General features: G+C 61.1%; 54 protein-coding genes and 1 pseudogene (2 of these 55 running past the window's edge). 22 read left to right on the top strand and 33 right to left on the bottom strand.

The window, feature by feature from the left end:
* Positions 1-215 carry the 3' portion of a LuxR family transcriptional regulator gene (locus CI807_RS02135; protein WP_095013600.1) on the top strand. The gene continues 538 nt to the left of window position 1, outside the view, so only the last 215 of its 753 coding nucleotides appear in the window; the start codon falls outside the window, past its left edge; its stop codon occupies positions 213-215.
* A 114-nt stretch (positions 216-329) separates the two neighbouring features.
* Positions 330-1,454, top strand: coding sequence for a class I SAM-dependent methyltransferase (locus tag CI807_RS02140; protein ID WP_095013601.1), 1,125 nt, complete (start codon positions 330-332; stop codon positions 1,452-1,454).
* 79 nt (positions 1,455-1,533) lie between these two features.
* On the opposite strand, the gene CI807_RS02145 is transcribed toward CI807_RS02140, so the two are convergent.
* The 3 genes from CI807_RS02145 to CI807_RS02155 are packed head-to-tail and all read right to left on the bottom strand — an operon-like array spanning position 1,534 to position 4,165.
* Positions 1,534-1,701: a DUF2474 domain-containing protein gene (locus CI807_RS02145; RefSeq protein WP_010206690.1), complete on the bottom strand. Its 168-nt coding sequence runs from the start codon at positions 1,699-1,701 to the stop codon at positions 1,534-1,536.
* A gap of 12 nt (positions 1,702-1,713) precedes the next feature.
* Positions 1,714-2,721: a cytochrome d ubiquinol oxidase subunit II gene (gene cydB, locus CI807_RS02150; protein WP_095013602.1), complete on the bottom strand. Its 1,008-nt coding sequence runs from the start codon at positions 2,719-2,721 to the stop codon at positions 1,714-1,716.
* Position 2,722: 1 nt separating this feature from the next.
* Entirely contained in the window at positions 2,723-4,165 is a 1,443-nt protein-coding gene (locus CI807_RS02155) for a cytochrome ubiquinol oxidase subunit I (RefSeq protein ID WP_016976762.1), read from the bottom strand.
* 318 nt (positions 4,166-4,483) lie between these two features.
* On the opposite strand from CI807_RS02155, the gene CI807_RS02160 reads away from it, so the two are divergent.
* The gene (locus tag CI807_RS02160; RefSeq protein ID WP_095013603.1) at positions 4,484-5,734 is read left to right on the top strand and encodes an MFS transporter; all 1,251 of its coding nucleotides are present in this window, start codon (positions 4,484-4,486) and stop codon (positions 5,732-5,734) included.
* 141 nt (positions 5,735-5,875) lie between these two features.
* Here the strand turns inward: CI807_RS02160 and CI807_RS02165 are convergent, their stop codons facing one another.
* The 4 genes from CI807_RS02165 to CI807_RS02180 all read right to left on the bottom strand — a co-directional run bounded on the left by CI807_RS02165 (position 5,876) and on the right by CI807_RS02180 (position 10,092).
* Positions 5,876-8,059, bottom strand: coding sequence for a xanthine dehydrogenase family protein molybdopterin-binding subunit (locus CI807_RS02165; protein ID WP_095013604.1), 2,184 nt, complete (start codon positions 8,057-8,059; stop codon positions 5,876-5,878).
* Positions 8,056-9,045, bottom strand: a complete 990-nt coding sequence (locus CI807_RS02170) for a xanthine dehydrogenase family protein subunit M (RefSeq protein WP_095013605.1) — start codon at positions 9,043-9,045, stop codon at positions 8,056-8,058. Before CI807_RS02170 ends, CI807_RS02165 begins: the two co-directional genes overlap by 4 nt.
* On the bottom strand, positions 9,042-9,548 hold the full coding sequence (locus tag CI807_RS02175) for a (2Fe-2S)-binding protein (RefSeq protein ID WP_095013606.1): 507 nt from the start codon (positions 9,546-9,548) through the stop codon (positions 9,042-9,044). The genes CI807_RS02170 and CI807_RS02175 overlap by 4 nt, the downstream gene beginning before the upstream one ends.
* Before the next feature lie 97 nt (positions 9,549-9,645).
* Positions 9,646-10,092, bottom strand: a complete 447-nt coding sequence (locus CI807_RS02180; RefSeq protein ID WP_095013607.1) for a DUF4879 domain-containing protein — start codon at positions 10,090-10,092, stop codon at positions 9,646-9,648.
* A gap of 173 nt (positions 10,093-10,265) precedes the next feature.
* On the opposite strand from CI807_RS02180, the gene CI807_RS02185 reads away from it, so the two are divergent.
* Positions 10,266-11,561, top strand: a complete 1,296-nt coding sequence (locus CI807_RS02185) for an NCS2 family permease (RefSeq protein WP_016976757.1) — start codon at positions 10,266-10,268, stop codon at positions 11,559-11,561.
* Entirely contained in the window at positions 11,558-12,637 is a 1,080-nt protein-coding gene (gene trmA, locus CI807_RS02190; protein ID WP_095013608.1) for a tRNA (uridine(54)-C5)-methyltransferase TrmA, read from the top strand. Before CI807_RS02185 ends, trmA begins: the two co-directional genes overlap by 4 nt.
* On the opposite strand, the gene CI807_RS02195 is transcribed toward trmA, so the two are convergent.
* The 9 genes from CI807_RS02195 to CI807_RS02235 all read right to left on the bottom strand — a co-directional run bounded on the left by CI807_RS02195 (position 12,620) and on the right by CI807_RS02235 (position 23,274).
* Positions 12,620-13,090, bottom strand: coding sequence for a DUF2442 domain-containing protein (locus tag CI807_RS02195; RefSeq protein ID WP_016976755.1), 471 nt, complete (start codon positions 13,088-13,090; stop codon positions 12,620-12,622). The genes trmA and CI807_RS02195 overlap by 18 nt on opposite strands.
* A complete protein-coding gene (locus CI807_RS02200; protein ID WP_095013609.1) occupies positions 13,087-13,515 on the bottom strand; it encodes a DUF4160 domain-containing protein in 429 nt (142 codons plus the stop codon). Before CI807_RS02200 ends, CI807_RS02195 begins: the two co-directional genes overlap by 4 nt.
* Before the next feature lie 134 nt (positions 13,516-13,649).
* Positions 13,650-14,966, bottom strand: coding sequence for a TolC family outer membrane protein (locus CI807_RS02205; protein ID WP_095013610.1), 1,317 nt, complete (start codon positions 14,964-14,966; stop codon positions 13,650-13,652).
* On the bottom strand, positions 14,963-16,288 hold the full coding sequence (locus tag CI807_RS02210) for an HlyD family type I secretion periplasmic adaptor subunit (protein WP_095013611.1): 1,326 nt from the start codon (positions 16,286-16,288) through the stop codon (positions 14,963-14,965). Before CI807_RS02210 ends, CI807_RS02205 begins: the two co-directional genes overlap by 4 nt.
* Positions 16,285-18,021 carry a type I secretion system permease/ATPase gene (locus tag CI807_RS02215; protein ID WP_095013612.1) on the bottom strand — a complete coding sequence of 579 codons (1,737 nt, stop codon included), beginning with the start codon at positions 18,019-18,021 and terminating at the stop codon, positions 16,285-16,287. Before CI807_RS02215 ends, CI807_RS02210 begins: the two co-directional genes overlap by 4 nt.
* Positions 18,022-18,182: 161 nt before the next feature.
* Positions 18,183-18,803: a heme acquisition protein HasA gene (locus CI807_RS02220; RefSeq protein WP_095013613.1), complete on the bottom strand. Its 621-nt coding sequence runs from the start codon at positions 18,801-18,803 to the stop codon at positions 18,183-18,185.
* A gap of 81 nt (positions 18,804-18,884) precedes the next feature.
* Positions 18,885-21,542, bottom strand: a complete 2,658-nt coding sequence (locus CI807_RS02225; RefSeq protein ID WP_095013614.1) for a TonB-dependent receptor — start codon at positions 21,540-21,542, stop codon at positions 18,885-18,887.
* 148 nt (positions 21,543-21,690) lie between these two features.
* Positions 21,691-22,689, bottom strand: coding sequence for a FecR family protein (locus tag CI807_RS02230; protein ID WP_095013615.1), 999 nt, complete (start codon positions 22,687-22,689; stop codon positions 21,691-21,693).
* 63 nt (positions 22,690-22,752) lie between these two features.
* A complete protein-coding gene (locus CI807_RS02235; protein WP_028618031.1) occupies positions 22,753-23,274 on the bottom strand; it encodes an RNA polymerase sigma factor in 522 nt (173 codons plus the stop codon).
* A 207-nt stretch (positions 23,275-23,481) separates the two neighbouring features.
* Between CI807_RS02235 and aroQ the strand changes: the two genes are divergently transcribed.
* Together aroQ and CI807_RS02245 are read left to right on the top strand one after the other, a co-directional pair.
* The gene (gene aroQ, locus CI807_RS02240; RefSeq protein ID WP_095013616.1) at positions 23,482-23,931 is read left to right on the top strand and encodes a type II 3-dehydroquinate dehydratase; all 450 of its coding nucleotides are present in this window, start codon (positions 23,482-23,484) and stop codon (positions 23,929-23,931) included.
* Positions 23,928-24,776 carry a shikimate dehydrogenase gene (locus CI807_RS02245; protein ID WP_095013617.1) on the top strand — a complete coding sequence of 283 codons (849 nt, stop codon included), beginning with the start codon at positions 23,928-23,930 and terminating at the stop codon, positions 24,774-24,776. Before aroQ ends, CI807_RS02245 begins: the two co-directional genes overlap by 4 nt.
* A gap of 39 nt (positions 24,777-24,815) precedes the next feature.
* Here CI807_RS02245 and CI807_RS02250 read toward each other — a convergent pair whose 3' ends face one another.
* Together CI807_RS02250 and quiC are read right to left on the bottom strand one after the other, a co-directional pair.
* Positions 24,816-25,457, bottom strand: a complete 642-nt coding sequence (locus tag CI807_RS02250; protein ID WP_028618034.1) for a TetR/AcrR family transcriptional regulator — start codon at positions 25,455-25,457, stop codon at positions 24,816-24,818.
* Between the two features lie 78 nt (positions 25,458-25,535).
* Positions 25,536-27,437, bottom strand: a complete 1,902-nt coding sequence (gene quiC, locus CI807_RS02255) for a 3-dehydroshikimate dehydratase QuiC (RefSeq protein WP_095013618.1) — start codon at positions 27,435-27,437, stop codon at positions 25,536-25,538.
* Between the two features lie 210 nt (positions 27,438-27,647).
* Between quiC and CI807_RS02260 the strand changes: the two genes are divergently transcribed.
* Positions 27,648-28,982 carry an MFS transporter gene (locus CI807_RS02260; protein WP_016976741.1) on the top strand — a complete coding sequence of 445 codons (1,335 nt, stop codon included), beginning with the start codon at positions 27,648-27,650 and terminating at the stop codon, positions 28,980-28,982.
* 2 nt (positions 28,983-28,984) lie between these two features.
* Here CI807_RS02260 and CI807_RS02265 read toward each other — a convergent pair whose 3' ends face one another.
* Positions 28,985-29,863, bottom strand: a complete 879-nt coding sequence (locus CI807_RS02265) for a DMT family transporter (protein WP_095013619.1) — start codon at positions 29,861-29,863, stop codon at positions 28,985-28,987.
* Positions 29,864-30,041: 178 nt separating this feature from the next.
* On the opposite strand from CI807_RS02265, the gene CI807_RS02270 reads away from it, so the two are divergent.
* Genes CI807_RS02270 through CI807_RS02280 form a run of 3 tightly spaced genes read left to right on the top strand, consistent with a single transcriptional unit; the run spans position 30,042 to position 32,374 of the window.
* Entirely contained in the window at positions 30,042-30,458 is a 417-nt protein-coding gene (locus CI807_RS02270) for a lipoprotein (protein WP_095013620.1), read from the top strand.
* 53 nt (positions 30,459-30,511) lie between these two features.
* Positions 30,512-31,399 carry a neutral zinc metallopeptidase gene (locus tag CI807_RS02275; RefSeq protein ID WP_068931993.1) on the top strand — a complete coding sequence of 296 codons (888 nt, stop codon included), beginning with the start codon at positions 30,512-30,514 and terminating at the stop codon, positions 31,397-31,399.
* Positions 31,400-32,374: an alpha/beta hydrolase gene (locus CI807_RS02280; protein ID WP_095013621.1), complete on the top strand. Its 975-nt coding sequence runs from the start codon at positions 31,400-31,402 to the stop codon at positions 32,372-32,374.
* Between the two features lie 44 nt (positions 32,375-32,418).
* Here the strand turns inward: CI807_RS02280 and CI807_RS02285 are convergent, their stop codons facing one another.
* From CI807_RS02285 to CI807_RS02295, 3 genes are read right to left on the bottom strand one after another with little or no spacing between them, the layout of a single operon-like run.
* Entirely contained in the window at positions 32,419-33,012 is a 594-nt protein-coding gene (locus CI807_RS02285; RefSeq protein WP_095013622.1) for an HAD family hydrolase, read from the bottom strand.
* Entirely contained in the window at positions 33,009-33,878 is an 870-nt protein-coding gene (gene tesB / locus CI807_RS02290; RefSeq protein ID WP_016976734.1) for an acyl-CoA thioesterase II, read from the bottom strand. The genes CI807_RS02285 and tesB overlap by 4 nt, the downstream gene beginning before the upstream one ends.
* Before the next feature lie 38 nt (positions 33,879-33,916).
* Complete coding sequence (locus tag CI807_RS02295) at positions 33,917-34,486, bottom strand: GNAT family N-acetyltransferase (protein WP_095013623.1); 570 nt, start codon at positions 34,484-34,486, stop codon at positions 33,917-33,919.
* A 75-nt stretch (positions 34,487-34,561) separates the two neighbouring features.
* Between CI807_RS02295 and CI807_RS02300 the strand changes: the two genes are divergently transcribed.
* From CI807_RS02300 to CI807_RS02310, 3 genes are all read left to right on the top strand, one after another.
* A complete protein-coding gene (locus CI807_RS02300) occupies positions 34,562-35,482 on the top strand; it encodes a histone deacetylase (protein WP_016976732.1) in 921 nt (306 codons plus the stop codon).
* A 229-nt stretch (positions 35,483-35,711) separates the two neighbouring features.
* Positions 35,712-39,035 carry a type III effector HrpK domain-containing protein gene (locus CI807_RS02305; protein ID WP_095013624.1) on the top strand — a complete coding sequence of 1,108 codons (3,324 nt, stop codon included), beginning with the start codon at positions 35,712-35,714 and terminating at the stop codon, positions 39,033-39,035.
* Between the two features lie 73 nt (positions 39,036-39,108).
* Positions 39,109-40,341, top strand: coding sequence for a TIGR03862 family flavoprotein (locus CI807_RS02310; RefSeq protein ID WP_095013625.1), 1,233 nt, complete (start codon positions 39,109-39,111; stop codon positions 40,339-40,341).
* Positions 40,342-40,440: 99 nt separating this feature from the next.
* Here CI807_RS02310 and CI807_RS02315 read toward each other — a convergent pair whose 3' ends face one another.
* Positions 40,441-41,778 carry a DEAD/DEAH box helicase gene (locus CI807_RS02315; RefSeq protein ID WP_095013626.1) on the bottom strand — a complete coding sequence of 446 codons (1,338 nt, stop codon included), beginning with the start codon at positions 41,776-41,778 and terminating at the stop codon, positions 40,441-40,443.
* Positions 41,779-41,826: 48 nt separating this feature from the next.
* Positions 41,827-42,723: a drug/metabolite exporter YedA gene (yedA, locus tag CI807_RS02320; RefSeq protein ID WP_095013627.1), complete on the bottom strand. Its 897-nt coding sequence runs from the start codon at positions 42,721-42,723 to the stop codon at positions 41,827-41,829.
* 160 nt (positions 42,724-42,883) lie between these two features.
* Here yedA and CI807_RS02325 point away from each other — a divergent pair, with 160 nt between their 5' ends.
* Positions 42,884-43,366, top strand: a complete 483-nt coding sequence (locus CI807_RS02325) for an Lrp/AsnC family transcriptional regulator (RefSeq protein WP_095013628.1) — start codon at positions 42,884-42,886, stop codon at positions 43,364-43,366.
* Between the two features lie 21 nt (positions 43,367-43,387).
* Here the strand turns inward: CI807_RS02325 and CI807_RS31215 are convergent, their stop codons facing one another.
* The 3 genes and pseudogenes from CI807_RS31215 to CI807_RS32055 form a co-directional block, all read right to left on the bottom strand.
* Positions 43,388-43,987 carry a hypothetical protein gene (locus tag CI807_RS31215; RefSeq protein WP_157741981.1) on the bottom strand — a complete coding sequence of 200 codons (600 nt, stop codon included), beginning with the start codon at positions 43,985-43,987 and terminating at the stop codon, positions 43,388-43,390.
* Positions 43,988-44,047: 60 nt separating this feature from the next.
* On the bottom strand, positions 44,048-45,430 hold the full coding sequence (locus CI807_RS02330) for an AAA family ATPase (RefSeq protein ID WP_095013629.1): 1,383 nt from the start codon (positions 45,428-45,430) through the stop codon (positions 44,048-44,050).
* 436 nt (positions 45,431-45,866) lie between these two features.
* Positions 45,867-45,926: pseudogene (locus CI807_RS32055) on the bottom strand (hypothetical protein); the annotation flags it as partial.
* Between the two features lie 8 nt (positions 45,927-45,934).
* Here CI807_RS32055 and CI807_RS02335 point away from each other — a divergent pair.
* Positions 45,935-46,231 (top strand): DUF6124 family protein, encoded by a 297-nt coding sequence (locus CI807_RS02335; RefSeq protein WP_095013630.1) that lies wholly within the window; start codon positions 45,935-45,937, stop codon positions 46,229-46,231.
* 122 nt (positions 46,232-46,353) lie between these two features.
* Here CI807_RS02335 and CI807_RS02340 read toward each other — a convergent pair whose 3' ends face one another.
* The 3 genes from CI807_RS02340 to CI807_RS02350 form a co-directional block, all read right to left on the bottom strand.
* A complete protein-coding gene (locus tag CI807_RS02340; RefSeq protein WP_095013631.1) occupies positions 46,354-46,965 on the bottom strand; it encodes a PolC-type DNA polymerase III in 612 nt (203 codons plus the stop codon).
* Between the two features lie 25 nt (positions 46,966-46,990).
* Entirely contained in the window at positions 46,991-47,467 is a 477-nt protein-coding gene (locus CI807_RS02345) for an NYN domain-containing protein (protein ID WP_025858209.1), read from the bottom strand.
* A 117-nt stretch (positions 47,468-47,584) separates the two neighbouring features.
* Positions 47,585-48,325, bottom strand: a complete 741-nt coding sequence (locus CI807_RS02350) for a DUF2076 domain-containing protein (protein WP_095013632.1) — start codon at positions 48,323-48,325, stop codon at positions 47,585-47,587.
* Positions 48,326-48,501: 176 nt separating this feature from the next.
* Here CI807_RS02350 and CI807_RS02355 point away from each other — a divergent pair, with 176 nt between their 5' ends.
* Both CI807_RS02355 and CI807_RS02360 read left to right on the top strand, forming a co-directional pair.
* On the top strand, positions 48,502-49,161 hold the full coding sequence (locus tag CI807_RS02355) for a YciC family protein (protein ID WP_095017489.1): 660 nt from the start codon (positions 48,502-48,504) through the stop codon (positions 49,159-49,161).
* A gap of 40 nt (positions 49,162-49,201) precedes the next feature.
* A complete protein-coding gene (locus CI807_RS02360) occupies positions 49,202-50,290 on the top strand; it encodes an endonuclease/exonuclease/phosphatase family protein (RefSeq protein ID WP_095013633.1) in 1,089 nt (362 codons plus the stop codon).
* Here the strand turns inward: CI807_RS02360 and hrpB are convergent, their stop codons facing one another.
* Positions 50,291-52,798, bottom strand: a complete 2,508-nt coding sequence (gene hrpB / locus CI807_RS02365) for an ATP-dependent helicase HrpB (protein WP_095013634.1) — start codon at positions 52,796-52,798, stop codon at positions 50,291-50,293.
* 183 nt (positions 52,799-52,981) lie between these two features.
* Here hrpB and CI807_RS02370 point away from each other — a divergent pair, with 183 nt between their 5' ends.
* Complete coding sequence (locus CI807_RS02370; protein WP_010206751.1) at positions 52,982-53,401, top strand: hypothetical protein; 420 nt, start codon at positions 52,982-52,984, stop codon at positions 53,399-53,401.
* A gap of 15 nt (positions 53,402-53,416) precedes the next feature.
* Positions 53,417-54,310, top strand: a complete 894-nt coding sequence (locus CI807_RS02375) for a cation diffusion facilitator family transporter (protein ID WP_016978609.1) — start codon at positions 53,417-53,419, stop codon at positions 54,308-54,310.
* Here CI807_RS02375 and CI807_RS02380 read toward each other — a convergent pair.
* Positions 54,307-55,335 (bottom strand): DUF6515 family protein, encoded by a 1,029-nt coding sequence (locus tag CI807_RS02380; protein WP_095013635.1) that lies wholly within the window; start codon positions 55,333-55,335, stop codon positions 54,307-54,309. The two genes, CI807_RS02375 and CI807_RS02380, sit on opposite strands and share 4 nt — an antisense overlap.
* A 397-nt stretch (positions 55,336-55,732) precedes the next feature.
* Between CI807_RS02380 and CI807_RS02385 the strand changes: the two genes are divergently transcribed.
* On the top strand, positions 55,733-56,212 hold the full coding sequence (locus CI807_RS02385) for an Lrp/AsnC family transcriptional regulator (protein WP_003194418.1): 480 nt from the start codon (positions 55,733-55,735) through the stop codon (positions 56,210-56,212).
* 211 nt (positions 56,213-56,423) lie between these two features.
* A complete protein-coding gene (locus CI807_RS02390; protein ID WP_025999909.1) occupies positions 56,424-56,633 on the top strand; it encodes a DUF2788 domain-containing protein in 210 nt (69 codons plus the stop codon).
* Here CI807_RS02390 and CI807_RS02395 read toward each other — a convergent pair.
* Positions 56,628-56,730 carry the 3' end of a pseudouridine synthase gene (locus tag CI807_RS02395; protein WP_025999908.1) on the bottom strand. The gene runs 533 nt beyond the window's last position, so 103 of the gene's 636 nt are visible here — the last part of the coding sequence; its start codon lies off the right edge, out of view; it ends in the stop codon at positions 56,628-56,630. The two genes, CI807_RS02390 and CI807_RS02395, sit on opposite strands and share 6 nt — an antisense overlap.

Below are 56,730 nucleotides of genomic sequence, written 5' to 3' on the forward strand. Positions count from 1 at the left end.
AAACCGAAATCCTCAAATGGTCAGGCTTGGGCAAGACCGCCGGAGAAATCGCCAGAATCCTGTGCCTGTCAGAGCGTACGATAGGGTTTCACATCGCCAGCGCACTCAAAAAACTGGGGGTCAATAACAAGATCGCCGCAGTGCTCAGGGCATCCAAATGGGCTGTTTTTAATCGCCTGGAAACACCGCATGTAATCCCTCTGGAAAAAAAGTAACATTTACAGTCAATTCTGAGTGTTGATGCTGCCCCCCGGCCCGCACCGTAGTTCACTCAGAGGGTTCTGCAGCGATTGCCGAACTCCCATCGACGACCCAGAGCCTCCCCCGCCATGCCCCTGCTCGAAAGCCCCTTCGCCCAACTCGACCTGATCCGTCAGCCAGAGCAACATAACGATCCTCTGCAAGCCTTCGATGCCGCCGACGAATACCTGCTCAACCATCTGGCCGAGCAGCAACCGACTGCTGGGACTCGCGTGCTGGTGCTCAATGACAGCTTCGGCGCGCTGGCCGCCAGCCTCCAGGGGCTGGTTCAGGTCACGTCCAGCGGCGATTCGTTCCTGGCTGCCCAGGGCCTGGAGAAGAACCTGATACGTAACGGCAAGGCGTTTGATGCAGTGGCATTCATCCCCGCCAGCCAGGTTCCGGCTGGGCCTTTCGACTGTGTGCTGATCCGCGTACCGAAAACCCTGGCGCTGCTGGAAGAGCAACTGATCCGCCTGCAGGGCCGACTCGCGCCGGGCGCTCAGGTTATCGCCGGGGCAATGATCAAGCACCTGCCACGGGCAGCGGGCGAGTTGCTGGAGCGTTACATCGGGCCGATGCAGGCATCGCTTGCGGTGAAAAAGGCGCGACTGCTGATTGCCACTGTACAAGACCGTCCAACGGCAGTCTCGCCCTACCCCACCCGTTACACCTTGGACACGCCGTCTATCGAACTGCTGAACCACGCCAACGTGTTCTGCCGCGAAAGCCTGGACATCGGCACCCGCGCGTTCCTGCCCCACCTGCCGAAAAACCTGGGCAACGCCCGTGTGGCGGACTTGGGTTGCGGCAACGGCGTATTGGCGATCGCCAGCGCCCTGCAAAACCCCGAAGCGCAGTACACCTTGGTAGACGAGTCCTATATGGCCGTGCAATCGGCAGCCGAAAACTGGCACGCTGCTCTCGGTGAACGCAGTGTCGTCGTGCGTGCCGCTGACGGCCTGGCCGGCCAGGAACCCGGTTCACTGGACGTCGTTCTGTGCAACCCACCCTTCCATCAACAACAGGTGGTCGGTGACTTCCTCGCCTGGCGCATGTTCCAGCAGGCACGGGAAGCGCTGGTGGTCGGCGGTGCCCTCTATATAGTCGGCAATCGCCACCTGGGATATCACACCAAACTGGCGCGTTTGTTCCGGGGTGTCGAGCAAGTCGCGACCACGCCAAAATTCGTGATTCTCAAAGCCCGTAAGTAAACCCCGCAAATAAAAAAACCCTGCTTCTCTCGCGAAAAGCAAGGTTGGAAAGCCGAGCCGTCAGGCCCGGATCGGGATATTAGTGAGTGGTCAGGCCCGCCGCATTCATGAACATGCGCATCAGGCTGGCCACGACGAACAGGGCCAGCACACTGCCGGTCCAGATCATCGCCAGCCACCCCAGGCGCCGCCATAACGGCTGTTTCTCGGCCTGTTCGATCTCGTGCAACGAAGGTTTGCCGGACATGAAACGACCCTCCTAGTGATAACCGTCTTCGTGGGTGACCTTGCCGCGGAACACGTAGTAGCTCCAGAAGGTGTAGCCCAGGATGAACGGGATGATGAACAAGGTGCCGACCAACATGAAGCCCTGGCTCTGCGGCGGTGCGGCGGCGTCCCAGATCGACACGGAGGGCGGAATGATGTTCGGCCACAGGCTGATGCCCAAACCACTGTAGCCCAGGAAAATCAGCACCAGCGTCAGCAGGAATGGCGTGTAGTGCGCATTACGCGCCACCGCGCGGATCAGCCCGTACATGGTCACCAACACCAGAATCGGCACCGGCAGGAACCAGAACAGATTCGGCAGGGTGAACCAGCGCGAGGCGATTTCCGGGTGGGTCAACGGCGTCCAGATGCTCACGATGCCGATCACCGCCAACACCACAAAGGCCAATGGCCGTGCCAGGTTGTGCATCTTTTCCTGCAACGGGCCTTCGGTCTTCATGATCAGCCAGGTGCAGCCGAGCAAGGCGTAGGCCACGATCAGCGCCACACCGCAGAACATCGTGAACGGCGTGGCCCAGTCCAGTGAACCACCGGCGAACTGGCGATCCACCACCGGAATACCGTCGATAAACGCCCCCAGTGCCACGCCCTGGAAGAACGTCGCCGCCAACGAACCGCCGATAAACGCCTTGTCCCACAGGTGGCGCTTGTGATCCTTGGCCTTGAAGCGGAACTCAAAGGCCACGCCGCGGAAGATCAGCCCGATCAGCATCAGGATCAGCGGCAGGTACAGCGCCGACAACACCACTGAATAGGCCAATGGGAACGCGCCGAACAGCGCCGCGCCCCCCAGCACCAGCCAGGTTTCGTTGCCGTCCCAGACCGGGGCCACGGTGTTCATCATCACGTCACGGTCGGTCTTGCCGGGGATAAACGGAAACAGGATGCCGATACCCAGGTCGAAGCCGTCCATGACCACGTACATCATGATGCCGAAGATGATGATCACGGCCCAGATCAGCGGAAGATCAATACCCATCTCAATGCCCCTTGTGCTGGATGTGGGTGTGGTCGTCATCGTTGCCATCATCATCGGCGGCGGACAACGGACGGGCCGGTGTGCGTTTCTGGCCAGGGCCACCGTGGGTTGGCTCGGTGCTTTCGTGGGTCACAGGGCCTTTGCGCACCAGGCGCATCATGTAGCCTAGGCCTGCGCCGAACAGCGCGAAGTACACCACCACGAACAACACCAGGGTGATCGTCATCTGCGCCAGGCTATGCCCGGATGAAGCATCCGCCGTGCGCATCAAGCCATACACCACCCACGGCTGACGGCCGATCTCGGTGGTGAACCAGCCGGCAAGAATCGCGATCAGGCCGGAAGGCCCCATCCACAACGCCAGGTAGAGGAACGGTTTGGACGTGTACATCTTGTCGCCCCGGCGCAGCCAGAGGCTGAACAGACCGGTGAAAATCATCAGGAAGCCGAGGCCGACCATGACCCGGAATGACCAGAACACGATAGTCGAATTGGGGCGGTCCTCAGGCGGGAACTCCTTGAGGGCCGGCACCTGTTTGTCCAGGGAGTGAGTGAGGATCAGGCTGCCCAAGTACGGGATCTCGACGGCGTATTTGGTTCTTTCCTCCTTCATGTCCGGCCAGCCGAACAAGATCAACGGCGTCGGTTCGTTGCCGATGTTTTCCCAGTGACCTTCAATCGCGGCGATTTTCGCCGGCTGGTGCTTCAAGGTATTCAGCCCGTGGAAGTCACCGATCACCGCCTGGATAGGCGCGACGATCAGGGCCATCCACATGGCCATCGAGAGCATTTTGCGAATCGCCGGGTTGTCCTTGCCGCGCAGCAAGTGCCAAGCCGCCGAGGAACCGACGAAGAACGCAGTCGCTACGAACGCCGCCGTGGCCATGTGCGCCAGGCGATAAGGGAACGAGGGGTTGAAGACCACGGCGAACCAATCGGTCGGGATCACACGGCCATCAATTATTTCAAAGCCCTGGGGCGTCTGCATCCAGCTGTTGGACGACAGGATCCAGAACGTGGAAATCAGCGTACCGACAGCCACCATCACGGTGGAGAAGAAGTGCAGGTTGCGCCCCACCTTGTTCCAGCCGAACAGCATCACGCCGAGGAATCCAGCCTCAAGGAAGAAGGCCGTAAGCACTTCATAGGTAAGAAGTGGCCCAGTGACGGCGCCAGCGAAGTCCGAGAAGCGGCTCCAGTTGGTGCCGAACTGGTAGGCCATGACCAACCCGGAGACCACGCCCATGCCGAAGTTGACGGCAAAGATCTTCGACCAGAAATGGTAGAGGTCACGGTAGGTGTCGTTGTGCGTCTTGAGCCACAAGCCTTCCAGCACCGCGAGGTAACTGGCCAGGCCGATGGTGATCGCCGGGAACAGGATGTGGAAAGAAATGGTGAATGCAAATTGAATTCGGGCGAGATCTAGCGCCTCCAAACCGAACATAAGTCTTCCTCTGTCAGGTAATACCGGCTGCTGGCGGGAGCCTGCACCCACTGCCCCCACGGATATGGAGTCTGGCGAATTTCAATTCGTTTCTTTTTTTAACCCACCGCGTAGGGAATCTGGCCCTAAGGCCGCCAGATCGATGCCCAGGCGGACATTGATCTGGATCAAGCATTGCTGAAAGAGTAGTCCCATTTTCGATGTAGGACGGCGTGGTCTTTTGCCGCGTGACAGACTGCCTCAGATCAGTTCTTGCAACTATCTGTTACAACTTGATGATAATCTCGGCGCTTCCTCCGGCCCTGACCTGAACTCCCGATGCCTAGTGAACCCGCGTTGTTGTTGCGTCACCACCGCCCTTTCATCGCGTTCTGGCTCGCGCGCATCTTTACCGCCAGCGGTTTCCAGATGCTCACCGTGGCTATCGGTTGGAACCTCTACCAACTGACCGGCAATGTGCTGGACCTGGGCTTGGTCGGCCTGGTGGAATTCGTGCCCCGCGTACTGTTCATGCTGCACACCGGGCATGTGGCCGATCGCTATGAGCGGCGCAAGGTCGCCGCCATCTGCCAGACGGTGCAGGCGCTGATTGCCCTGAGCCTGGCCATCGGCGGGCTGACCGGCAACGTGACTCGCGAGATGATCTTCATCCTCGCCTTCCTGCTCGGTGCCGCGCGTTCGTTTGAAATGCCCACCACCCAGGCGATGCTGCCCAGCATCGTCCCAAGCATTTTATTCCCGCGAGCCGTGGCCTCGTCGCAGTCGGCCCAGCAACTGGCAACCATCGTCGCGCCGGCCCTCGGCGGTTTGCTTTACGCGTTTGGCAGCGTCTGGGTCTATGGCCCCACGGTAGTGCTGTACCTCATCGCCTGCATGCTGACCCTCAACCTGCCCGCCCGCCAGACACCACTCAACAAAGGCAAGGCCACCTTGGATTCTCTGCTGGCTGGCATCCGCTTCATCCGCAGCCGCCCGGATATCCTCGGTGCCATCTCCCTTGACCTGTTCGCCGTGCTGCTGGGTGGCGCCACCGCGTTGCTGCCGGTGTTTGCCAAGGACATCCTGTTGACCGGCGCCTGGGGCCTGGGCCTGCTGCGTTCGGCGCCGGCGGTGGGCGCGTTGTTGATGTCGCTGTGGCTGGCGCGCTTTTCCGTGGACCGCCATGTAGGCCGTGTGATGTTCACCGCCGTCGGCGTGTTCGGCGTGGCGACCATCGCCTTTGGCCTGTCCACTTCGTTCTGGTTCTCCCTGGCGGTGCTGGTGGTGCTGGGCGCGGCGGACATGATCAGCATGGTGATCCGCGCCTCATTCGTGCAGTTGGAGACGCCGGATGAAATGCGCGGGCGGGTCAGTGCGGTCAACGGCCTGTTTATCGGCGCGTCCAACCAGTTAGGCGAGTTCGAATCCGGGATTACCGCCCACTGGTTCGGCACAGTGCCCGCCGTGGTCATGGGCGGGATCGGTACGCTGGTGGTGACCGGGGTCTGGATCAAGTTGTTCCCGACCCTGGCCAACCGAGACCGCATGCATGTGCCCGTGGAAGAACCCACTATCAAGCCCGCCACATAACCCAATGCAGGAATGACGTGAGTGTGGGAGCGGGCTTGCTCGCGAAGGCGGAGTGTCAGGTGTTACATCTGTCACTGATACACCGCTTTCGCGAGCAAGCCCGCTCCCACATTTTGCTTCTTCAGTGTTTGGAAAGTTGCGTTACAGCACCTTATCCAGCGTGATCGGAAATTCCCGTACCCGCTTGCCGGTGGCGTGATAAATCGCATTGGCCACCGCCGCTGCGACCCCGACGATACCAATCTCACCGACGCCCTTGGACCCCAGGGCGTTGACGATCTCGTCGTGTTCCTCGACAAACACCACGTCAATGTCGCCAATATCGGCGTTAACCGGAATGTGGTACTCCGCCAGGCTGTGGTTCATGTAGCGCCCCAACTGATGGTCGATCTGGGTTTCTTCATGCAATGCCATGCCGATGCCCCATACGACACCGCCGAGGATCTGGCTACGGGCCATCTTCGGGTTGACCACACGTCCGGCGGCAATCGCGCTGACCACCCTGCGGACCTTGATGGTGCCCAGGTCTTCGTCCACTTGCACCTCGACGAAGACGGCTGAGTGGGTGGCGGTGCTGTAGCCCTCGCGTTTTTTGTCGGGCTCACTGTCGACCTGCACTTGCAGCGCGTCTTCGCCGCTGTCCTTGACCAACTGCGCCAGCGACACACTCACGTCGCCGGTATGCAGTTGACCGTCTTCGAAGCGCACGGCTTCAGCGTCCTTGAACACCGGGTAAGTCTGCCGTGCGATGTTCAGCAGATTGGCATTCAAGGCCTCGCAGGCTTGCTGCACGGCAGTGCCGACGGAGGACACGGTGAATGAACCGCCCTGCAACGGCGCGGTGGGCAATGATGAATCGCCCAGCAGGAACGCCACGTCTTCGACCGCCACACCGCTGGCCTGCGCCGCGATCTGGGTCATCACCGTGTAGGTACCAGTGCCGATATCGGTGGTGGCGCTGCTGACGGTCAGCTTGCCCTGTGCATCGATGCGCGCCTTGGCGCTGGCCTTCATCTGCATGGCTTCCCACACGCCGCCGGCCATGCCCCAACCAATCAACTGGCGGCCATCGCGCATGCTGCGCGGTTCCGGGTTGCGCTGGCTCCAGCCAAAACGCTCGGCGCCTTCGCGGTAACACTCGCGCAGGGCTTTGCTCGACCAGGGCTTGTCTTCGTTCTGGTTGCGCTCGGCGTAGTTGATCAGCCGCAGTTGCACCGGGTCCATCCCCAGTGCGCAGGCCAGTTCGTCCATGGCACACTCCAGGCCGATCACGCCGAGGGCTGCGCCCGGCGCGCGCATGTCCAAAGGCGTGAACACGTCCAGGGGCACCAACTTATAAGCAAGCTGCACGTTGTCGCAGTGGTAGAGCATGCCGCTCCATTCGACGACGTGTTCGCTGAAGTCTTCGAAACGCGAAGTCTGGCCAATGGCAGTGTGCCCCAACGCCAGCAGGCGCCCATCAGCGGCGGCGCCGAGTTGCAGGCGCTGCAGAGTGCGCGGGCGATAGCCGAACGTGAACATCTGCTGACGCGTCAGCGTGACCCGCACCGAACGCTTGAGCGCCAACGAGGCCATCACGGCCAGCGGCAATTGGTACTGCGGACGCAGCCCGGAACCAAACGCGCCGCCGACAAACGCGGCGAAGATGCGCACCTGGCTTTTATCCAGGCCGAAGACTTTTTGCACATAGGCCTGGCAGTTCTGCGGGCCCTGGGTCTTGTCATGGATATGCAGGGTGCCGTCCGGCTGATACAGCACCGTGCTGGCGTGGGGCTCCATCGGGTTGTGGTGTTCGATGGGCGTGCTGTAGTGCACGTCCAGGCTGATGGCGGCGCCGGTCCATTCGGCCTGAAAGTTGCCGCGTGGCTTGGGCGGGGTTTGCGGCGAGGCGTGAGCCTGTTCCTGCATGGCCAGCAGGTCGGTTTCGAAGGCTTCGGTCTCGTACTCGATATGCACCAGGGAGCCAGCATGCCGCGCCAGTTCAAGGTTGTCGGCGATCACCAGGGCCAGGGGCTGGCCGCTGTACAGCACGCGGTCGTTGTAGAGCGGACGAAACGGCGAGCCGTCGGCGGCGTCGGCATCCTGGAACGCGTCATCGTAACTGGCGATTTTGGGCCGATTGAGGTGATGGATCACCTCCACCACGCCCGGCAGGGCCATCGCCCTGGAAGCATCGATGCGCAACACACGGCCTTTGGCGACGGTACTGGACACCACGCTGCCATGCAGCAGGCCTTCCTCGGGAAACTCACCGGCATAACGCGCTTTACCTGTGACCTTGAGCAGACCGTCAACCCGGTCCAAGGGTTTGCCGATAGCGGTCATGGGCGTTCTCCTGCGACAGCCGCATCACTCAGGGCACGAATGATTCCCCGGCGTGCCAGTTTGATCTTGAAGCCGTTGTGTTCCAGGGGTTCTGCGTCTTGCAGCAGCGCGTCGGCGGCGTGGCTGAAGGTTTCGCGGCTGACGAGCTGGCCAATGAGCGCCGCTTCCACGGCACGATCACGCCAGGGTTTATGGGCTACGCCACCCAGGGCCAGACGTGCGTCGACGATACGGTCGCCGTCCAGCTCCAAAGCTGCAGCGACGGACACCAGGGCGAACGCATAGGAGGCGCGGTCGCGGATTTTCAGGTAGTTGCTGTGGTTTGCCAGATTGTCGGCGGGCAGTTCGATGGCGGTAATCAGCTCATCGTCAGCCAATTGATTGTCGCGCTGCGGCGCATCGCCGGGCAGGCGATGGAAGTCGGCAAACTCGATAACGCGAGCACCTGCACGACCCTCCACATGCACTCGCGCGTCCAGCGCCGCCAACGCCACGCACATGTCGGAAGGATGCGTCGCGACGCACTGTTCACTGGCGCCGAGAACGGCATGGATGCGATTCAACCCCGTGCGTGCCGGGCAGCCGCTGCCGGGCTCGCGCTTATTGCACGGCACAGTGGCGTCATAAAAGTAGTAGCAACGGGTGCGCTGCAACAAGTTGCCGCCCGTACTGGCCATATTGCGCAGTTGCGGCGAGGCGCCAGCGAGGATCGCCTGGGACAGCAGCGGGTAACGCTGTTCGATCAGCGGGTGCCAGGCCAGGTCGGCGTTGCTCACCAGGGCGCCAATAAGCAGTCCGCCCTCGGTGGTTGCTTGAATTTCATTTAACGGCAACCCCGTGATATCGATGAGATGCTCGGGACGGCTGATGTTTTCTTTCATCAAGTCCAGCAGGTTGGTGCCACCGGCGATAAAGCGCGAGGCGGCGCTGCTCAGGTGCACAGCCTCCTGCACATCGGCCGGCTTGCTGTAGTGGAAGGGATTCATCGCTCACCTCCCACGACTTCTTCAACGGCATCGCGAATATTGCTGTAGGCGCCGCAGCGACAGAGGTTGCCGCTCATCAGTTCCTGGATCTGCGCGGTGTCGTGGGCTCGTCCTTCATTAGCCAGGCCAACTGCGGAACAGATCTGGCCAGGGGTGCAGTAACCGCATTGGAAGGCATCGTGTTTGATGAAGGCTTGCTGCATCGGGTGCAGTTGGTCGCCGTCGGCCAAGCCCTCGATGGTGGTCAGCTCGGCGCCGTCGCACATCACCGCCAGGGTCAGGCAGGCGTTGATGCGCTTGCCGTCGCGCAACACCGTGCAGGCGCCGCACTGGCCGTGGTCGCAGCCTTTTTTGCTGCCGACCAGGTCGAGCTGTTCGCGCAACAGGTCAAGCAGCGTGGTCCACGGCAACACATCCAGCTGGCGGTCCTGGCCGTTGAGGCGCAGGCGTATCGAGTGGCTGACGAACGGCTGGGCCGCCGCGCCATTGGGGGTTGCGCTCATAAACACCTCACGGGTTGGTGTACGTCCGCGGCGTTCAGGGAAGTCGCCGTCTCAAGGGGTACGACTGCCCGAGGTATTGAGCGTTCAAGCGGATTGATCAGCGGATATTGAGCTGCGTGGTCAGGGTGTTTTGCGGGGGATTGATCGAGGAGTTGCTGTACTGGAACCAGCCTTGGGCCTCGACATTCAGGTCAAACACATAGATGTAGCCCATCAGTGTGCCCGCGCCGTCGCACACTTCGCTGATGTTGCCGACCTGGCAAACCGCCGTGCGCTGCCCATTCAATTCAGCGCCATCGAAGCGGCCCATGGGGTTGTTACCGAGGCCCACCTCCATGACGGACACCTTAGTAGGCCCACGGTGCGTACACATCTGCGTACTCTGCGCGCGCTCGGGGATGCTTTCCTTACACGCTGCCGACTCGACCTGGAACACACGCACTTCGCTCAACGGCGGTGCAGTCGCGCCCCAGGCCGGTGCTGCGCCGAGCAACAGGCTGATACAGGGGATCAGGGCTAGACTCCACGGGCTGGCGTTTTTCATGCTGCAAATGACCTTGGTTTAAACGTCGGCGCAGTATGCCTCAAGGCCTCGGCTGCTGGTATGATGCGCCGCTTTTTCCGATCCTCTCTGAAACCACAGGCGCTTGGCGCAGTTTGTGCTTTGACTTAGAGGTCAACAAATCACGACGCCACAGAGCGTCACAGGGAGCAGGCATGCTGGAAAAGCTGTTTCAACTCAAGGCACACAACACCAACGTGCGCACCGAGATCCTCGCGGGCATCACGACATTCCTGGCCATGGCCTACATCCTGTTCGTGAACCCGAGCATCCTCGGCGAGACCGGCATGGACAAGGGCGCGGTGTTTGTCGCGACCTGCCTGGCGGCCGCCATCGGTTCGACCGTGATGGGCCTGATCGCCAACTACCCGATCGCCCTCGCGCCCGGCATGGGCCTCAACGCCTTCTTTACCTACACCGTGGTCCTGCACATGGGCCATACATGGCAGGTGGCACTGGGTGCGGTGTTTATCTCGGCGGTGTTGTTCTTCCTGCTGTCGATCTTCCGTATTCGTGAATGGATCATCAACGCCATCCCACTGCCGCTGCGCTCGGCGATTGCCGCCGGTATCGGCCTGTTCCTGGCGCTGATCGCCCTGCATAACGCCGGGATCGTGGTCGGCAACCCCAACACCCTGGTGGGCCTGGGCGACCTGAAAAAACCCGCGCCGATCCTGGCTACGTTTGGCTTTATCCTGATCGTCGCCCTGGAAGCCCTGGCGGTGCGTGGTGCCGTGCTGATCGGCATCCTGGCGGTCACCATCGTTTCAATCCTGCTGGGCGTTACCGCGTTCGGCGGCGTTGTCTCGATGCCGCCATCCCTGGCCCCGACCTTCTTGCAGCTGGACATCAAAGGCGCGCTGGATATCGGCTTGGTCAGCGTGATCTTCGCCTTCCTGTTCGTTGACCTGTTCGACAACTCCGGCACCCTGATCGGCGTGGCCAAGCGCGCCGGCCTGATGGGCAAGGACGGCCACATGCCGAAAATGGGCCGTGCGTTGATTGCCGACAGTACGGCCGCCATGGCCGGCTCGCTGCTGGGTACGTCGACCACCACCAGCTACATCGAATCGGCTGCGGGCGTGAGCGCCGGTGGCCGTACCGGCTTGACCGCCATCGTGGTCGCGATTCTGTTCCTGCTGGCGTTGTTTTTCTCACCACTGGCCGCCAGCGTACCGGCCTTCGCTACTGCACCAGCATTGCTGTTCGTCGCAGTACTGATGACCCAGGGCCTGGCCGAAATCGACTGGGACGACATCACTGTGGCAGCGCCGGTGGTGGTCACCGCTCTGGCAATGCCTTTTACCTACTCCATTGCAAACGGCATTGCCTTCGGTTTCATCGCCTGGACCGCCATCAAGCTGCTTTCGGGCCGCTACCGTGAGCTGAACCCGGCACTGGTGATTCTGTCGATTCTGTTTGTGATCAAGCTGGGCTGGTTCAACGCATGACTTTTGACGCCACAAGCTACACCGCTCAACTGCAAGACAAGGTCACGCGTTTGCGTGACCTACTGGCCCCGTTCGACGCGCCAGAGCCGCAGGTCTTCGACTCGCCGCTGCAGAACTTCCGCCTGCGCGCGGAGTTCCGCCTGTGGCGCGAAGGCGGTGAGCGCCACTACGCGATGTTCTCCCAGGACGACAAGCGCACGCCGATCCTGATCGAAGAATTTCCTATCGCCAGCGCACGCATCAACCAGTTGATGCCGCAACTCAAGGCCGCCTGGCAAGCCAGTGCGGCCCTGAGCCACAAGCTGTTCCAGGTGGAATTTCTCACCACCCTGGCCGGCGACGCGATGATCACTCTGTGCTATCACCGCCCGCTGGATGAGCATTGGCACACCGCCGCGAACCAGCTGGCTGCCGACTTGAATGTCAGCATCATCGGCCGCTCCAAGGGCAAGCGCGATGTAATCGGCCATGACTACGTGGTGGAAAAACTCGACGTGGGCGGGCGCACCTTCAGCTACCGCCAACCCGAAGGCGCCTTCACCCAGCCCAACGGCACGGTGAACCAGAAGATGCTCAACTGGGCTTATGAAGCCCTAGGTGATCGCCCGGATGATCTGCTGGAGTTGTATTGCGGCAACGGCAACTTCACCCTGCCCCTGGCGACCCGCGTGCGCAAAGTGCTGGCCACCGAAATCAGCAAGACCTCGGTGAATGCAGCCCTGAGCAACCTCGATGAAAACGCGGTGGATAACGTCACCCTGGTGCGCCTGTCAGCCGAAGAACTCACTGAAGCGCTGAACGAAGTGCGTCCATTCCGTCGCCTGCACGGCATCGACCTGAAAAGCTACGAATTCGGCAGCGTGTTCGTCGACCCACCGCGCGCCGGCATGGACCCGGACACCTGCGAGTTGACCCGACGCTTCGACAACATTCTGTACATCTCCTGCAACCCGGAGACGTTGGCGGCGAACATTGCGCAACTGCATGACACGCACAAAATCACCCAGTGTGCGATGTTTGACCAATTCCCGTGGACGCACCATATGGAATCCGGGGTGTTACTGACTCGGCGGTAACTCAACGTCTTCCGGTTCCTTCTTGCGCGGCCGTCCGCCCTTCTTGCCATTGGCGCGGGCGGCGGCGGCTTTGGCGGCGCTGCTTTTGCGGCCGTTGCGCGAAGCCACCAGGCTGGTGGCCAGGTCCATCAGCGGTTTGCTGGTGGCGATCAGACCCGTGACTGAAACATCCAGGTCCTGGGCCTCACAGCACAGCGCCTTGCCGCCAAAGCCGACTTCCAGTTGCGCAAAGTCCTCTAGGGAAAACCCCGCGAACTCGGGCAGACCAGCCACCGGCAGTACAACGCGACTGCCGTCGCTGAAGCCGATGGAAATGCAGTTGTCTTCATAACGCACAGAGCTGGCGCGGGCATAAAGGTGCCGTGTCTTGCGCCCTCGGGCTATCGCCTTTTCGACGTCGGCCTCAGTGAGTGGTTTATAGGGTACCGCTTTGGCTTTTACGATTTGCTTCATAGCTCAATCTCCACAAAGCCCGGCGCCCTGACCAGGTTCAAAATTGTTTTCTGCCCCACGACATCGTGCTGGGCGCGCGCGATCACATAAACACCCGGTTGAATGATCAGCCCAGGCAACACTTCGCGAGCCTCCCAATCCCAAGAATGATTCTCAAGGCAGACCGTTTGCAGGTAGTCCCACCAGATCCTGCGTGCCCGCGCCAGGTAGTGCCGCTGCATGATCGCCCCGCGTATCTCTTTCAAAACCGCCATGGGTGGCTGCCGCCGCTCAGGCTCTACGTCCCACAACTCCACATCCCCATCCAGAAAACTGAAACGAAAGCGCGCATCCCATTCGTGCCCCCGCACATGCACATGGGGCGGGCAATGCTCATCCCTGATAAACACCGAAATCACATAGCCTTTGTAAGTGCCTACTTTCATCGTAACCCATCCGTTAGGTTATTTTCCGCCAGGTAACAATTTTCTCTTGTCACCCGACAACCGGCTCCATTTCCCAGAGCTGATTCACAGATTAGTAAGCACAAAAAACCCGGCGAATGCCGGGTTGTAACCACTCATGCCGAGGGCTGGAAATACCCCGCCAAGGCCCGCAAATCCTGCTCACTCAGCAACCCCGCGTAATACTTCAGCTGAATCCTCGCCAGCAGATACGCATGCCGCGCATTCGCCAAATCACGGCGGGCGGTGAAGAGTTGCTGCTCGGCGTCGAGCACGTCGAGGTTGACCCGCTCACCACCGGCCACACTCTTTTTCGTCGCGGCAACCAAGGCCGTGGCGGAGCTGACGGCCATCTCATAGGCGCGCACTTTGGCCGCACCGCTGGTGTTGAGGTTGAACTGCTTGCGCAACTCCACCAGGGTGGCCGAGGTTTGCGCGTCCAGCTCGTATTGGGCCTGGGACAGCTGGTTCGCCGCCTGGCGGGTGGACGCGGATACACCACCACCGGCAAACAGCGGCAAGCTGACCTGGATGCCGACGGTGTTGGTGTCGTACTTCTGGTTGTAGCTGCTTTCCGAGTCGGAGTTGGTCTGACGGCTGGTGGCGTACAGGCTGACCTTCGGCAAGTGTCCCGCGCGTTTGCGCTCCACTTCATAGGAGGCCACGTCCAGGGCATGGTGCTGGGATTTGAGCTCCGGGTTGTTGGCCATGGCCATCTCGCGCCAGGTTTCGAAACGATTGGGCTCCAGAGGCGGAATCTCGAACTGACGCGTCAGCGGCGCCAGTTCTTCGATCTGCAACGGTTGGCCGACGATCGCTTCCAGCTCGCGCAAGGCACTGTCCTGGACGTCTTGGGATTCGATCTCTTCAGCCTGGGCCAGGCTCAAACGCGCCTGGGTTTCCAGTACATCGGTGCGTGTACCTTCACCGCCTTTCAAAAGGCGATCATTGAGTTGCAGGCGTTCGGCATACGCGCGTTTCTGTGCACGGCTCAGCTCGATACGCTCCTGGGCCAGCAACGCCTGGCTGTAAGCATTGAGCACCCGCACCGCCAGTTCCTGGCTCTTGCCGCGAAAGCGTTCGTCGGCCATCAACGCCTGCGCGGTGCCCTGGCGAAAACGCGCATAGGCTTCGTAATCCAGCAGCGGTTGCTGCAAGGTCAGGGTCGACGCATAACTGCGGTAATCACGGTCGCTTTTGACATCTCCCGCCGTCACTTCGGACTCGTTGCGCGAGTTGGTATAGCTCCACGACAAGTTCGGCAACAAAGCGGCCCGACCGATCGCACGGTTTTCTTCACCGCCTTCACGCTCCTGGATCGCGGCCTGAAACGTCGGATCATTGCGTAGGGCCAAGTCGTAGGCATCCAGCAAACCCAGGGCGTGCGCCGCCGAGGAACAACCGAAACACAAGGTCAACAACAGCGCCTTCATTCTTCCACCAGGGCCATATGAGTGCGATCCATCAGGGGTTTGAACAGGTAGTTGAGCATCGAGCGTTCCCCGGTCTTGACGAAGGTTTCCACCGGCATGCCCGGGCGGATCTTCACGCCGTCCATTTGCTGCATGCCGGCCGCGCTGACTTGGGCGCGCAGCGTGTAATAGGGCTCGTCGGTGCGCTCATCGACCTGGCGGTCCGCCGAGACCAATGTCACCTCGCCGGCCACCCGGGGTGTAGTGGACTGGTTGAAGGCCGAGAACATCAGTTCCACCGGCAGGCCGGGGTGCACCTTGTCGACCATCTGCACCGGCACCCGTGCCTCCACCAGCAAGGGCTCGCCCTGGGGCACGATATCCATCAGCGCCTGGCCGGGCTTGATCACGCCGCCTTCGGTGTACACGTCCAACCCCACCACCACGCCGCTTGCGGGCGCACGCACCAGGCTGTTGGCCAATTCGAACTCGGCCGAAGCCAGGCGATTGCGCAGGTCATCGCTGCGGGTACGGGTCTCGGCCAACTGGCCGCGCAGGTCTTTCTGGAAGTCTTCGCCGAGCTGGCGGATGCGCAGGCGCAGTTCCATCACCTGGCGTTGCAGTTGGCCGATGCGGCCGTAGTCCTCGGCGATGGCGCCGTCGATCTGTGAGTACAGTCGCTCACTGTCGAGCAGGCGATTACGTGGAATGTAACCGTCGCGCGCCAACTCACGCAGGCCCTGCAGTTGCTCATTCAACGCCGCGCGCTGCTGGACTTTGCTCGCTTGCGAATCCCGCGTACCGCGCAGTTGCGACTCGGCCCCGGCGATGGTTTCACGCAGGCCTTGTTGCTCGGTGGCCAAGGCCTGGGCGCGGCTATTGAACAACTGCCGTTGCAGGCTCAAGGTGCCCACCGCCTCCGGATCGTTGAGCAATTCGGGGCCGAAGGTAATCGCCGACAACCCTTCACTTTCGGCACTCAAGCGCGCCTCGCTGGCCAGGGACGCCAGGTACTGGCTGCGCAGGGACTGCATCTGCCCGCGCAACGGGGTTTCCTTCAGGCGCAACAACACCTGGCCCGCGCTAACCACGTCACCGTCGCGCACGTCGATACGCTCGACGATGCCCCCGGCCGGGTGCTGCACGGTCTTGCGATGGCCCGACACCATGACCTTGCCCGGCACTGCCACGCCCTTGTCCAACGGCGCCAACGCGGCCCAGCCGAGGAAGCCGGCAAAACCGCCAAGTACCAACAGCCAACCCAGGCGCGAGTACTTTTTGTCATCCAGTGCCAGCACGTTGCTTGGTGCGTCGCTGACCAACACAGGTTTGCTCTGGTTCATGCCTGTTTTCCTTCACCGAGGCGGTAGCTCATGCTCATGGTCGATACCGGTTTGGGCGTTGCCGGTTTCTGCCGTGCCTCCAGCACACGCGCCGTCGGCCCAAAGGCCTGCAGCTGACCGTCCTTGAGGATCAGCAACTGGTCGGTCAGTGTCAGTACGTTGGGTTTGTGGGTGATCAGGATCACTGTTCGGCGCTGCTGCTTGAGCTGGGTGATCGCTTGGAGCAGCGCTTGCTCACCGACTTCATCAAGGTTGGCGTTGGGCTCATCCAGCACGATCAGTGCGGGCAAACCGTACAGCGCGCGGGCCAGCGCAACGCGTTGCTTCTGGCCGCCGGAAAGCCCGGCGCCGCCCTCCCCCAATTGCGTGTCGTAGCCCTGGGGCAGTTGCAGGATCAGCTCATGCACGCCGGCCATTTGTGCAGCCGCGAGGACTCTATCCGCATCGACCTCAGCAAACCGCGCGATGTTTTCCGCGATGCTGCCGGCGAATAGCTGGATGTCTTGAGGCAGATAGCCGATGTGCGGGCCCAATTGCTGCTTGTCCCACAAGGCCAGATCGGCACCGTCCAGCCGCACCTTGCCGGCCAGCGGCGCCCAGGCACCCACCAGTATCCGCGCCAGGGTGGATTTGCCGCAGCCCGACGGCCCGATCACGCCCAGGACTTCGCCTGCGGCCAGATTAAAGCCCAGATTGGCCAACGCGGGCCGACGGCTGCCGGGGGCGCAGGCGCTGATTTGTTCGACGCTCAGTTGGCCTTTGGGCACCGGCAGCGCCATGCGCTGCGGGCGCGCGGGATTCGCCGCCAGCATCTGCGACAACCGATCGAAGGCCAGGCGCGCCGAGCCCCACTGCTTCCACACGCCAATCAACTGGTCGATAGGGCTCAGCACACGGCCCATCAGGATCGAGCCGGCAATCATCATCCCCGGCGTGATTTCGCCCTGCACTGCCAGCAACGCGCCCAGGCCCAGCACCAGGGATTGCAACGCCAGGCGCACGCCCTTGGACCAGGCAGTGACGGTCGCGGTCTTTTCACTGGCCAGGTTCTGCTGCGCCAAAAACGCCTGATGCTGGCCGAACCAACGCGCACGCAAGGTGGCGAGCATGCCCATGGCTTCGATGGTGTCGGCATTGCGCAGGTTGGCCGTGGCCTGCTGGCTGGCGCTGATGGACAGTTGGCTGGCCAGGGCCATCGGCGCCTGGCTGACGTGATGGTTGACCCACGCCAGCACAATCAACAACAGCGCGCCGACCAACGCCAACACACCGAGCCAGGGGTGGAACAAAAAGATCACCAGCAGGTACACCGGAAACCAAGGCGCATCAAAGAACGCGAACAACGCCTGGCCGGTGGCGAACTGGCGCAGCGTGGTCAGGTCATGCAGCGCCTGGCCCGCCGCCTGGGTGCCGCCCTTGAGTTGCGCTTCGAACGCGGCGTCGTACACCCGCTGGATCAAGCGCATGTCCATCTGCGTACCGAGGCGGATCACCACCTGGCTGCGCACCCATTCCAACGCGCCCATCAGGCCGAACAGGCCGAGGATCATCAGCGTCAGCATCAACAGGGTCATCTCATTGCCCGAGGCCAGCACCCGGTCGTACACCTGCAACATGTACAGCGCCGGGGCGAGCATCAGCAGGTTGATCACCGCCGAGAACAGGCCGATGTTGAAGAAGCCACTTTTATAGGCCGTGAGGGCGGCCAGGGTTTCGTTGCCGGCGTGGCGCATCTGGGGATTCTCATGGGGTTGAGCGGGCAGCGCCGCCGCGTTGACAGGCAAAGCGACGCTGCGCAGAATTCGGCACCGCCGTCGCTGAAGAGTTAGAAGGCTTGGCGACAGCGGTGTGTAAAACGGCGAATGGGAGAGCGATCTGCCATTCGCTTTTTGGCTTAAGCGGCCAGGGCGAAGTCCTGAGGCACATCTTGCACGCCCACCAGCGCCACATCGGACGCTGCGACCGCAGCCGAGTCCACGTGGGCCACACCGGCAGCCGCCAACTGATCGAACGTCGAGTTGATCGACAGGCTTGGGTCGATGTCCTTGAGCAGGGAGTCGATCGCCGAAGCCAGTGCCGAGCTGTCGCCGCTCATCAGGCCGTACACGATTTTGTGCACCTGACCGTCACGGCCTTCGGATTGCAGGCTCGACAGGCCCAGGTTGGCGAAGCTGACTTCCTGCTCGGCGAGGCTGTAGGTACCGCCGGCCGCACCGCCCGTCAGGATGGTGCCCAGGTCCAGGGAGTCGATCGAACCCCACAAGGTGTGCGACGGCGGATTGAACAAGGTGTAATGCAGGTCACCGTTAGCAACCACAGCCGCGTTGCTGACGGTGCTCGACACACCGTATTGGGTGCCGTCGAACGGGCCAGGATTGAAACCACCAGTGTTCGAACCTTCTTTGACCGAACCCTCACGGTGGTTCAGGTCACCAAAGTAAGCCGACCAGTCGCTCAGGTACTGGGCAACGGTGTTAGTGGCGTAGGCCGTGCTGTATGAAATAGAAATGCTCATGCAAAACTCCAAGTCATGGGGTGGTATCTCCGCAGCAAGCCACTGCCTGCTGTGGTTTTGCCCGTCACTGGGCAAAATCGGTCAGAACTGATATTCAACGGTGCCCTGCAACGTGCGCCCACGCCCCAGGGTGAAGGCCAACACGTCGCCCAACGGCACCAGGTAGGCGCGGTCGGTGACGTTTTCCATGGCCAGGCGTAAGGTCAACTGGTCGGTGGCGCGGTAGCTGCTGTAGAGGTCATAGACGGTGTAGGGCTTCCAGTCAGCCGGGTACACGCCAGTTTGCGAAGTGGTCACGCCGACGCCGCCTTTGACGTAGTAACCGCCGCTGTAACGGGCGCGGACGCCCACATCCAACTTGCGCTCAAGGAATCGCGCGCCCAGCGTCACAGTGCCGCGGTCCATCGGCATGTGCTCGGAGGAGCCCAGGATCGCGCTGCAGCTCTGCCCCGCATTGGCCGCATCGTCGGGCACCATCGCAGTCACTGGCGCCCGGCTGCCGGGCCCTTTCTGGATCTTGGTCACGCCGCCCAGCCATGCCGTCTTGCTGCAGAACTTATTGCTGCCGAGCATGCGTGTGTAGTTGAACTGGCCGTAGGCGAACCCGGCGTCGTAATCCAACTGGTATTCCAGGCCGCGAAAACGCGTGGTTTCCAGGTTGTTCACATACGCCGCATTGCCGATATTGGCGATGCCATAACCCGGCGGCTGTACCCCCAGGGCCATGTAGGAGAAGTCATCCACGCGGGTGTTGAAGTAGGACACTTTCATGCCCACGCGGTCTTCGGAGAACAGCAGGTCTTCCTTCAACACATTGAAGCCAACCTCCCAGGACGTGGACGTCTCAGGCTTCAAGTAGGGGTTGGGGAAAATCGACTCCGAGCCCCCGCCATGGGGCCGGCCACTCACCAACGTTTCGGTGACTGCCGGCGGGCGCCAGCCCTTGCCGTAGGTGGCGAAGAGTTGCAGCCAATCCACGCCGGGCTTGATCGACAGGCCGAAGGTCGGCGAGAAATGTCCCTCTTCCCGATCCACGTCATAGGTCATGGGCAAGCCAACTTGCCGCGTGGTGCCGATGATGAACGTACGCGTGTTCAAACCGGTTTCGCCGCGCAGCCGATAGCGGTCGTAGCGCAACCCGGCGTTGAGGTTCAGCCAGTTGTCGTAGTCGTAGTCCAGGCGAGTGAACAGGCTGCCCATCGCCCGGTCGCCCCTGGGCGTGATGCTTTCCGCCGCCGAGGCCGTCACGGCCGAGTCGGCGGCCACCATTTGGTTGGAGTCCGGGCGGACCTTGTCGTAGAAAAACTCCAGGCCATAGTTGGCCTTGATCACGGACAGTTCGCTCAAGGCAAAGGTCGAGATGTTCTGTGCCTGGAAACCATAGGTGTTGGTCTGGTAGGTGACGTCGTAACCCTTGCTGCTGCCACGGGTCAGCGTGGACTGATCGTTGCGGGTATCGACGTAATAAAGCTTGGCCTTAAAATCAATCAGTGGATTGTCCGGCGTGTAGCTGTAGTCCAGCGCGAAGTTCTGCGCCGTGACGTCACTGCTGCCGAGCTTCTCCCAGAGCTGGGCTTTTTCGGCGGTCATCATGTTGACGTCGTCGTAGCCGACTTCGGTGGTCAGGTAGCTCAGCTGAAGGCGCTGATCCACCGGCAGGTTGAGGCCTAGCTTGAGCAGTCGCGAGCGCATCACCGAACCGGTGTATTCCACAGTGGAATGCTTGATCCGGTCTTCACTGGCCGGCAGGAAGGAACTGCCGGTACGCAGCTCGCCAATGCTGCCCTTGGTGCCGGGTTTGTAGTCACCGAGGTGGCGCTCACTGGCCGCCACCAGCATGTCCCACACATCGGTGCCCACGGCAAACGCCGAGCTGCCAATAAAGTGCGTGCCGTTGCTGCGCCCGCCCAGCCCCGTGGTCAAGCGGATACGCCCGCCGATTTCCTTGCCGCCTTTGAGCAGGTCCGCCGCTTCCACGGTGCGAAAGTTGGCGACCCCGCCGATCACGCCCGCCCCACCCATCGTTGAAGTGGCGCCCTTCTCGATCACCACTTCAGACAGCAACTCCGGGTCGACATACAGCGTGCCATTGCGTTGCTGGTGGCCGCTTTGTTGATAGTTCTGACGCATGCCGTCCACCGACATGTTGACCCGGCCGTAGTCCTGGATGCCGCGAATATTCACCGACAAGCCAGGGTCTTGCTGGCTGACCGCCGAGTAGACGCCCGGTGCCTCCTCCAGCATTTCAGCGGCGTGCCGAGGCGGGTTGCGGTCCAGTTGCTCGCGCCCGACCACACTCACCGAGCGAGGCGATGAATACACCCAGTCGTTGGGGTGCAGACCGGTGATTGTCGTGGTCGCCAGCGCCAAGGCGGCGCCGCTCTGCTCAACACGGGTCAAGGTGACTTGGCGCTCGCCGTTGAAGCGGTACTCCACCGGTGCATTGCCCAACAGACGCGCCAAGCCTTCCTGCACGCTGTACTGCCCCTTCACCGCCGTACTCTGCAAACCTTCCAGGCGCTGACTGTCGAACAGCACTTGCAGGCCGGCCTGGTCGGCGAACGCCAGCACGGCGCTGCCCAGGGACTGCGCAGGAATATCAATCGTCAGCACGGCGGGCTGTGCAGCCTTAACCTGAGGTTGCGCGGCGTACACCGGAGCCGCGATGGCGAACAGGCCCAAGTGGATGGCCAGGGCCAACCGGCTAACGGTGATACGCCCCTTGTTGAGTGCTGACATTTCTGTTGTTCCCTGCGCTAAGCGTTTTTGTTTATGCGAATGCTTCTCAACTAGCAAGACGTGCGACGCGCAGGAAGTCAGTAAGATTTTTTGAAAGTTTTTCAGGCAGGGGGATTTCAAGCGGTGGGAGCAAGCCCCCACCGGGTCATCAATAGATCAGGCTGAGGCCAGCCAGGTCCAGGCGTTGCACCTGGAGTTCCTGGGTAAGTGTGGCAAGGGCGGTGTCGAGCATGTCGAGGCGGAACACGCCGCTGATCTCACGCTCACCGAGGGCCGAGTCAGTCAACACCACGCGCCCGGGACGGTAGCGGTTGAGTTGTTCGATGACATTGGCCAACGGCTGACGATCAAAGATCAACACACCGCGCCGCCAACTGGTGGCGCGCGCAACATCGAGTTGGTCCAAGGGCACGATGCCTTGCTGAGGGCTGTAGCGTACGGCCAGGCCTTCCTGGACCACCCTGTCGGACGGCCCCTTTTTCGGTGTTGCGCTCAGGGACACCTCAACACTGTGTTCCAGCACGCCGACCCACGCTTGGCTGTCGTCTTCACGCTCCACCACAAACCGCGTGCCCAGCGCGCGGGTTTGCCCGCCGGCGCTTTGCACCACGAACGGCCGGGTTTCCTCGCCGACCATGGGCGCCACGTCAAAGATTGCCGAACCCTGGAGCAAGCTGATGCGACGTTGCACGCCGTCGTAGTCCAGGCGGATAGCGCTGGCGGAATCCAGCTCGACCTTGCTGCCGTCGGCCAGGTGCACGGTGCGCACCTCGCCTTTCGCAGTCACGTAGTCGGCTTGCATGCGCAACAACACGTCCGGCCCGCGCACCCAGCCAACACCGGCCACTATCACGACCAATGCGACGGCGGCCGCGCGTTGCCATGGGCTTCGCCGCCTGGAGCGGCGCACGGGCATCGTTGCCGCTGACGGACGCTGGCGGTGAACGGGATCTTCCCTGTACACATCGCCCAATGCCGCCCATGTCTGTTCGGCAAAACGCAACGCCGCTTCGTGGCGGCTGTCGCAGGCGATCCAATGCTGCAGCTCGGCCTGCTCCTGTTCGGTCAGGGCACCGGCGTGCAAGCGCACCGCCCACTCGGCGGCCGCCTCGGTAATGCTGTGCTGTTGCGGACCCTGGCTATTCACGTGTGAATCTCGAATTTTTCGTTATGTAACGCTGTGACGTCTGAGGTGGCGCATTTCGGTAACTCATTCGTCGGATGGCGCCACTTCGCCGTCCTGCAGGCGCTGCATCACGTAGGCCAACGCCTTGGCCAGGTGCTTTTGTACGGAGCTGTCAGAGATGTCCAGGTGCCGGGCGACCTGGGCGTGGGTCATGCCTTCGATGCGGTTGAGACGGAAAATCTGCTGGGTGCGTTCCGGCAATTCCGCCAGTGCCTGCTTCAATGCCTGTCGCTGTTGCTGCGCCATTGCCTGAGCCTCCAACCCGGCCACTTCATCTTCAATCTCGGCCAGCGCCTCATGGGGCACGGAGTCTGTCTTGCGCCGCGCTTCCTGGCGAATATGGTCGATCAGCAGATTGCTCGCCGTTCGATAGAGATAGCCCTGGGAGTTGTCGATGCGCTCGCCGGCCGGCTTTTCCGCCAGGCGCAGGAAACTCTCCTGCACCAGGTCTGCGGCCAACTGCGGGTCCCGTACCTTGCGCGCCAGATACCCGCGCAGGGTATCGGCATGCTTGAGAAACAGGCCCTTGAGATCCACGTCCGACAAACCGACTCCCTGGAATGTAAAGGAAACAGGCGGGCATATTAAGCGTTGTCGAGAATGATTTTCAATTGATATCTAATCTGATCCGCTTGTGCGAAAGGTCGGATTAACAGTTCGGTAATCGAACACATCCGCCTCCATCAATTGACCAAATTAACTAACCAGTACATTTTATCTGCACAACTAACAAGAACTGTGGAGATACATCCCATGTCGCCTATCGTGCTGGTGCTCAACGGCCCCAACCTCAACCTGCTCGGCACCCGCGAGCCCGCCACCTACGGCCATGAAACCCTGGCCGATGTCGCCGCCCTGTGTGGTCGCAGCGCCGAACAGCTCGGGCTGAGAATCGAATTCCGCCAGACCAACCACGAAGGCGAACTGCTCGACTGGATCCACGGCGCCCGCGCGCGTTGCGCCGGTATCGTGATCAACCCGGCGGCCTGGACCCACACCTCGGTGGCGATTCGTGACGCGCTGGTGGCCAGTGAAGTGCCGGTGATCGAAGTGCACCTCTCCAACGTGCATGCCCGTGAAGCGTTCCGGCATCATTCGTTTGTGTCACCGATTGCCAAGGCCGTCCTCGCAGGTTTCGGCAGCCACGGTTACCACCTGGCCCTGGAACACTTCAGCCAGTTGCTTAAAGGGTCGGCCCGATGAAACCGCGCATCCTCGCCGGCCTGATTGGCGCCGGCATCCAGGCCTCGCGCACGCCCGCCCTGCATGAGCAAGAAGGCGACGCCCAAGGCCTGCGCTACCTGTATCGCCTGATCGACCTTGAGCCACTGCACCTGGACACCAACGCCCTGCCCGACTTGCTGGACGCCGCCGAGTTGATGCACTTCACCGGGCTGAACATCACCTACCCGTGCAAGCAGGCGATCCTACCGCTGCTTGATGAACTGTCCGACGAGGCCCGCGGCATTGGTGCGGTCAACACCGTGGTGTTCAAGGACGGCAAGCGCATCGGCCACAACACCGATTGCCTGGGGTTCGCCGAAGGCTTTCGGCGCAACCTGAAGGATGTGGCACGCCAACGCGTGGTGCAGATGGGTGCCGGCGGCGCGGGCGCGGCGGTGGCGCATGCGCTGCTGGCCGAAGGTGTGGAGCACTTGAGTATTTTTGACGTGGACATCAGCCGCGCCCGCGACCTTGTGGATAACCTTGCGCAGCGTTTCGGCACCGGTCGGGCTCAAGTTGGCAGCCACTTGGAAAATGCCATGGCCGAGGCCGATGGATTGGTCAACACCACGCCGATGGGCATGGCCAAGCTGCCGGGCACACCGGTTCCGGCCACCTGGCTACGCGCTGAATTGTGGGTGGCGGAGATCGTGTATTTCCCGCTGGAAACCGAACTGCTGCGCGACGCCCGCGCCTTGGGTTGCCGCACCTTGGATGGCGGCAACATGGCGGTGTTTCAGGCGGTGAAGGCGTTTGAGCTGTTCAGTGGGGAAGTGCCGGATGCCGATAGGATGCTGGCGCATTTCCAGGCCATGAATACCTGACTGCCGAAACCGGATCAAAAAATGTGGGAGCGGGCTTGCTCAAGCCTGCAGGTAACGCATCACCGACTCACAAATCATGTCCCGGTGCCGCTGTTTAACCGCCTCATCCGACAGGTCGATCTGAAAAATCTCACTGAAGGTATGGCGGTTGGACACCCGGTAAAAGCTGAACGAGTTGATCAGCAGGTGCACGTCCAACGGCTCCAGCCCTTCCCGGAACAAGCCCAGCTCGGCCCCCCGGCGCAAGGTTTCGCCCAGCCCTTCAAGGATCTTGCTGTTCATCGCCTTGATGGTGTCGGTGCGCTTCACGTACTCGGCATTGTGGATATTTTCGATGCTGACAATACGCACGAAATCCACGTTCTGGTCATGGTGATCAAAGGTGAACTCCACCAGCCGCCGGATCGCCTCGCGCGGCTCCAGCGCCGTGAGGTTCATGCGGGTTTCGGTGTTGCGGATGTCGCCGTAGAGCTTCTCCAGCACCTCGACGTACAACTGCTCCTTGCTGCCGAAGTAGTAATAGATCATGCGCTTGGACGTGTGGATACGCTCGGCGATCGCGTCCACGCGAGCGCCGGAAAGGCCCTGCTGGACAAACTCGACGATGGCTTCCTGGAGTATGTTTTCGCGGGTCTTTTCCGGATTGTTCTTACGACTCTTGCGAGGTGCCTCGGTGGTCATGGTGCGCTCACGGCCAGTGTTATGCAGGCCGTGATTATGGGCCGCGATGCGGCCTGAAAGAAAGCACCTGACCCACCGTTATAAACGCGCCTGACGCACCGCACCGCTGCGCGATTTGGCCATCGCCGCCAGGCGTACCGCCACATTGGCCGCGCCGTAGCCGGCATAACCGTTCTTGCGCTGGATGATCTCGAAGAAAAACCGCCCTTCGAACGGCTCGGTGTACACGTGAAACAACTCACCGCCCTGGGCGTCGCGGTCGTACAGCACGTTGTAGTACGCCAACTCGCTGAGGAACTCATCATCGAAATCGAAACGCGCCGCCAGGTCGTCGTAGTAGTTAAGCGGGATATCCAGCAGCGGCACACCCGCCTCTTTGGCACGGCGCACCTCGGCGAAAATATCCGCGCAGTCGAAGGCAATGTGATGCACGCCCGAGCCGCGATAGCTCGACAGTGCGTGGGAAATCGCCGTGTTGCGATTCTCGGAGATGTTCAGCGGCAGGCGGATCGAACTGCAACGGCTGCGCAGGGCACGGCTTTTTACCAGACCGTAAGGGTCCGGCAGCACCACTTCGTCGTCGGCTTCGAAATCCAGCAGGCTCTTGTAGAACAGCACCCAACTGTCGAGGCTGTCGGCCGGCAAGGCCATGGCCATGTGGTCGATGCGCAGCAAGCCACCGCTGGATGACGCCGCAGGTTGCAGGTTGAAGTCGGTGTCGTAGAGGCCGCCTTCACTCTGGTCCACCAGGTAAATCAGGCTGCCATCCGGCGCACGCACCGCCGCCAGTTCAAGCTCGTTGGGCCCGACCAGGCCGCGATAGGGCTGGCCTTTGTACGCCACCGCCCGCTGCAGAGCCTTGGCGCTGTCCTTGACCCGAATCGCCGTGGCGCACAACGACGGTCCATGAGCCTCGAAGAAGTTGTGGGCGAAGGAATAGGGTTCACAGTTGAGGATCAGGTTGATATCACCTTGGCGCAGCAAGCTCACGCTCTTGGAGCGATGCTGCCCGGCCTTGACGAACCCCAGGCGCTCCAGCCAGACGGTCAGCTTGGCGCCGAGGCTTTCATCCACGGCAAATTCAAGGAACTCGATGCCGTCGTACTCGCTGGCGGCCGGGGTATCGAACAGAATCTCGACAGGCTGTGCAGGGGCTTCCTGCTTCAGGCGCTCGCGGGTTTTCTCTTCCAGGTACAGCAAGGAGCGCAGGCCATCCGCCGCATTCGCGCGGGTCGGCGCGGCGCGGAAGCCGTCGTTGAAAATCTCCAGGGACAGCGGCCCGGTGTAGCCACTCTTGATGATCGGCGCGAGGAACCCCGCCAGGTCGAATTCGCCCTGGCCGGGGAAGCAGCGGAAATGCCGGCTCCACTCCAGCACGTCCATGGCCAGGATCGGCGCGTCGGCCATTTGCACGAAGAAGATTTTGTCGCCGGGGATCTCGGCAATCCCGTTCGGGTCGCCTTTGAGGGACAGGGTGTGAAAGCTGTCGAGCAATACGCCGAGGCTGGGGTGATCGACCTGACGCACCAGGTTCCAGACCTGCTGCCAGGTGTTCACGTGCTTGCCCCAGGCCAACGCTTCGTAGCCAATACGCAGGCCACGGCGGCCGGCGTGTTCGGCGAGCAGGCTCAGGTCATCCAGCAAAATACGCTCGTCACCCACACTGTCGGCCGAGGCATTGCTGCACACCAGCACCAGGTCGGTGCCCAGTTCCTGCATCAAATCGAATTTGCGCTCGGCACGTTCCAGGTTGCGCGCCAGGCGGTCGCGGCGGCAGCCTTCAAAGTCGCGAAACGGTTGGAACAAGGTGATGGCAATGCCGAGGTCGGCGCACATCTGCCTAACTTCGCGGGGGCTGCCGTCGTAATACAACAAGTCGTTCTCAAAGATCTCGACGCCATCGAACCCGGCGGCGGCAATGGCTTCGAGCTTTTCCGGCAGGGTTCCGCTCAAGGAAACAGTGGCGATGGAACGTTGCATGGGCGACTCCCGGCAATTGTTGTTTATGGCAAATTATTCGCCCCTAGCCTAACCGCAGCAATTAAAATGTACGAACCAGTTAGTTTTTGGTGCGATTATCGAACACTATGCCCCTTTGGCGAATTGACGATTTTTTAGCCACTGCGCACCATCGATGACGTAACAGACCCAGAACACACCATAAAAATTTCAAAAAACGGGTACGACCTCATGCCTCTGCAAAACTCCGCCCTGGCCGCGCGTCACGGCACCCCGCACGCCGGCATCGGCGACAAGATCCGCGGCGCCCTCGCCGTGGGCAAAACGCGCTGGGGCATGTTGGCCCTGGTGTTTTTCGCCACCACCCTCAATTACATCGACCGCGCCGCGCTGGGCGTCATGCAGCCGATCCTCGCCAAAGAGATGAGCTGGACGGCGATGGACTACGCCAACATCAACTTCTGGTTCCAGGTCGGCTACGCCATCGGTTTTGTGCTGCAAGGTCGCTTGATCGACCGGGTCGGCGTGAAACGCGTGTTCTTCTGCGCCGTGCTGTTGTGGAGCCTGGCCACCGGCGCCCACGGCCTGGCGACCTCGGCAGTCGGCTTTATGGTGTGTCGCTTTATCCTCGGGTTGACCGAAGCCGCCAACTATCCGGCGTGCGTCAAGACCACGCGCTTGTGGTTCCCGGCGGGTGAACGTGCGGTGGCCACCGGTATCTTCAACGCCGGCACCAACGTTGGCGCGATGATGACGCCGATGCTGCTGCCATTGATCCTGCACGTGTGGGGCTGGCAGGCGGCGTTCCTGTGCATGGCATCGCTTGGCGCGATCTGGCTGGTGTTCTGGGGTTTGAAGTACTACAACCCGGAAGATCATCCGACGGTTAAGCAATCCGAATTGGACTACGTGCAACAGCAAGTCGAACCGGAACAACCGGGGGTACCGTTCAGCCGCATCTTGCGCATGCGCGGCACCTGGGCCTTCGCCATCGCCTATGCGCTCACCGCGCCGGTGTTCTGGTTCTACCTGTACTGGCTGCCGCCGTTCCTGAACCAGCAATACAACTTGGGCATCAACGTGACCCAAATGGGTATTCCGCTGATCATCATCTACCTGACGGCGGATTTTGGCAGCGTCGGTGGGGGGATTCTGTCGTCATTCCTGATCGGTCGCGGCATGAACTCGATCAAGGCGCGCTTGCTGTCGATGCTGCTGTTTGCCTGCTGCATTGTCGGCGTGATCATGGCGGCCGGCTCCAGCCAGCTGTGGGTCGCGGTGTTTGCCATCTCCCTGGCGATCGGTGCGCACCAGGCTTGGACCGCGAACATCTGGAGCCTGGTGATGGACTACACGCCCAAGCACATGATGAGCACGGTGTTCGGGTTCGGCGGCATGTGCGCGGCCATCGGCGGCATGTTCATGACCCAGATCGTCGGCCACATCCTGACCGTGACCAACAACAATTACACCGTGTTGTTCACCCTGATCCCGGCGATGTACTTCATTGCGCTGACCTGGATGTACTTCATGGCGCCACGCAAGATTCCTACCGTAGACGTCTAACTCTACCTACGCCGCTGCTGCCAGGCAGCGGCCAACCCGCTCATGCAGATCACCCCGATGCCGACCACCGTGGTCACATCGGGGGTATGGCTGAACACCAGCCAACCCAACAACCCCGCGAACACGATCTGGCAATAGCCGAACGGCGCCAGCAAGGCCGGCGCCGCGAAGCGGAACGCCTGGGTCAGCATCAAGTGCGCCGTCATTCCGCAAGTGCCCAGGGCCAGCATCAATGCGCCGTGCCACAGGGTCGGGATCTGCCAGAAGAACGGCACCATCGCACTCATCACCAAGGTATTGCACAGTCCCGCAAAGAAGTTGCTGGTGGTGGGCGTGTCGTATTGGCTGAGAATGCGCGTGAGCAGTTGGTAGAAGCAGAAGAACAGCGCCGAACACAGCGGCAGCAGTACTGCCGGGGTGAACAATTCGCCACCGGGGTGGATGATGATCAGCACGCCGACAAACCCGCAAATCACCGCCAGCCATTGGCCACGGGTCACGTGTTCACCGAGCAGCGGCACCGAGAGCGCCGTCACCAGGATCGGCGCCAGGAAGTTCACCGCCGTGGCTTCCGCCAGCGGGATGTAATGCAGCGCCGCGGTAAAAAACAGACTGGTGCCCAACAGGCACAACGCCCGCACCACCTGCATCCCGGGTCGCTTGCTGCGCAGCACGCGCAAGCCCGACTGCGGCAGGAAAATCCCGGCCATCAACAAGGTGTGCACCAGGTAACGCGCCCACACCACCATCACGATCGGGTAGAACCCCGCCAGGTATTTGGACAAGGCGTCGTGACTGGAAAACAGAAACGTCGCCAAAACAATCAGCAAAATGCCCTTGAAGGGATGGTTGACGCCGGATAAAGGGGTACTGACGGTCATCGGATTCTCGTGTGTGGCGCGCGGTCGAGCTCAACCCGGTAATCTAGCAGTCGGGTCGGAGCCTGCTCCAAGAGCATAACCAAACACCGTGCGAACAGCGCACTAAATCACCGGTTTCGAGTCCAACGCTGCACGTTGACCGTCCAGTTGTACACTTTTCAACCAAGGCCTTGCTGCTATGAAAAAAATCCTCTTTGCTCTTTCTGCCCTTGCCCTGCTCACCGCCTGCAATCAGGAAACCAAGGAAGCGCCCAAACCCGCGCCGGCTTCCGTACAAGCCACCCTGGTGCCGCAAACCCCGCCCACCGACAAATGGGTCGGCAAATGGATCGGCGTCGAAGGCCTCTACCTGACCATCGCCAAGGACGACAGCATCGGCCGAGGTCACTACCTGCTGACCATGAAATACGGCCTTGATGACGACGACGCCGGCACCTTCAAGGGTGAGGCCAACGAAGACGGCGTCGCCTTTACCCGCCCGGACGGCCCCCAGCAACTGAGCGCCGGCAACGGTGAAGCCACCGGAATGAAATGGTTGGCGGATAAAAAGGATTGCCTGATTGTCGATACCGGCGAAGGTTATTGCCGCGATTAACGGCCATACTCTTTCCCAATCAATGCAGGACCGTTCACCGAGAGGATTGCCCCATGCTATGGAAAAAAGGCCGACGCAGCGACAACGTGGTGGATGCCCGCGATGACAGTGGCGGCGGCGGTGGTGGCATGCGCTTTGGTGGCGGCAAGGGCCTGAGCCTGACGGCCATTGTGCTGATCGTCGGCATCGGCTGGCTGACCGGCCAGGACCCGTTGCAGATCCTCGGCCAGTTGACCGGCCAGATGGAACAGGCGCCGTCGGTGAGCACGCAATCGCGGCAGGCGCCGCCGGCCAACGATGAGCAAGCGGATTTTGTCCGCGCGGTGCTGGGCGATACCGAAGACACCTGGGGTCAGGTGTTCCAGGAAAACGGGTTGGCCTACAAGAACCCGAAACTGATTCTGTTCCGTGGCCGGGTGAATTCCGCCTGCGGGGGGGCTACCTCGGCCAGCGGCCCGTTTTATTGCCCGGCTGACCAGCAGGTGTACCTGGACCTGGATTTCTTCCGGGAAATGTCGCAACGCTTCCAGGCCGCCGGTGACTTTGCCCAGGCTTACGTAATCGCCCACGAAGTCGGGCACCACGTGCAGACGCTGCTGGGTATCTCTTCGAAGATCCAGGCGGCGCGCCAGCAAGGTCGGCAGATGCAAGGCGACGGCGGCCTGCTGGTCCGCCAGGAACTGCAAGCTGACTGCTTCGCGGGAGTATGGGCCAACCGTGCGCAAAAGCGCCTGAACTGGCTGGAGCCCGGCGATATTGAAGAAGCACTGAACGCGGCCAACGCCATCGGCGATGACCGCTTGCAGCAACAGGGTCAAGGGCGCGTCGTGCCGGACTCGTTTACCCACGGCACCTCGGCACAGCGGGTTCGCTGGTTCAAGACCGGCTTCGCCCAGGGCCAGATCACTCAATGCGACACTTTTACCGCCAAGAGTCTTTAAATGAATAAACGATTGGGATTGCTGCTGGGTTTGTTGGTCACCTGTTCCGCCTTCGCCGCCGAGCATGGCGTAAAAGAAGTCAGTCCCGATCGTTTCCACCTGGAGGCCGGCGACCTCAGTCTGGGTTTAAGCCAGGACTGGACTAAACCGCTGCCCCAGGTCACCCGCGCCTTGATCATCGTGCATGGTCGCCTGCGCAATGCGCAAACTTACCTGCAAAGCGGTGAAGACGCCGCCGAGCATGCGGGCCAGGCCGCTAAAACACTGGTGATTGCGCCGCAGTTCCTCAATGAATCCGACGTGAAGCGTAACCACCTGGACAACCAGGTGCTGCGTTGGAATGGCAACGACTGGATGGCCGGCGAGCCTTCCACTGGCCCAGGGCAAATCAGCTCCTACGGCGCCCTCGACCAGATCATCAAGCACCTGGGCAACCGCAAGCTGTTCCCGGCCCTCAAGGAAATCGTGGTGGCCGGCCACTCCGGCGGCGGCCAGGTGGTGCAGCGCTTTGCCCTCACCGGCCACGACCATCCGATGCTGCAAACCAACGGTATCCGCCTGCGGTACGTGGTGGCTAACCCGTCGTCCTACGCCTACTTCACCCCTCAGCGCCCAGTGAAGTTCGACACAGCCAGTTGCCCAGGCTTCAACGACTGGAAATATGGCCTGCAAAACCTGCCGGCCTACGCCAAGGGCCAGAGCGCCGAACAGCTGGAACAGGCGTATGTGTCACGCAACATCACCTACCTGCTGGGCCAGCAGGACACCGACCCGAACCACCCGGCGCTGGATAAAAGCTGCGCCGCCGAAACCCAAGGCGCGTATCGCCTGATTCGTGGGCACAACTATTTTGACTACCTCAAGCAGCGGCATCCGCAGTTGAGCCATCAACTGGTGGAAGTGCCGGGGGTGGGGCATAACGGGGATGGGATGTTTACGTCGCCGGAAGGCCAGACGGTGCTGTTCACGCAATAACATGTGGGAGGGGGCTTGCCCCCTCCCACAGTTGATCCCTATTGTCAGGGCTGGAGCATTTGGCGCAGCGCGGCGCAATCCTCGGCATGCCAATCGGCCAACTCCGGCCAAGGATTCTCCGGCAAATTCACCAACACCGTCCGCGTCCCCGCAGCACGGCCGCAATCCAGGTCAAAACGATAATCCCCCACCATCACCATCTCGTTCGGCGCCACGTCCCAAGCGGCCGCCAGTTTCAGCAAGCCATCCGGGTCAGGCTTGGGTTGCGCATCATCACGCCCCAGCACGTCCTCGATGGCAAAGCAGTCCGCCAGGCCGATCGCTTCCAGGGTGACGTGCGCCAACTCGCGCGCATTGCGGGTCAGGATGCCCAGGCGGTAACCACGCCCGGCCAACTCGCGCACCAGCTCAACTGCGCCTTCTGCTGCAACTGAACCCAGCGCCAACTCACGCTCATGCTCCAGCAACCAGGCATGCTTGGCCGCCGCGACATCGGCAGGCAACGCCGCCAGGTGCGTGAGGATGTCGTCCTCGGGCGGAATCTCCAGGGCCACGCGAATGGCCGCGAAGTCATGCACGGCGACCGTGAGGGTGCCGTCCATGTCGAACACCCAGTGTTTTACCTCCGACAGGCTCATGCCCAGTCCTTGCGATGGCGAATCAGGCCTTCCTGGGTCACCGACGCCACCAGTTGCCCGGCACGGTTGTACACGCTGCCACGGGAGAACCCACGGGAATTGCCGGCCCATGGGCTGTCCATGGCGTAAAGCAACCAGTCGTCGGCACGCAGGTCGGCGTGAAACCACAGCGCGTGGTCAAGGCTGGCGACTTGCATGTCTTTCTGCCACACGGTCTTGCCATGGGGCAGCAAGGAGGTGGTGAGCAGGCCGAAGTCCGAGGCATAGGCCAGCAGGTATTTGTGCAGCGCCGGCGAGTCCGCCAGGGCGCCATCGGCGCGAAACCACACGTATTTGACCGGGTCGGACGGCTGCGGGTTGAACGGGTCTTTTTCGGTGACCGGGCGCACTTCGATCGGCTTGGGGCACAGCAGCTTGTCGCGCATGTGCTCGGGGATCAGGTGCGCGCGTTGCTGGGTCAGCTCCAGCTCCGACGGCAGGTTTTCCGGGCCCACGACCACGGGCATGGTGGTCTGGTGGTCGAAGCCTTGTTCGTCGTACTGGAACGAGGTGGTGCAGGTGAAGATCGGGTGGCCCTTCTGGATCGCGGTCACGCGGCGCGTGCTGAAACTGCCGCCATCGCGCACACGGTCCACCGAATACACCACCGGCAACTTAGCGTCACCAGGGCGCAGGAAGTAACCGTGCAGGGAATGCACATGCCGCGCTTCTTCTACGGTCTGGCTCGCAGCCGACAACGACTGGCCGAGCACCTGGCCGCCGAACAGTTGGCGAAAACCCAGGTCCTGGCTGCGGCCGCGAAAGAGGTTTTCCTCGATCGGCTCCAGGGTCAGCAAGTCCACCAGATCTTCCAATACTTGGCTCATAGAGCAACTCCTAAAATCTACGGGGCATTCCGGGCTGCCTATCCGTGCAGCGTGTCCAACCATTGGGCGCGGGTGATGCGGTACAAAACATGATGGCGCAGCGGATCATCGGCTGCGACCTTGGGGTGTTCAAAATCTGCCTGGGGATCGTAATGCATACCGATGGCCTGCATGACTTTTTGTGATGGCAGATTGGCTTCCGTGGTGAAGGCGACGATTTCGTCCAGGTTCAAACGATCAAACCCACAGCGCAATGCGGTCCACGCGGCCTCGCTGGCATAGCCCAGGCCCCAGTGTTCGCGGGCCAGGCGCCAGCCGATTTCCACCGCCGGGGTAAAGTCGGCCTCGAAGCTGACATTCAGCAACCCGGTGAGGCCGATGAATTCCCCGGTGTCCTTGCGCTGCAACGCCCACAGGCCAAAGCCATACTCGGCGAAGTGCCCACGAATGCGGCCGATCAACGCGGCGCTTTCCAGGTGGCTCAGCTTGGCCGGGAAATAGCGCATCACCTGTGGGTCGGCGCACATACGCGCAAACTCCGTCAGGTCGCTGTCGCGCCATTGGCGCAGCACCAGGCGTGCGCTTTCCAATTCCAGTATCGGCTCCATGGGTCCCCTCCCTTGCCATGTGCGTGAGTGTACAACGCGGGTAAGATGCGTCGCAGGTTCCCGTCAGAAAATCCCATGCCTTTGCCATTGATCTACCACGATGACTACAGCCCCGAGTTCCCGGCGGACCACCGGTTCCCCATGGACAAATTCCGCCTGTTGCGCGACCACCTGGTGGACAGCGGCCTGACCGAGGACAGCCAACTGCTGCGCCCACAACTGTGCCCACCGGAGATTCTGGCCCTGGCCCATGACGCTGGGTATATCGAGCGCTACATGGGCGGCGAATTGTCCCGCGAAGACCAGCGTCGCCTCGGCCTGCCCTGGAACGAAGCCCTGGCCCGACGTACCGTTCGGGCGGTGGGCGGCTCGATTCTCGCGGCGGAACAAGCCCTGGAGCACGGCCTGGCCTGCCACCTGGCGGGCGGCACCCACCACGCTCACTACGATTACCCGGCGGGTTTCTGCATCTTCAATGACCTGGCGGTGATCAGCCATTACCTGCTGGCCAGTGGCCGGGTCAATCGCGTGCTGATCTTCGATTGCGACGTACATCAGGGCGATGGCACCGCGCGTATCCTCCACGACACGCCGGACGCCATCACCGTGTCGCTGCACTGCGAAAAGAACTTCCCCGCGCGCAAAGCCCAGAGCGACTGGGACATCCCGTTGCCCATGGGCATGGGCGATGCCGACTACCTCAAGGTGGTGGACGATGCGCTCAACTACCTGTTGCCGCTCTACCAACCCGACCTGGTGCTGTACGACGCCGGCGTGGATGTGCACAAGGACGACGCCCTCGGCTACCTCAAGCTGACAGACCAAGGCGTCGCCGCCCGTGATGAGAGCGTGATGCGCCACTGCCTGGGCCGCGACATCCCGGTGATGGGCGTGATCGGCGGCGGCTACAGCAAGGACCGCCCCGCCCTCGCCCGCCGCCACGGCATCCTGCACCACAGTGCACAACGGGTGTGGACGTCATCAGGTTGTCATTGAACTGTGGGCGTTACCCACAATCCCTGTGGAACCACCTGTGGATAACTTGAGCGTAAGGGCCTGAAAGCCATTAGCCGTATGGCCTGTAAGAAACTGTACGTTTTTTGACCAGATACTTTTCCACAGCCGTGAAACGTTGTGGAACTTGGCGTCAGCGGTCGTTTTGCAACAAAACTGCCGCACGCCGTCGTCAACCTGAAGGCCTCTCCCGCTTTCAGAGTACCCCGCGATGGCAACTTACAAGATCGGCAGCAGTGCGACGCCCGGCAATGACGACGCCCTGAAGAAAGTCGCCGCCTCCTTCGACGCCGCGATGTCCCGCGCTATGTCCGGCTTCAAGGAAGCCGCCCACCCCGGCAATTTCAAAGTCCTGGCGGTGACCGACAACACCAAGGACAAGAAAATCGCTGACGTCAAAGCCACCGGCGACCAAGAGGCGATCAAGCGCCTCAACGACCCGAACCTGGCCGACATCAGCAACACCGGCGTGCCGCTGGCCAACATCGCCAGCATCACCAAGATTTCCGACAACGTCCTGGAGCTGAAAACCCGCGACGGCAAGGACATCATCATTATCAAGCTGATGACCCCGTACCTGTTCGACGGCATGGCTGGCAAGGTCGACGCCGTGGACGCGCTGAACAAGAGCAAGGCCGACGGCTACCGTATCGCCCAGGCCGGCGACACCGCGCCGGGCCTGGACACCTACAAAGGCATCGGCCCGGCCGATGAAGTGGGCCCGGGGATGATTCGTTACGAAACCCTGTCAGGCGACAAGGTCGTCGTCAGTAAGGAAACCAACAGCGACCTGTATGAAAAGGTTAAGTCCGATGGCGAGACCTGGGGTCTGATCAACGACAGCAAAAAAGACGGTTATCGCCTGGCAAACGCCGATGAGGCCGGCAGCGTGAGCCTGGTGGGCAAGCCGGAGGAACTCGGCCACGGGTTGATCCGCTACGAAACCGCCTCCGGCGAAAAAATCATCGTGTCCCAGGCCATCAGCCCAGACCTGTATGCCTCGGTGGTCAAGGAGTCCAACGGCATCTTTGGCGTCGACGGCGCCGTGGACACCAACTGGATCGACAACTCCAAGTACGCCAGCGCCAAGGACTGGGACAAGATCGTCGGCAACACCAGCGGCACGCCGACCCAGGAAGAACGCGACCTCGACCGCCCACGCGCCGCGTCGAAAATGCTCAGCGACAACTGGGACAAATGGGGCCTGCACGACCGCCCCATCGACTTCTCCAACCCGCCCGCCGACCTGCCGCCCGAAGCCCAGGCCTGCCTCAAGTACCTGGCCGGCAGCCCGAGCCTGATGAACGCCCTCGACAGCGGCGGCCTGGGCAAAAGCGATGGGGTGATTACCCACGCCGATGTGGATAAGTTCATCAGCCAATCGAACAAAGATCTGTCAGCCGCTTCGAAATCCTACAGCACCTTCCTCAGCAAGAACCCCGACGCCACCGGTTTGGCCAAGGAAAACGCCAAGTCCGCCGCCATCGTCATGGCCAATATTTCCCTGGTGAGCAGCGCGGGCCCGGAAATGCAGGGGCCCAACCAGCGTGCCAACAACGGCAGCCTGAACACCGCCAACCTCAAGGCGATCAAGGATGACTCGGGCCTGAGCCCCGAGCTGACCGGCGCCGCAGGCTATTGGTCCACCCCCGGCATGCTGCGCACCCTCGACATGGCCGGCGACCTGCCCGCCACCGCCAAGGCCGACGGCATCACCCAACAGAAAAACCTCGGCGCCTGGCTGGAAAACCAGGCGCCCAAGGACGACCACGGCGTGTTGATGATGCTCAGCAACGCCGCGGTGCGCAGCTCGGTGGCCGACGTCGACACCTCCAAACTGACCAAGGACGTGCTCGAACACCCGGAGAACTACGACGGCAAGACCAAAGCCGCTGTGATGATGGAAATCAGCGACGCCCGTGCGCGCATGGCCGCCAGCGACAAAGTGGGCGACGGCGACCTGTACGCGGGGATTACGGCGGACACCGAATACCACCTCAACCCGACCAAGTCCAAGGTCACCGACCAGCTCGACGCCGCCATCGGCAAGCTGTCCAGTGATCCGGATGTGAAGACCTTCCTCTCGCAAAACCAAGCGTCCGGCATGCGCGATATCGTCAACAGCGACCCGGCGATCAAACATGAGCTGCAGGCCTATCAGGACGGCCAGATCAACAGCGGCAACGTGCTCAACACCGCCCTGAACACCAAAGGGGCCGACGGCAAACCGCTGTCGTTGATGGACGCCATGAGCCTGGCCGGCACAGACGCCACCCTCACCGACCTGGCCCTGGGTGGCGACGGCCATGTGGACCTCAGTGTCATCGCGCAAAAGTCCGGCAAATCCGGGGACATCGAGCAGTTCTTCAAGGACCACATCCTCAACGGCAAAGACCTTGCAGACGCCCTCGCCCAGCCGAATGCCGACCCGATGACCGCCATCGGCCAGTACGCCGCCCACGCTGAGTTGGTCAAGGAATTCCTCGGTGACAAGGTCTCGGCCCAGGACTCGTCGACGGTGCAGCAATACGTCAACCAAGCGGTGTCCGACTCGCTGGTCAACGGCGCCAACGACGACGTGCTCAAGGGCGCATTCGGCGATGCCAATGGCAACTTCGACGAGGCCAAGACCACTGCCATCATCGAGAAAGCCATGGCCGACGACCCGGACATGTTCAAAGACGCCAGCGGTGCGCAAATCAAGCCGCAGGACGTGATCTCGTTGATCCGCTCGATGTGGGACGTGAACCGTCAGGGCCAGAAGATCAGCGACGTACTGCCCAAGGCCGTCGACGGGCTCAAGCTCAACGTCAGCGACTCCTATAAACAGGGCCTGCTGCACATCGGCAGCGCCTTGCTGGCCGGTGGCGTGCTGGCGGCGCGTTCAGCCACGGGCGGCAACAGCCCGGCGGACAACGCCGGGCGCGTGGCGGCGGGCATGCAGTTTGCCGGCCTGATCACCGAAGGCGGCACCAAGTACGCCAAGGAAGCCGGCTACGGCATGACCTGGAAACCCACCCCGATCGACCCGAGCAAGCCCCAAGGCATCGGCGATTTCCCCACTGGCAAAATGGTGCAGAACACCGACGGCCTCAACCGCCTGGGCAACCTGGGCAAGATCGTCGGCGGCAGCGGCAGCTTCATCGGCGGTGTGTTCGGCCTGATCAGCGGAGTCAACAGCGCGTTTGCCGGGGATAAACTCAACGCCGGTTTCTCCCTCACCAGCGGCGCCCTGGGCACCGGCGCGGCAGTCGCCTCGATCATCGAAGGCGGCGCGGGCCTGTTCGGCATTGCCGATGCGGCGGCCATCGCGGGGACCTTCGCCGGCGTACTGGGTTGGGCCACCGCCGGCCTGGGCATCGTGACCAGCTTTGTGTTCCCGATCATCGAGGTGGTAAAGCGGGAAAAACAACAGGACGCGTTCTTCGGCAACCTGGTACCGACCCTGGATAAATATGGCCTGACGGGCGGCCCGATCACCGACGCCGACCGCAAGGATGAATACCCGCCGTACGCAAACACTGGTTTTGCCTGAGTACTTTTTGCCTAACGGCACGGGGCGCGCATTGCTTACAATGGGCGCCCTTTGTTTTTGACCAGGCCTGCCGATGTCCGCTACTGCTCCTTCCCACGTTGCCATCATCGGCGGCGGCCCTACCGGGCTGATGGCCGCCGAAGTCCTGAGCCAGGCGGGCGTGCGGGTGGACCTGTACGACGGCATGCCCTCGGTGGGACGCAAGTTTCTGCTGGCCGGCGTGGGCGGCATGAACATCACCCACTCCGAAGCGTACCCGGCGTTTCTGTCGCGCTACGCCGAACGCGCGCCGCACATGGCGCCGTTACTGCGTAGTTTTGGGGCCGAGGCGTTGTGTGAATGGATTCATGGCTTGGGTAGCGAAACGTTTGTCGGCACCTCCGGTCGTGTGTTTCCCACCGACATGAAAGCCGCGCCCCTGTTGCGCGCCTGGCTCAAGCGCCTGCGCGACCAAGGCGTGGTTATCCACACCCGTCATCGTTGGCTGGGCTGGACCGCCGAGGGCGACTTACTTATCCACAGCCCCGAAGGCGAAAAAACTGTCCACAGCGACGCCGTGCTGCTGGCCCTTGGCGGCGGGAGTTGGTCACGGCTGGGATCTGACGGCGCCTGGCTCAAATTGCTGGAGGACAAAGGCGTGCCTTACGCCCCGTTGCAACCGAGCAACTGCGGTTTCGAGGTGTCGGCCTGGAGCGAGTTGATGGTCAGCAAATTCGCTGGCGCGCCGTTGAAAAATGTCGCCATCGGGTTGGGGGGTGACAAGCCTCGGTTGGGCGAATGCGTGATCACTGCCAGCGGGATCGAAGGCAGCCTGATCTACGCGCTGTCGGCGCCGATCCGCGAAGCGATCAACCGCGACGGCTCGGCCACCGTGCATATCGACCTGCTGCCGAGCAAGCCACTGGGCAAGGTTCAGGCCGCGTTGGCGAAACCGCGTGGCTCACGCTCGATGAGCAAGCATCTGCACAGTCAGTTGGGGTTGGATGGCGTCAAAGCCGCTCTGCTGCGTGAGTTGGCGCCGGCTGACCACTTCAATGATCCGGCGCAGTTGGCGGTGGATATCAAGGCGCTGCCCTTGACCCTGGTGAAGACCCGGCCGATGGATGAAGCGATCAGCACAGCGGGCGGCGTGCCGTTTGAGGCGTTGGATGAACGCTTGATGCTCAAGCAGTTGCCGGGGGTGTTTTGTGCGGGGGAGATGCTGGATTGGGAAGCGCCGACGGGCGGGTATTTGCTGACAGGATGCTTTGCCAGTGGGCGGATGGCCGGACGCGGCGTTCTCGAATGGTTGAAAAAACCACTGTAGGAGCGAGCTTGCTCGCGAAAAACTCAAGAACACCGCGTTAATCCAGATTCGACGCGTGATCGTTGCCGGTTTTCGCGAGCAAGCTCGCTCCTACAAATTTTACGGTTTGCGTTTGCGCGGCCCGGTATTAAAAACAGGCACCTTACGCACCGGCTTGATCGACGGCTCCGACGGCGCCACTTCCCCGCTGTCCACCCACTTGCCGAGGTTGCGCTTACCGCCACCGCCCGAGGTTTTAGGCTTCTTCGGTTTCTTTGGCTTCTTCACCACCTGCCCGCTGGCATCGGTGTCCGGCACGCGGTGTTCCGGTTCGAAGTCTTGTTCCATGTGGCGGGTCAAGGTCTGACGCGTCAGCATCTCGATGGCCGACAGCATGTTCACTTCATCGGCACACACCAGAGAAATCGCCTCACCGGTGTTGCCCGCACGCCCGGTACGGCCGATGCGGTGGATGTAGTCTTCGGCCACGATCGGCAGATCGAAGTTGACCACCAGCGGCAAGTCTTCGATATCCAGGCCACGGGCCGCCACGTCGGTGGCGACCAGGATCTGCACTTCGCTGGATTTGAAGCGATCCAGCGCACGCTGGCGCGTGGCTTGCGGCTTGTCGCCATGGATGCCGTCGGCATTGATGCCCAGGCCCTGCAACTTATCCACCAGCGCATCCACGCCGTTACGGGTCTTGGCGAACACCAGCACCTGCTTCCAGCGGCCTTTGCGCATCAGGTGCACAAACAGCTCCGGCTTGCGCTTCTTGTCCACCGGCACCACCCACTGCTTCACGGTGTTGGCGGCGACGTTGCGCGGGCTGACTTCGATGCTCAGCGGGTCGTTGAGCATCTGCCCGGCCAGCGTGCGGATCTCATCGGAGAAGGTCGCGGAGAACAACAGGGTCTGGCGCTTCTTCGGCAGCATGCGGTAGATGTTCGCGAGCTCTTCGGAGAAACCCAGGTCGAGCATGCGGTCGGCTTCGTCCAGCACCAGGGTTTGCAGTTGGTTGAGTTTCAGCGCGTTCTGGCGGAACAGGTCGATCAGGCGGCCCGGCGTGGCGACCAGGATGTCGACGCCTTTGCGCAGCTTCATCATCTGCGGGTTGATGCTCACGCCGCCGTACACCGCGTAAGTGGTGAGCGGCAGGTTTTGCGCATACTCGGCGACGCTGGCGTGCACCTGCTCGGCCAGCTCGCGGGTCGGGCACAGGATCAGCGCGCGTGCCGAATTGGCGGCGACTTTCGGCCCTTCCATCGTCAACAGTTGCAACAACGGCACGGCGAAACCGGCGGTCTTGCCGGTGCCGGTCTGGGCGGCGGCCATCAGGTCGCGACCGGCCAGCACCGCCGGAATGGCTTGCGCCTGCACCGGCGTCGGGGTCTGGTAGCCAAGCGTCTCAAGGGCGCGCAGCAAGGGTTCGATCAGGCCAAGGGTGGCGAAAGTCATGTGTTTACCGTAGGAAAAATTCAGCGCAAGGTCGCAATGCGCCGCAGTTTACCTTATTTCCGCCTTCGGCTTGCGCCACTGGGGCAGGCTGATCAGCAGGACGGCGCTGATAATCACCAGCATGGCCAAAGCTTCTTCCAGACCAATGGTCTCGCCGACGAACACGATGCCGAGCAATACGGCGACCGCCGGGTTCACATAGGCATAGCTGGTCGCCGCCGCCGGGCGCACATGCTTGAGCAGGTACATATAGGCGTTGAAGGCGATGATCGAGCCGAACACCGTCAGATAAGCCAGGGCCAGCCAGCCTTCCAGCGGCGGCACGGCCTGCAGGCGTTCACCGGATAGCGCGCTGACGAACAACAGCGCCACACCGGCGACCAGCATCTCCGCAGCACTGGCCATGGCGCCTTGGGGCAGTGGCAATTGCCGGCTCCACACCGAACCGAACGCCCAGGAGGCCGCCGCCACCAACAGCAACACAGCGCCCATCGGGCTTGATTGCAACGTGCTGCCCATATTGAGCATGGCGATGCCGATGATCCCCAGGATCACCCCCGCCCACTCCAACCGAGTGTTGCGCGCGCCCCAGAAATACCCACACAGCAAGGTGAACAACGGCACCGTCGCCACGGCCAGCGCCGCCACGCCGGACGACACGCCCATGTGTTCCGCCACGCTGACGCCGCCATTGCCCACGGTGAGCAGCAAAAGACCAATCATCCCGGCCGCCTTCCACTGCGGCCACGTCGGCGCCGGCACCCCACGCCAGCGCAGGAAGCCATACATCAACGCCCCCGCCGTGCAAAACCGAATCCCCGCCAGCAGCAACGGCGGCCAGTACTCCACGCCGATGCGAATCACCAGATAGGTGGAACCCCAGATCACATACAGCGCAAAAAAGGCGGCGATCAACGGTAAGGGAAAGCGACGTGGGCCAGGCATTGGGTGGCTCTATGGCAGGAGATGGGAGGCTTATTCTAAAAAGGCAGGTCGTTAAACATAAGTTACAAAACCTGTTTAAAACGCCAATACACTTTTCAAAGCATGGTTGTGAAGGCTATAAACCGTACTTTCGAAAGTCACGCGCAACCGGAGCCTTATCATGGACAAATACGACCGCATGCTCCTCAGCGCCCTGCTCGAAGACGGCCGCGCGTCCTACGCGCAACTGGCCCGCACAGTAAACCTCTCCGCCCCCGCCGTGGCAGAGCGCGTGGCCAAACTGGAGGCCAGTGGCGTGATCACCGGGTATCAGGCCAAGGTGGACCTGTCCAAAGTGGGCTTGCCGATTCAGTGCGTGATTGAGCTGCGGTTGACCAATCACGGCAGCCAGAAGGTGTATGACGCGTTGGCGGAAATCCCTGAATTGACGGAGTGCCATCGGGTGACGGGGGATCCGTGCGTGATCATGCAGGCGGCGGTGGGGTCGATGCCGGAGTTGGAGAGCTTGATCAACCGCGTGGCGAAGTTCGGGTTCAGCAAGACCTCGATTATTTTGTCGAGTGCGATAGAGCGGCGGGTGCCGTTGGGGCAGTTGGAGGGAAATGGGAAAAACGGAAAAGGGGCGTTAAGCCCCAATGATTAATCTACTGTGCAAAAATAAAAACTAAGGATTTAATTTGCCCTGAGCATAATCGCTAATTTTTTGCCGGAACGCTTGATAAGATGGTAGATCTCGAACTGGTCCATTTGCATCTAAATCAACTGTAAGTCGTGCTCGCATTTCCGCGAACCGTTTTTTGAATTTACTGAGGCGAGCCCCCTGCGTTCCGCTAGCTTCACATAAAGCATCCATCAGGATTTGCTTCGTGTCTCGAGCGGCTTCAAGTCTACGAGTCGCAGGTATACAGCCAATATCGCCGCGATAAGCAGCATTGCCGGCGACACGTTTTATGGCGTTTAAATCAGCAAGTAGCCAAGTTTCAAGCATGGTAACGGGAATGACTGAAATTATACGATTAAATTCTACAACTCCTTGGGCGGCTTGAAATATTTCAGTCTCCCTAATGTCGGACCCCACATTATCAGCATCACGATGAACAAATATTACATCGGCATGAGGATAATGCTTGACCAACGCTACAAGCTTATCTTTCACAGACCGACCTATTGGAGGGCTAAATAAACCGAGATCAGGTATTTCGCCACTAACCTCGGAGAACCCCTCATCAATTAAAATATTCTGAATATGCTCAACCAAACGCAAATCTGAGGTTCCTTCCCCAGTGAGAACAGATCTTATTTTCATACTTGGGAGTCTCTGGTTCTATTCTTCGAAGTCCATAGAAATCTGACTATCTGGAGGCAACGCAAGATAGGCTATAATTGAGCCCTTATCGATACACTCAGAACCGGACTTAAACCTCCAACTATCGCGCAAACTCTTGCAACGAATCGTTGATGCCGGCTTACCATTAGGCCCGCGAACTTTTACAACATCCGCGTAAATCAAATCATCTGGAGACTCAAGCTTAACCAATACCGGCGAGTGTGTAGCAATTAGAATTTGTCGCATTGGATTATCTTCCCCGGCAGGGAAGCTAGTATCAACAGCCAGCTCTTTCAAAAGAGCTAACATAGCTCCCATTTTTGCTGGATGGATCCCATTTTCAGGTTCCTCAAAACAAAGCAGCCCTTTAAAGTCGGGATCTTCCGCCATGATACAGAGAGCCATGAAGCGAAGCGTGCCGTCTGAAAGAGCTCGAGCGGGTAGAAATGCGCCAGAACGCTCTTTGACTTCTACAGTTAATAGCTGCCTGACCGGGTCTACGTCTACTCTAACATCAGAAGTAGGAACTATTTCAGAAAGTCGACTTGCAATGCGCGAATAGACATTCTCGTCCTTGCGATAGAGTTTGTACAAAGCGGCCGCAAGTTTCCCTCCATCTGCGCCCACACTACTATCTTCATGCATCTTATTCGATCGCCTCATCGCCGTTGGCTCGAGGGATAAAAATCGCCAAGATTGCATTTCTCGCCTAGCTGCAAGGATAGTAGGCCAAACAGCACTGTTAGTGTTTGCAACCACCGTTTTCGGTATATGTCGCGCAGGAATTTTTTGAGGCTGGCCGCTACTCCCACCATCTTGGTGAAGGTGTATCTCTACAATTCCATCTTCGACCTTCTGGGTTGAGATAAAGCCTGCACCCTTCCTCTTATTTAGCACTACGTGATCACGAAACTGAGACACGCTCAATGGAAAGTGAAGCAGATTAGTAGCTTCTCCTTTCTTAATATGAACCAGAGTCTCACGAGCTAGATATAGCCCAAGTGAACCCGACTTTTCTTCAAGGGGATCCCTCGCAATCTCAACTTCGTAGCGTAAAAAAGTAGATGTCGCTTGGGCTTTACGCCCAAAGTCATCCACCACATCCAGAGGTACAATCATTTCGACCGCGAGCTTTAAGCTTTCTACGCGATCATCACCACTCGTCCAAAAAATATCTAATGGATCGGTAGACTCAGAATCTCTAACAGCCAAGGCTGCTTCGACGATAGTATTATCACTCAATAAAGAAAGAAATTTTATAGCATCAAAAATATTAGATTTTCCGACACCATTTAGTCCAGCTATGCAGTTAAATGGGCCAAGTGACACGGAAAAATCTAACAGATTTTTGAAACCATGAGCTTCGAGTTTGGTAAGCATAGGAGCTCTCTATCATCGAGCAGCGGCTAAATTAGACAGAAGTATCTTTGATGTGCCTTACGGACTCAAGAGAAGAAACCAAATGTTTTCATTTAGGGCCATCCAATTCATGAAAATCAGCGATTTTCAGCAGGCACACTCAGTGCGGTAGTCACACACAACCTCCAATTCTTGGTGCCTAGGTACGATCAATCCCTTTCATTTGCGGGACGTTTCCTAGAGAATTCCACGGCCTTGTTTCCGTCGGATCAGGTCGCTAGTCTCGCCCAGTCATCGAATGTTCGGTGACCGGACGTGCAAGTCCGGTGGCAATAAGAATCACAAATCAACACAGTCTAGCGCCCGGCTTTTTGCTTAGCGTTTGCTCATTATGGCGGCTGTGCGTGGGAGACCTTCGGGTCTGCTGGGTTTTACTTCTTGCCCCGGTCTTGCACACCTACGCACAGTTGCCACCCTCTTCGCGTGCAAGCGAACGGTGACGACTTCCCGGCAAGGAGTTACACCATGGACAAAGTTACCCCCGACCCACCCAAATTCCTCAGCGAAGACGCCCAGCTCAACCGCCGGGCCATCGACTATTACCTCAAAGCCTGCGCCCCGGATGCGCCCCATTTCATTCTGAATGACAACCTGAGCTTCGAAGACGCCCTCGCTCATGCGGCGGATTTGCTGCATTGCGCGGTGGAGACGGTGCAGGAGTCGGCTGAGGTGCTGAGCGCGCAGCAGCGGGCGGTGATGCATTTGGTGGGGATGGCGAAGGGGGTGGTGGATCGGGCGTTGGAGTGTGTGCAGCCGCGATAGCCTAATTTTGTGGCGAGCGGGCTTGTCGTGGCGAGCGGGCTTGCCACAACAAGCCTGCCTGCCACAACAAGCCCATTTGCCACAACAATCCCGCTCGGCACAGATGCTCTGTCTACGGCGTTCTAGAACCCGCGATGCTTCTTCAGGTGCTCATTGATCTTCGCCGCCGGCACTTTCTGCAAGGTGCACAGCAGATCATGGGACAGCTCACGCAAGCCATGGGTCCCGCGCAGTTCCTGGGCCAGGTGGGCCGTGAGGTTTGCCGCCATCTCCGCATCCGCCATCGCCCGGTGAGCCTTGCCGGTGTGGGGCAACTGGGCGAACGCATTCAGGGTGCCGAGTTTGTGATTCGGCGCCGATGGCATCAGGCGGCGGGCCAGTAGCAGTGAGCAGGCGAACTTCTGCAAACGGGTGCGGCGAATCAGACCCAGCTCGTAATCCCAGAACTTCTGGTCGAACGCGGCGTTGTGCGCCAGCAACGGCGTGACGCCGACGAACTCATTGACCTCATTCATCACCCGCTCCGCCGGCGGCGCGCTGCGCAGCATGGCGTTGCTGATGCCGGTGAGTTGTTCGATGAACGCGGGCACATGCACGCCGGTTTTCATCAGGCTCTGGTAGCGGTCCACGATCTGGCCACGCTCAAGGATGACCACCGCGATTTCCGTGGCACGGCAGTGGCTGCTGGGGGTGATGCCGGTGGTTTCAAAGTCGATGACCGCTATACGTTCCAAACCTGTTCCAACTCCGTCTTGGCATTTATTTGAGCAACAGCGCGCCTTCGATCGGCACATAACGGCTGGCGGCGCGTATCAATGAATTGGCCGTCAGCCCCGGTACGCCATAGGCCACGGCTTCGACGCCATGCTTGTGGATAACCCGGTCGAGCAGCATGTCGAAATCACCGTCGCCGGAGGCCAGCACGATTTCGTCGACGTGATCAGCGGCGTCCATGATGTCGAGGGTGATGCCCACGTCCCAGTCGCCCTTGGCCGAGCCGTCGCTGCGCTGGATGTAGGGCTTGAGTTTTACCGTAAAGCCCAGGTTGCGCAGGATCTGCTGGAACTGCTGCTGCTTGCTGTCGCCACGGTCGATGGCATACGCGTACGCCTCGACGATCTGCCCGCGTGCGCTGATGTCAGCCCACAGCGCGGCGTAGTTGAAGTGGCAACCATAGGCCTGGCGGACGGTGTAATAGAGGTTTTGCACATCGGCGAACACTGCAATTTTCTTCACCGCACTTCCTCATGACAGCCAGGCGCCAGGGCCCGGAAAGGGTGCAAGTATGCCAGCCGCGAGAAGGTTTCCGGGAAAAATCAGACCGGGGCAACGAGTCGCCCCGGTCTGGGCGGGTCAGACGAAGGAATCGTCGTCGCCGAAGGAGGAAGAGTCGTCGGAATAATCGCTGTCGGCAAAGCTGTCCGAGTTGTTGCTGCCCCAGCTGTCATTGCCGGCGTACTTCTGGTCGTCGTTGCCCCAGTTGCCGTTGTCACTGGCAGGCGCAGGCTCTTCGCGGATGATTTCTTCCACGACTTGCGGCTGTTGCGAGTTGTGGTTGAACAGGCTGCTGATGCCTTCGGCCAGCAACACACCACCGGCCACGCCGGCTGCGGTTTTCATCGCGCCGCCGAGGAAGCCGCTGCCCGCCGGAGCGGCTGGAGCAGGCTGTTGATAATTCTGCTGAGGCGCAGGCTGGCTGAACCCAGGCCGCGTCGGCTCGCGCCAACCACCACCGGAAGACGGCGGTGCACTTTGAGCCGGCTGCTGATCACGGGAACCGCCACCGCCAAAGATGCTCGACAGGAAACCACCGCTGCTCGCCGGAGCAGCTTGCGCGGAAGATTTGGCCCGTTGCAGTTCATCCTGCAATTGCTGGATCTGTTGCGCCTGCTGCTTGTTCTGCGCGTCGAGGCTCTTGAGCGCATGTTCCTGCACCAGGATCGACTGGATCATGTAATACCCGGCCGCCGGTTGGCGCGTCATGTGCTCCTTGATCCGCGCTTCGGCCTGGGCGTCGCGGGGGGCTGAGTCCGTTTCGGCTTGTTGCAACCGTGAAAACAGTCCATCGATCAGGGTTTGCTCTTCGCTGTTCATGGCGACCTCGTTAGATTGCCGGTAGAAATCGTGGTCTCGCCTGTAATCAGGCGCCGTCCTAGTTATGGGGGTGTTACGAGTTGTTTCAATGGTCTTTACTCAAGGTTTACGTTTGCTTACCTCCGGTAATGATCGGTTAAAGTGTTGCCCTTGCTTTCAGGCCTGCGATGAACTTGATGAATCCGTTAGACGTGCTGCGCGACTCCTTCCGTTTCACCCAACGCAACTTGGGCGCCATCGTCCAACTGTGTCTGCCGTTGGTGATTTTCGAAGCCCTGCTGCAACAGGTGCTCAACCACGTCGTCGGCCCGGATGCGTTTCCCGGCTACAGCGTGGTGGTGGGGTTGCTGGTGTACCCGCTGTATACCGGCGCGCTGATCCTGTTTCTGGATGCTCGCACCCGTGGCGAGTCGCCGCGCACTAAAGATGTCTGGGCCATGGCCCTTACCCTGTGGCCGCGCTTTGCCCTGCTGACGGCGATGAGCACGCTGCTGATTCTGTTGGGGCTCTCGCTGTATTTCCTGCCGGGGCTGTGGCTGATGGTGGTACTGGCGTTTGCCGAGTACCTGCTGGTGCTGCGCGGCATGCCGGCGTTGGAGGCGATGAAGGAAAGCTTCCGCCTGAGCCGTGGGCATTTCTGGCTGATTCTGGTGTGCCTGCTGTGCGTGATGACGCCGCTGTGGTTGCTCAAAGGCGCCAGCGTTGCGGCCTACCCAACGCCAGCGCCGCTGCTGGGGCTGTTTCTGGACAGTGCCCACAGCTTTCTCCAACTGTTTACCAGCGTGGTGCTGTTTCGTTTATTCATGCTGATCGGTGGCGATGCCGACGCGCGGTGATATGCTCCGTGCCACCTCTGAAACGCTATAAGCCGAGCCGATGACCCGTTTATTGCGCATCACCTTGCTGAGCCTGCTGATCATCGCAGGCTTGCTGACCGCCCTGATCTACAGCCTGACCTGGCGCCCCGAGGCGAAGGAAACCCTGCCGGTGAGCTGCGTCGCGCCGCGTGCGCCGACACTATTGCCGGGGCAGGCACTCAAGGTCATGACCTGGAACGTGCAATACCTGGCCGGCAAAAATTATGTGTTCTGGTACGACACCGCCGACGGCAGCGGCCCCGACGACCGCCCCACCGTGGAAGACATGGCCGCCAGCCTCGACGAAGTGGCACGGGTGATTCGCGACGAACAACCCGACATCCTGCTGCTGCAGGAACTCGACGAAAACGCCAAGCCTTCCCACTACCAGGACCAACTGGCCCTGCTGCAAGAGCGCCTGGTCGACCTCTACCCGTGCAGCGCCCAGGCCTTCGACTGGAAAGCCGACTTCGTGCCAAACCTGCATATCTTCGGCAGCGTCGGTCGCAAACTGGCGACCCTGAGCCGTTACCAGATCGAACACGCCGAACGCCTGCAACTGCCGGCGCCCGAGGCCAACATCCTCAGCCGCCAGTTCCAACCCAAGCCGGCTTTGCTGCTGACTTACCTGCCCTTGAGCGATGGCGGCCAACTCGCGGTGCTCAACACCCGCCTGGATGGCGATGCCCCTGGGCGCAGCGCGGTGCAGGATCAGGTGAAAACTACGGTCAAACTGCTGGATAAATTCGAGGGCCGTGGCACGCCCTGGCTGATCGGCGGGGATTTCAATCTGCTGCCCTTGGGGCAATTCCTACGCCTGGACGCCACCAAACGCGGACAGTATTCGCCGGACAGCGAGCTGCATTTGCTGTGGGACAAATACCCAATGATCCCGAGCAATAGCCAATCCAGCGGGATTGATCGTGAGCAATGGCTGACGAACTTCCCCAACGACCCGAGCGTGGACGGCCCGGATCGTACGCTGGATTACCTGTTCTACAGCCCGCGGATCAAACGAGTGGAAGCCAAGGTGCGGCAGGAGGATACGTTGCGTATTTCCAACCATTTGCCGGTGATTGCGCGGTTTCTGCTGCCGGCCGCCCAGTAGTCACTTGCGCGGTTTGATCCGCGCCGTCGCCTCCGCCACCAGCGGGTCATCCGGCCAATAGTGCTTCGGGTACCGCCCCTTCAAATCCTTCTTCACCTCGGCATAGGTACTGCGCCAGAAGTTCGCCAGGTCCTGCGTGACCTGCACCGGCCGACGCGCCGGGGACAACAAATGCAGCTTCACCACTTGGCGCCCTCCAGCAATGCGCGGGGTGTCGGCCAGCCCGAACAATTCCTGCAAGCGCACCGCCAGGATCGGCGGCTGTTCGCTGTAGTCCAAACGCACTGACGAACCCGACGGCACTTTCACATGCTGCGGTGCCAGTTCGTCCAAACGTTGGGGCAGTGGCCAGGGCAGCAGGTTGTGCAGGAAGCTTGCGATATCCAGGTTGGCAAAATGGCTCAGGCGCGAGACTTTGCCCAGGTAGGGCATCAGCCAGTGTTCGAGGCTGGCGAGTAGCGCCTTGTCACTGAGGTCGGGCCATTCGCTGGTTTTGCCGACGTCGAGCTGGCGCAGCAACATGACGCGGGCCTGCCATTGGCGCAGTTCCGGCGTCCACGGCAGCAGTTCCAAGCCTTTGCGCCGTACCAGGTTGACCAGCGCCTGGCTGCGGGCGGATTCGTCGAGGCCGGTCAGCGGTTCGCGACTGAGCACCAGTTCACCGACTTTGCGTTGGCGTTCGGCGCGCAGGACGCCTTCGCGTTCGTCCCAGTCGAGCTGGTCGACATTACGCACTTGCTCGGCCAGCACCGTGTCGAACAGCGCCGGATCAAAATCCGCCGCCAGGTAGATACGCTCTTCGCGCTGGCCCTGGCGACTGCCCAGGTCGGCGATGACCAGCCAGGCCTGTTTCATCAGGCTGTCGGCTTCGGCGAACAGCGCCGCGCGGCCGTTGGCCAGGCGATATTCAGCACCGCCGGGACGACGCTGCTGGGCGACGCGGTCCGGGTAGGCCAGCGCCAGTAAGGCACCGAGCCAGCGCGGGTGATCGGGGTCGGCAACCGCTTGAGTCGCCTGGCCTCTTAAGTAACCGCGATATTGTCGCGCCAGTTGCTTGGCTCGCTGCACGCCGCCTTGGGTGCCGCGTGCGCGTTCTTCGCCGGACAACAGCGCCAATCGACTGTGCAAATCCGCACCGCCACCGCGCAGGATGTCGCGCTCTCCCAGCAATGCGGCCACGTCGCAGGCCGTCGCCGCCAATCCAAAATCCTGCCCGCGCAGCAGCAGATGGGCGATACGCGGATGGGCCGGCAACTCGGCCATCTTCTGCCCATGGGCAGTGAGTTTGTCTTCATTCAAGGCGCCGAGGCGCACCAGCAAATCCTGGGCCTGGGCATACGCGGCGGTTGGCGGCACATCCAGCCACACCAGTTGGTTGGGCGTGACGCCCCAGCGCGCCAGTTGCAAGGCGAGGCCGGCCAGGTCGGCGGCGAGGATTTCCGCACTGCCATAAGCGGCCAGGCCTTCGTGCTGGTCTTCGGACCACAGGCGATAACACACGCCCGGCTCCAGGCGCCCTGCCCGGCCAGCCCGCTGGGTGGCGCTGGCGCGAGAGATACGTTGGGTATCGAGGCGGGTCATGCCGCTGCCGGGGTCGAAACGCGGCACTCGCGCCAGCCCGGCGTCAATCACCACGCGCACGCCGTTGATGGTCAGGCTGGTCTCGGCGATGTTGGTCGCCAGCACCACTTTGCGTTTACCGGCGGGTGCCGGATCAATAGCGGCGCGTTGGGCGTTGAGGTCCAGTTCGCCATGCAGCGGGCACAACAACACATCGGTGCGTTCGCCGAGGGCGTCGGCCAGTTGCTGGTTGACCCGACGAATCTCCGCCTGCCCCGGCAGGAACACCAGCACGCTGCCGGTTTCGTCGTGCAGGGCTTCGAGAATGGTCTGCACCACACGCGGCTCGATGAACTCACCGGGCTGGTAAGGTCGGCCCCAGCGCATCTGCACCGGGAACATGCGCCCTTCGCTGCGCAGGATCGGCGCGTCGTCCAGCAGAGTGGCCAGGCGTTCGCCTTCTAAGGTGGCGGACATCAGCAGGATTTTCAGCGGTTGATCATCGCGAAACAGTTCGCGGCCGTTGAGGCTCAGGGCCAGCGCCAGGTCGGCGTCGAGGCTGCGTTCGTGGAATTCGTCGAAGATCAGCAAACCCACGCCGTCCAGCGCCGGGTCATCCTGCAGGCGGCGGGTGAGGATGCCTTCGGTGACCACTTCGATGCGCGTATTGGGGCCGACCTTGCTGTCCAGACGAATGCGATAGCCGACGGTTTCGCCGACCTTTTCACCCAACTCACTGGCCAAGCGTTCGGCCGCCGCACGGGCTGCAAGACGGCGGGGTTCGAGCATCAGGATGGTCTGCCCGGCCAGCCAGGGTTCGTTCAATAACGCCAAGGGCACGCGGGTGGTTTTACCGGCGCCGGGGGGCGCTTCGAGCACGGCTTCATGGCGATTCGCCAAGGCGTCACGCAGTGCAGGTAAAACTTCATCAATCGGCAACGAATTCATACTGGCTCCAAAGCAGAGCGGCGAGTATAACGGCGAACTGCCGGATGCTGGCGCGGGTCTCTTGTAGGAGCGAGCTTGCTCGCGAAAAACCAGAGAGCACCACGTATTTTCAGGCAGCACGCGTTATCGTTGACGTTTTTCGCGAGCAAGCTCGCTCCTACAGTGACCTACAGGAGATTTTCCATGCGTATCGCTTCCCGTGTCATTGGCGGTGTCCTCGCCGTCACCCTGTTGAGCCAATTGACGGCATGCGGTTCGATCTTCTACCCGGACCGCCGTGGCCAGATCGACGGCAAGATCGACCCGACCATTGCCGTGCTCGACGCAGTGGGCCTGCTGTTTTATGTGATCCCCGGCCTAATTGCGTTCGGCGTGGACTTCGCCACCGGCGCTATCTACTTCGAACCGGGCAAGACCGCCCAGGTCGATCCGCAGAAACTCCACGAAGCCATTGGCGCCGACGGCAAGGTCGACAACGCCAAGCTGCAAAGCATCATCCAGAAAGAAACCGGCCGCAGCCTGCCGCTCGACGACCCGCGCATGATCCAGTTCAAGGGCAGTGTGCAACAGCTCGCCAGCCTGGGCCTGCAACCCGCCGCTTAAGGATCCGAGCCGCCTATGACCAGCAGTCCCGAACACGCCAGGCTCCTGCGCCTGGCCACCCGCGCCTCGGTGGGCGTGGCTTGTGCGCTGATTATCACCAAGGCCATCGCCTGGTGGCTCAGCGGCTCGGTGAGCATGCTTGCCGGGTTGACCGACTCACTGCTGGACGGCGTGACTTCGCTGCTGAACCTGGTGGCGGTGCATTACGCGTTGCGCCCGGCCGATGACGATCACCGCTATGGGCACGGCAAGGCGGAGTCGCTGTCGGGCATGGCGCAGGCGCTATTTATCGGCGGCAGTGCGGTGTTGATCGCGTTCCAGGCGTACCAGCGGCTGCAACACCCGGAGCCGGTGGGCGCACCGTGGTTGAGCATTGGCGTGATCGTGTTTTCCCTGGTACTGACCGTGGCTTTGCTGATGCTGCAACACCGGGTGATCCGCGAAACCGGCTCCAACGCCGTGCGCGCGGACTCATTGCATTACCGCTCCGACCTGATGCTCAACGGCAGCATTTTGGTGGCGCTGGTGCTGGCAGGGTTTGGCTACCATCAGGTCGACGCCTGGTTCGGCCTGGGCATTGCCGCCTACATCTTGTGGAGCGCCATCCAGATCGCCCGTGAAAGCTTTGCGGTATTGATGGATGAAGAACTGCCACCAGACGTCAGTCAGCACATGCTCGAACTGGCCCGTGGCGTACCGGGCGTCTTGGGCGCGCATGATTTGCGCACGCGGATTTCCGGTAGCCACTGGTTTGTGCAGTTGCACTTGGAACTGCCGGGGGAGTTGACGCTGTCAGTGGCCCACGGCATCAGCGACCAGGCCGCCGATGCGATTCACAAGGCCTACCCGCGCGCCGAAGTGCTGGTGCACGCCGACCCGCGGGAAGTGGTCACAGGCAATAAAACCTAGTACTGCACCTGATAACCGCGGCTGCTCAGGCAGTTGCCCTGGGCCTGGCGGTAGGTTTGCACCACCGCCGGATCGGGGGCGTAGGTGACTTGCTGTGGGTCGAAGCCACTTTGCTGCACGGCCCAGCGATAACAGTCATACCCGTCCTGCTGCACCTGGGCCGGTGACTGGCCGTTGGCCGGATACGCCACCACATCATAACCATTGCCTTGCGGCGCGGGCTGCGGTGCCGGTACGGCGGCTGGCGGTTGCACCACCACATACTGCTGGGAGCTGCTTTCGTAGGTGTAGTAGGAACCCGCCGCGAGGAAGAACAGCGCGCTGCCGATCCACACTTCACGCGCGTAGTCCGGCAGGTAATGCACACGGATGCCGTAGGGCGGCGTCACCACCACATAGCGCGGGCCTTGCGGGCGATACCAATAGCCGCCGGAGTAGAAGTAGTCCTGGCCACGGTAAGGCACGCGGTAATTGCGATCAGGGAAGCGATCGATCACATAACCTGGGCGATGCTGCGGGCCTGGGCCCCAGCCGTTGCCATGGCCGTCGGGGCGACCGGGCCAGCGGTTGTCGCCGGGGCGCGAGCCTGGGCCGCCGGCGTCCCAGTGTTGGTTGCCGTCATTGCGTCGAGGGATGTCACGGTAATAGCCCGGACGCGGTTCCTGGGTCTGGCGCACGGTGTCGGGGCGACTCTGGATCGGCAGGTTGTTCGACGGCTGTGGTTGTGGCTGGGGCCGCCCCTGCTCATTGCCCTGGGGACGCCCTTGCCATTGGCCACCACCGTTCTGGCCTGCGCGATCAAAATGCTGATTCTGCGGGCGCGGCTGGTTGTTTTCGGGCCGTGGCTGATTGTTCTGCGGACGCGGCTGTTCGTTACCGCCTCCTGGCCGTCCGCCCTCCGGCCCTCTTTCATGCTGACCACCGCCCTCACCACGCGGCCCGGTATCACGTTCGTCGGCCACTGCCTGGGCGCCAACGGTGACCATCAGCAAACCTACACCTGCCAAACGCCAGATGCGCTTCATGCTATTCCTCACTGCGGATTAGGGCCTGTCCATGAGACTGGAAAAGCCAGGCCCGGTTCTCGGACAGGTTATCAGCAGGCAAAAGAAAAGGGGTGACCCGTCGGCCACCCCTTGAGAACTTCGTCCTGGCTCAACGCTTTTGACGTTGGCTCACCTCACGCCGTCTTGTGGACAGTGTGCAGCCTGGAGGCCGGCTCAACCCTGCTGGGGTGGCGGCCGCAGCGGGCCTGATTGGGCGGGCTGCTTTGGACTGTTGTCCAGGCGGTGATTCTGTTGATAAAGATACCCGCCAGCGCCCGGCAGATGATTGCGAAGATTGCGTCAATAAACAGTGCTTGCGCAATTTTTAACCCTTCATAGATAATTCACCGCAATAGTTACGACAAAGGCCAACCCAATGAGCAAGCTTGACCGATACGACCTGAGTATTTTGGCGGAATTGCAACGTGATGCGAGGATCTCCAACCAGGAGCTGGCCGAACGCATCGGCTTGTCGCCGTCGCCATGCTCGCGCCGGGTCAAGCAGTTGGAGGACGACGGCTACATCGCCCGCCAGGTCGCCTTGCTCGACCGCAAGATGCTCGGCCTGAGCCTGACCGCCTATGTGCTGATCGGCATGGACCGCCACACACCCGAACGTTTCGAGAATTTCGAAGCGGCGATCCGCACCCTGCCCCAGGTGCTGGAATGCAGTTTGGTCACCGGGATGGATGCGGACTATCAGTTGAAAGTGGTGGTGCCGGACATGGATCACTATCAGAAACTGCTGCTGGGTCACCTGACCCGTATTGAAGGTGTGACCAGCGTGCGCTCCAGCTTTGTGCTGAACCAGGTGCTCAACAGCACCGAATTGCCGCTGACGCACCTGCGCACCTGATTTCGCACATTACCTGTAGGAGCGAGCTTGCTCGCGAAAAACCTGAGAGTGCCACATTCACTCAGGGTTACCGAGTCATCGTTAACGATCTTCGCGAGCAAGCTCGCTCCTACAGGGACCTGCGTGCGACGCACCGACGCAGGTCAATGCTGAGCCGGAGCACTGCCGTATACTTGCCGCTTGCCCTGTCGGAAACGTCACCATGAACAACATCGACCCCGCCCTCTTCGAAGAATGGATGATGACCGGTCTGGTCACGATCCTGATCATTTTCATGGGCTTTATCGTCTGGGACCTGGCGAAGAAGTCCAAGGCCGGGCGTTTTGGCTCGTTTATCCTGTTCTTCGTGTTGGGCCTGGGCGTGGCCGCGTTCATCATCAAGAGCGTGGTGATCGGCCTGATCGAGTCCGGCGCCTTATAAGCGCGCCGGCACTTCCTTCCACTGGCCTTGATCCAGGCCGTCAATCGTCCAGTCGCCAATGCGCACGCGCACCAGACGCAGGGTGGGCAACCCCACG

It is taken from the genome of Pseudomonas sp. NS1(2017) (genome assembly GCF_002269425.1).
GTDB classification, from domain to species: Bacteria; Pseudomonadota; Gammaproteobacteria; order Pseudomonadales; family Pseudomonadaceae; genus Aquipseudomonas; species Aquipseudomonas reactans.

Bases quoted from the DNA above. Each gene is read 5' to 3' on its own strand.
- CI807_RS02140 (WP_095013601.1), top strand. From the start codon at position 330: ATGCCCCTGCTCGAAAGCCCCTTCGCCCAACTCGACCTGATCCGTCAG.
- CI807_RS02145 (WP_010206690.1), bottom strand. From the start codon at position 1,701: ATGTCCGGCAAACCTTCGTTGCACGAGATCGAACAGGCCGAGAAACAG.
- cydB (WP_095013602.1), bottom strand. From the start codon at position 2,721: ATGGGTATTGATCTTCCGCTGATCTGGGCCGTGATCATCATCTTCGGC.
- CI807_RS02155 (WP_016976762.1), bottom strand. From the start codon at position 4,165: ATGTTCGGTTTGGAGGCGCTAGATCTCGCCCGAATTCAATTTGCATTC.
- CI807_RS02160 (WP_095013603.1), top strand. From the start codon at position 4,484: ATGCCTAGTGAACCCGCGTTGTTGTTGCGTCACCACCGCCCTTTCATC.
- CI807_RS02165 (WP_095013604.1), bottom strand. From the start codon at position 8,059: ATGACCGCTATCGGCAAACCCTTGGACCGGGTTGACGGTCTGCTCAAG.
- CI807_RS02170 (WP_095013605.1), bottom strand. From the start codon at position 9,045: ATGAATCCCTTCCACTACAGCAAGCCGGCCGATGTGCAGGAGGCTGTG.
- CI807_RS02175 (WP_095013606.1), bottom strand. From the start codon at position 9,548: ATGAGCGCAACCCCCAATGGCGCGGCGGCCCAGCCGTTCGTCAGCCAC.
- CI807_RS02180 (WP_095013607.1), bottom strand. From the start codon at position 10,092: ATGAAAAACGCCAGCCCGTGGAGTCTAGCCCTGATCCCCTGTATCAGC.
- CI807_RS02185 (WP_016976757.1), top strand. From the start codon at position 10,266: ATGCTGGAAAAGCTGTTTCAACTCAAGGCACACAACACCAACGTGCGC.
- trmA (WP_095013608.1), top strand. From the start codon at position 11,558: ATGACTTTTGACGCCACAAGCTACACCGCTCAACTGCAAGACAAGGTC.
- CI807_RS02195 (WP_016976755.1), bottom strand. From the start codon at position 13,090: ATGAAGCAAATCGTAAAAGCCAAAGCGGTACCCTATAAACCACTCACT.
- CI807_RS02200 (WP_095013609.1), bottom strand. From the start codon at position 13,515: ATGAAAGTAGGCACTTACAAAGGCTATGTGATTTCGGTGTTTATCAGG.
- CI807_RS02205 (WP_095013610.1), bottom strand. From the start codon at position 14,966: ATGAAGGCGCTGTTGTTGACCTTGTGTTTCGGTTGTTCCTCGGCGGCG.
- CI807_RS02210 (WP_095013611.1), bottom strand. From the start codon at position 16,288: ATGAACCAGAGCAAACCTGTGTTGGTCAGCGACGCACCAAGCAACGTG.
- CI807_RS02215 (WP_095013612.1), bottom strand. From the start codon at position 18,021: ATGCGCCACGCCGGCAACGAAACCCTGGCCGCCCTCACGGCCTATAAA.
- CI807_RS02220 (WP_095013613.1), bottom strand. From the start codon at position 18,803: ATGAGCATTTCTATTTCATACAGCACGGCCTACGCCACTAACACCGTT.
- CI807_RS02225 (WP_095013614.1), bottom strand. From the start codon at position 21,542: ATGTCAGCACTCAACAAGGGGCGTATCACCGTTAGCCGGTTGGCCCTG.
- aroQ (WP_095013616.1), top strand. From the start codon at position 23,482: ATGTCGCCTATCGTGCTGGTGCTCAACGGCCCCAACCTCAACCTGCTC.
- CI807_RS02245 (WP_095013617.1), top strand. From the start codon at position 23,928: ATGAAACCGCGCATCCTCGCCGGCCTGATTGGCGCCGGCATCCAGGCC.
- CI807_RS02250 (WP_028618034.1), bottom strand. From the start codon at position 25,457: ATGACCACCGAGGCACCTCGCAAGAGTCGTAAGAACAATCCGGAAAAG.
- quiC (WP_095013618.1), bottom strand. From the start codon at position 27,437: ATGCAACGTTCCATCGCCACTGTTTCCTTGAGCGGAACCCTGCCGGAA.
- CI807_RS02260 (WP_016976741.1), top strand. From the start codon at position 27,648: ATGCCTCTGCAAAACTCCGCCCTGGCCGCGCGTCACGGCACCCCGCAC.
- CI807_RS02265 (WP_095013619.1), bottom strand. From the start codon at position 29,863: ATGACCGTCAGTACCCCTTTATCCGGCGTCAACCATCCCTTCAAGGGC.
- CI807_RS02270 (WP_095013620.1), top strand. From the start codon at position 30,042: ATGAAAAAAATCCTCTTTGCTCTTTCTGCCCTTGCCCTGCTCACCGCC.
- CI807_RS02275 (WP_068931993.1), top strand. From the start codon at position 30,512: ATGCTATGGAAAAAAGGCCGACGCAGCGACAACGTGGTGGATGCCCGC.
- CI807_RS02280 (WP_095013621.1), top strand. From the start codon at position 31,400: ATGAATAAACGATTGGGATTGCTGCTGGGTTTGTTGGTCACCTGTTCC.
- CI807_RS02285 (WP_095013622.1), bottom strand. From the start codon at position 33,012: ATGAGCCTGTCGGAGGTAAAACACTGGGTGTTCGACATGGACGGCACC.
- tesB (WP_016976734.1), bottom strand. From the start codon at position 33,878: ATGAGCCAAGTATTGGAAGATCTGGTGGACTTGCTGACCCTGGAGCCG.
- CI807_RS02295 (WP_095013623.1), bottom strand. From the start codon at position 34,486: ATGGAGCCGATACTGGAATTGGAAAGCGCACGCCTGGTGCTGCGCCAA.
- CI807_RS02300 (WP_016976732.1), top strand. From the start codon at position 34,562: ATGCCTTTGCCATTGATCTACCACGATGACTACAGCCCCGAGTTCCCG.
- CI807_RS02305 (WP_095013624.1), top strand. From the start codon at position 35,712: ATGGCAACTTACAAGATCGGCAGCAGTGCGACGCCCGGCAATGACGAC.
- CI807_RS02310 (WP_095013625.1), top strand. From the start codon at position 39,109: ATGTCCGCTACTGCTCCTTCCCACGTTGCCATCATCGGCGGCGGCCCT.
- CI807_RS02315 (WP_095013626.1), bottom strand. From the start codon at position 41,778: ATGACTTTCGCCACCCTTGGCCTGATCGAACCCTTGCTGCGCGCCCTT.
- yedA (WP_095013627.1), bottom strand. From the start codon at position 42,723: ATGCCTGGCCCACGTCGCTTTCCCTTACCGTTGATCGCCGCCTTTTTT.
- CI807_RS02325 (WP_095013628.1), top strand. From the start codon at position 42,884: ATGGACAAATACGACCGCATGCTCCTCAGCGCCCTGCTCGAAGACGGC.
- CI807_RS02330 (WP_095013629.1), bottom strand. From the start codon at position 45,430: ATGCTTACCAAACTCGAAGCTCATGGTTTCAAAAATCTGTTAGATTTT.
- CI807_RS02335 (WP_095013630.1), top strand. From the start codon at position 45,935: ATGGACAAAGTTACCCCCGACCCACCCAAATTCCTCAGCGAAGACGCC.
- CI807_RS02350 (WP_095013632.1), bottom strand. From the start codon at position 48,325: ATGAACAGCGAAGAGCAAACCCTGATCGATGGACTGTTTTCACGGTTG.
- CI807_RS02355 (WP_095017489.1), top strand. From the start codon at position 48,502: ATGAATCCGTTAGACGTGCTGCGCGACTCCTTCCGTTTCACCCAACGC.
- CI807_RS02360 (WP_095013633.1), top strand. From the start codon at position 49,202: ATGACCCGTTTATTGCGCATCACCTTGCTGAGCCTGCTGATCATCGCA.
- hrpB (WP_095013634.1), bottom strand. From the start codon at position 52,798: ATGAATTCGTTGCCGATTGATGAAGTTTTACCTGCACTGCGTGACGCC.
- CI807_RS02370 (WP_010206751.1), top strand. From the start codon at position 52,982: ATGCGTATCGCTTCCCGTGTCATTGGCGGTGTCCTCGCCGTCACCCTG.
- CI807_RS02375 (WP_016978609.1), top strand. From the start codon at position 53,417: ATGACCAGCAGTCCCGAACACGCCAGGCTCCTGCGCCTGGCCACCCGC.
- CI807_RS02380 (WP_095013635.1), bottom strand. From the start codon at position 55,335: ATGAAGCGCATCTGGCGTTTGGCAGGTGTAGGTTTGCTGATGGTCACC.
- CI807_RS02385 (WP_003194418.1), top strand. From the start codon at position 55,733: ATGAGCAAGCTTGACCGATACGACCTGAGTATTTTGGCGGAATTGCAA.